We start from the raw sequence: 50,722 nt of genomic DNA on the forward strand, positions 1-50,722 counted from the left end.
AGTCCAAGGGCTACACCGGGTTCCCGCGCACGAAGGCGGCCGACGGCACCGGCGTCGGCGACCCCGACCCGGCCAAGTCGACCGGTTTCCACGAGGGCACGCCGTGGCAGTACCAGTGGCTGGCCCAGCAGGACACCGCGAAGCTGTTCGGCCTGATGGGCGGTGCGGCGCAGGCGGAGAAGCGGCTCGACACGTTCTTCGACATGCCGCTCCTGCTCCAGAACCCGGCGAAGGCCGCGAAGGACTCGTGGGTCCACGGCGCGTACGACTACCACAACAACTTCGCGTTCAACCCCAACAACGAGCCGGACCTGCACGCGCCGTGGATGTACGCGTGGACCGGCGCGCCGTGGAAGACCTCGGCCGTGATGCGCGCGGCGCGGACGCTGTTCACCGACACGCCGTACGGCATGCCCGGCAACGACGACCTCGGCACGATCTCCTCGTGGCTGGTCTTCGCGATGGCTGGCGTGTTCGAGGCGCAGCCCGGATCGGGCACGTACCTGCTGAGCGCGCCGATGTTCGAGAAGGTCGAGATCCGGCCGGACGGCGGCCGGAAGCTGAAGATCGAGGCGCCGGGCGCGAGCGCGGCCAAGCTCCAGTACGTGTCCTCTGTGGACGTTCGGCACCGCGCGTACGGCAAGACCTGGCTGAGCCACGAGGATCTGCTCGACGCCGGGAAGATCCGCTTCACCCTGAGCGACAGGCCCACCTCGTGGGGCACCTCCGCCCAGGCCGCGCCCCCGGCCCTGCTGGACGCGCGCTGACACGGTCCGTGGGGGCCTCCTTGAGGGACCTGGAGTCCCTCAAGGAGGCCCCCACGGACCGCTACTCCTCGATGGCGCCGCCGACGGAGCGCAGGTGCTCGCGGAAGGTGTGGGCGGGCTTCTTCCGGCGCGCGGCGAGGAAGGCGTCGAAGTGGAGCTGCTTGCGCAGGGTGTCGCCGGCGCGGATGCGCTCGGCCTGACGGCGTTCGGTGTCGCGGATCGTCTCCGCCAGCGAGAACAGCTCGTCCGCGCGGTCGGCGGGGAGGAACAGGACGCCGTCCTCGTCACCGAGCACCAGATCGTCGCGGGTCACCGTCCATTCGCCGACGATCGCGGACTCCAACGCGTTAGCCGGGCGGTCCTGCAGGCTCAGCGGCCCGGTCGGGATCGAGCCCATGCTGAACAACGGCAACCCGATCGCCCGGACGTCGGCGGTGTCCCGGTGCAGGCCCCAGATCACCACTCCGCTCAGCCCCGCCGCCTGTGCCTCCAGCACGACCAGGTCGCCGACGCAGCTTTCGTCGGTCCGCCCGCCGTTGTCGACCACCAACACACCGCCGGGCTCGGAATTGATGAACGCCTCCAGGAAGACGTCCACGCTCCCGACGTGCCGGGCGGGCGCGGCGCGGCCGATCAGCCGGGCGCCCGCCACCACGGCCTGGACCGACGAGGGGGCGCAGCGCACCGGGACGTGCGCGCGGACGCACGCGTCCGTGAGGTGCGCGCAGGTCAATGCCGCGAACCGCTGTCTCAGCTTTTCGAGGTCCATTCTCCGACTCTAGCCACGGGGCGGGAAGCCGTACACTCCCTTGTCCCGGCGAGAAAATGACGCCAGAAGTACGCGAAGCGGTTTCGCGTGTGTGGACGCGGATCTCGCGTGATCGGACGGCGAACTCACGTGATCGGGTGGAGAACTCGCGTGATTGGGGAGCGGGACGGAGTGCGGGCGCGGGGCCGGTGGGGCAAGCTGGGCCGTATGGCCGAAGGCACGTCGCGGAGCACCACCGAACGGCTCTTCCGGATCGCGATCGCGCTCAAGGGCCTGGACGGTCTGGTCCAGGTCGTGGGCGCGGTCATCCTCGCGTTCGTCCCCGGTTCCGTCGTCACCGGTTTCGCCCACGCCGTCCTGGCGCGCGATCTGCTCGGTGACCCGTCGGGCACGCTGTCGCACCACTTCCAGCAGGCGGCCGAGGACTTCGCGAACGGCGGCACGAAGACCTTCGCGGTTGCCTACCTGTTCGCCCACGGCCTGATCAAGCTCGTCCTGGTGTGGGCGCTGGCCCGCAAGATCGTGCGGGCCTACCCGGTGGCCGCGCTGGTGCTCGCCGCGTTCGTCGTCTACGAGATCGTCCGGGCGGTGCACACCCATTCGATCGCGCTGCCGTTCTTCGCCGCGCTCGATCTGGTGATCATCGTGCTGGTGCTCAAGGAGTACCGGCAGCTCAAACGGGACCGCTCGATCACCTGATCACCGGCCGGGCTCACGCGGCGAGGGGAAATCGGGCGGTGACCGCGTCACCGGTGTCGAGGCGGCTGGTGACGGAGTCGGCGAGCGGTTCGACGAACAGCGCGGTCGCGTTGTCGGAGCCGCCCAGTGCCATCGCCCGGTCCACGAGGCCCTGCGCGCCGCCCGCCGGATCGGCCAGGACGTGCTGCATCGTCGCCAGCGGGACGGTCTTGTGCACGCCGTCGCTGCTGAGCAGCAGGCCACCGGGCCCGGTGAGCTCGGCGGTGCCGATCTCCTCCGGCCGCGTGGTGCGGACGCTGGTGGTGACCATGTGCTCCATGCGCGGGGTGACCGGCTGGTGCCGGGCACGGAAGTACTGGGCGAGCGTGTGATCGGTGGTGAGCTGGCCGAGCAGGACGCCGTCCCACGCGTAGGCCCGCACGTCGCCCACCCAGGCGATGCGGTAGCCGGTGGCGACGGGCATCGCGACGACGAGTACCGCGTCCCCCTCCGCGCCGAGCGCGCGCACCGCGCGCTGCGCCGCGAGGATCGCGGCGACCGGGCCCGCCGTGCTGTCCGCCCGTGCCGCGGTGGCGGCCGCGATGCGGGCCGCGCGCGCCGCCGCGGGGGAGTCCCCTACGCCGTCCGCGAGCGCGAAGGCGAGCCCCGGCCCGCCCTTCGCGGCGTAGGCGCCCACGGCGTCGGCGTTGTTCGCGCGTGGCCCCCGCGCGCTCGCGGTGTGCCAGTGCTGTCCCCGGCGTACCCCGATCATGGCGTTCCTCCTCGCCGTAAGCGAACCCCCGTCGAGATCAAGGATCCGCTTCTTTCCTGTGCAAAGACTGAGGTGGTGATGAGGCATTCCTGACGATCTCGCCGTTGTCGCCCACGCCACACCGGACGGACGCGCCGTGAAGGACCCCTTACCGGCGCTCAGCGCCGTGAAGGAGTCCTTCACTGCATATCCGGATTCGCGGCCCCTCTCCCCGGCGGCCCCCATGCGCCCCAATGTGGCGTTCGGTGCTCCGCTCTTGCCCCCGCCGCCACCCTCAACGGAGACGCTGCGCGTCCAGCCCCGATTCCACGCACCGAACGCCACATTGGGTGCGTCCAACGCACCCAATGCCACATTGGGGCGCTGGACCGCGGGCGAGGCCGACGCTGTGAAGGGCTCCTTCACGGGCGGGGAGCCGTAGGATCGGGGCCGTGTTGTTCGAACAGCGGCTGCGGGCCGGGATCGAGGCGGGCACGGTGACGCTCATGGTGCGCCGCTGGGCCAGGAACAAGGCGATCGCGGGCCATCGCTACCGCACCGGCACCGGCATGATCGAGGTGGACACGGTCGAGGCCGTCACCGAGGCCGACCTCACCGACGCCGACGCCGCCCAGGCCGGGTACGCCGATCGTGCCGCCCTGATCGCCGAGTTGCGGGGCGATCCCGGGACCCCGCTCTACCGTGTCCGCTTCCACCGCGTCGACGAACCCGACCCGCGCACGCGGCTGGCCGGGAACGCCGACCTGTCCGAAAAGGACGTCATCGGGATCGGGGCCCGGTTGACCCGGTTCGACGCCGCGAACCCGCACGGCCCGTGGACCGCGGCGACGCTCGCCGCGATCGCCGCGCACCCGGGACGCCGCGCGGCCGAGCTGGCCGCGGAACTCGGCTGGGACGACCTCCCGGTGTTCAAACGGAACGTCCGCAAGCTCAAGGAACTCGGCCTGACGCTCAGTCTCGAAGTCGGCTATCGCCTTTCCCCGCGCGGCGCGGCGTATCTCGGGCGGTCCGGTCGTACGCCGTGAATCCGTCGGCGAGAGTGATCACGCCTCGCTCCACGAGACAGCGGAAATCCCTTGCGGCACAAGACGGCTAGCCGCCGGTGCCCGGCCGGGGCACGGCCACCGGCAGCCGCACCGCGAACTCGGTCCGCCCCGGTCCACTGTGGACTTCGATGGTGCCGTGGTGCGCGGCGACGACGGCGGCCGCGATCGCCAGCCCGAGCCCGGTGCTGCCCGCCGCGCGCGACCGCGAGGAATCCCCGCGCGCGAACCGCTCGAACACGGTGGGCAGCACCTCCGGGGCGATGCCGGGACCGTCGTCGGTGACGGTCACCACCGCGCTCCCGTCCGGCGCGAGCACCAGCGCGGTGACCACGGTCGTGCCCGGCGGCGTGTGCGTCCTGGCGTTGGCGAGCAGGTTCGCCAGCACCTGGTGCAGGCGCTGGAGGTCGCCGAGGACGGGCACCGGGTGCGCGGGCAGGCGCAGCCGCCAGTGGTGACCGGGCCCGGCCACGTGCGCGTCGCCGACGGCGTCGGCGACCAGGCGGGTAAGATCGACCTCGCCGGCATCGAGCGGGCGGCCCGCGTCGATCCGGGCCAGCAGCAGGAGATCCTCGACGAGTGAGGTCATCCGGTCGGCCTCGGACCGGATCCGGGTCATCGAGTGGGCCACGTCCGGTGGCACGAGAGCGCTTCCCCGTTCGGCGAGCTCGGCGTACCCGCGGATCGCCGCCAGGGGAGTCCGCAGTTCGTGGCTGGCGTCCGCGACGAACCGGCGTACCCGCGTTTCGCTCGCCTGCCGTGCCTCCAGCGCCTGGGAGATGTTGCCCAGCATCAGGTTCAGCGCCGCGCCGACCTGACCCACCTCGGTTCGCGGATCGGTGTCGGCCGCCGGGACCCGGATCTCCAGCGCCACCTCCCCGCGGTCGAGCCGCAGCTCGGACACCCTGGCCGCCGTCGCGGCGACGCGGTCGAGCGGGCGCAGCGTGCGGCGGACCGCGAACGCGCCGAGGAACCCCGTCCCGACGAGCCCGGCCGCGGCGACCCCGAACAGGATCAGGCCGACGGTCATCAGTGTGTCGTGCGTCGCCTTCAGCGGGACCCCGGTGACCACGATCCCGCCGGGGACGCCGAACGCGGCTACCCGGTAGTCGCCGAGTTCGCCCAGCGAGCGGGTGTAGGCCCTGCCGTCGGCCGGGACGGCCAGCAGCACGTCCTCCTGATCGTCGGTGAGTCCTTGCCGCTGGCCGTGCGGGGAAAGCGTTCCCCCGTCGACGACCTCGCCGCCGGCGATCTGCGCGGTGACCGTGCCCGCCGCCTGTCCCGGCGCGGTGAGCGGGCCGCGCCCGCTCGGGGGACCGCCTCCCGGCAGGCGCGCGGCGAACTCGCGTGCCCGCCCGGCGGCGGCGTAGAGCTGGCTGTCGGTCTGCTTCGTCAGGAACCCGCTCAGCGCGATTTCGCTGACCACTCCGATGACGAGGCAGACCACGGTGAGCAGGAGCAGCATCGACGCGATGAGCTTCGTGCGCAGCGGGAGCCGCGCCAGCCGGTGGGACCGGCGCTTTCCCGTACTCGCCGGCGCTGCCATGGTCCGAGCTTGAGCGGACCCGGTGTGCGTCCGATGTGTACTGCCTGTGAAGTGGCTGTGCGGCCGATCTCGGCCGGGTCACGCCAGGGGACCGCGTGCCGGGGGAGAGCTGTTGACGTGACGTAAAGCGGTGACGTGGACCACCGGAGAACGCGTTCCGGGCCCGCGCGCGGGCACCCGGCCCGCCGGGCTCGCGGGAGGGGCGGCGCCCCTCGGCCGGATCTGGCAGCCCCCGACCGGGTGGCGGCAGGCGGCTGGCCTAGACTCGGTCCTCCCGGTCCGTAGCAGGTGACCGGGGCAATTCACATGGATTGACCACTCACATCGTTTACCGCTCGAGGAGAAGACCTTGAAGAGCACCGTCGAGCAGCTCAGCCCGACGCGAGTCAAGATCAATGTCGAGGTGCCGTTCGACGAGCTCAAGCCGAACTTCGACGCCGCGTACCGCAAGATCGCGCAGCAGGTGCGCATCCCCGGTTTCCGGCCCGGCAAGGCACCCGCTCGCGTCCTGGAAAGCCGGATCGGGCGGGCCCCGGTGCTCGACGAGGTCGTCAACGAGGCCATTCCGGCCAAGTACATCGAGGCCGTCCGCGCCGGGGAGGTCCGCACGCTGGGCCAGCCCGAGTTCGAGGTGACCAAGCTCGAGGACCGCGAGGTCCTGGAGTTCACCGCGGAGGTCGACGTCCGCCCGGAGATCGCGCTTCCCGACCTCGAAGGCCTCACCATCAGCGTCGACGACGTCGAGCTGACCGACGCCGAGGTCGACGAGCAGCTCGACGAGCTGCGGGCCCGCTTCGGCACCCTGACCGGTGTCGAGCGTCCGGCCGAGACCGGCGACTTCGTCTCGATCGACCTGGCGGCCACCGTCGACGGCGAGGCCGTCGAGGAGGCCTCCACCAGCGGCCTGTCCTACGAGATCGGGTCCGGCCAGCTGGTCGACGGCATCGACGACGCGATCATCGGCGCGAACGCGGGCGAGACCAAGACGTTCACCACCCAGCTCGTCGCCGGTGAGCACGCCGGCAAGGACGCCGAGGTCACGGTGACCGTCCAGACCGTCAAGCAGCGCGAGCTGCCCGAGGCCGACGACGAGTTCGCCCAGCTCGCCAGCGAGTTCGACACGCTGGACGAGCTGAAGGCCGACCTGCGCGAGCGGCTGAGCCGCGTCAAGAAGATGCAGCAGGGTGTCCAGGCCCGCGACAAGGTCCTCGACGAGCTGCTCGAGCGCACCGAGGTGCCGATCCCGGAGAAGGTCCTCGAGGCCGAGATCGAGAACCGCAAGCACGACGCGGTGCACCCGTTCGACCACGACGAGGCGCAGTTCGCCAAGGCGCTGGAGGCCGAGGGCCGCACGCTCGACGAGTTCAACGACGAGGTCCGCACCGAGTCCGAGAAGGCCGTCCGCACACAGCTGCTGCTCGACACCATCGCCGACGAGGAGAAGACCTCGGTCAACGACGGTGAGCTCACCGAGCGGATCATCTACCAGGCCCAGCGCTTCGGTATCAGCCCCGACGAGTACGTCCAGCGGGCCCAGCAGTCCGGCCAGCTGAGCGCGATCTTCGCCGACGTCCGCCGCGGCAAGGCCCTCGCCTCGGTCGTCCGCAAGGCCACCGTGACCGACGCCTCCGGCACCGAGGTCGACCTCGCCGAGCTGTTCGGCGAGGAGGCCCAGGAGGCCGACGCCGCCGCTGAGGCAACCGAGGAGACGCAGGCCACCGAAGAGACTGCGAAGACTCCTGCGGAGTGAAGCTCTGAGCGAACTCGGGCGGTGTCAGGCATTCTGCACCGCCCGAATTCGTTAGGGTCGATGGCAAGTTCTTGAGCATCTGGAAACGAGGCGGCCCGCTGGCACACAGGGGGCCGTCGGCGGCGAAAAGGCAGGCACACGTGACGCAGCACAAGCCCGAGGCCCGGACCGGCACCGCGGGGCTCACCCTGACCGACTCGGTGTTCGAGCGGTTGCTCTCCGAGCGCATCGTGGTCCTCGGTTCCGAGGTGAACGACGAGGTCGCCAACCGGATCACCGCGCAGCTGTTGCTGCTCGACGCGGACGACTCCGAGTCCGACATCACCTTCTACATCAACTCGCCGGGTGGCTCGGTGACGGCCGGGTTCGCCATCTACGACACGATGCAGCTCATCCGCCCGGACGTCGCGACCTACGCGATGGGTATGGCGGCCTCCATGGGGCAGTTCCTGCTCTCCTCGGGGACCCCCGGCAAGCGGTACGCGCTCCCGCACGCCCGGATCCTCATGCACCAGCCCTCGGCGGGCGTCGGCGGTACCGCCTCCGACATCGCCATCCAGGCCGAGGTGTTCAACAAGTGGAAGCAGGAGCTGGCCAAGATCACGGCCGAGCAGACCGGGCAGACCGTCGAGCAGATCATCAAGGACGGCGACCGGGACCGCTGGTTCACCGCGCAGGAGGCGAAGGACTACGGCTTCGTCGACCACGTGCTGACCGCGGGCAACCGTCCCACCACGAGCAACTGAGCGCGAAGGCACACAGGAGAGCACACATGAGCAACTTCCGGCTCCCGGGTGACTTCCCGGCGCAGAACCTCCCCCAGTCGCGGTACATCCTCCCGTCCTACGTGGAGCGCACGAGCTACGGCGTCAAGGAGTCCAACCCGTACAACAAGCTGTACGAGGAGCGGACGATCTTCCTGGGCGTGCAGGTGGACGACGCGTCGGCGAACGACGTGATGGCCCAGCTGCTGCACCTCGAGCACGAGGACCCGGACCGCGACATCAGCATGTACATCAACTCGCCGGGCGGGTCGTTCACCTCGCTGATGGCGATCTACGACACCATGCAGTTCGTCCGCCCGGACATCCAGACCGTGTGCCTCGGCCAGGCCGCCTCGGCCGCCGCGGTGCTGCTGGCCGCCGGTACCAAGGGCAAGCGCCTGGCGCTGCCCAACGCCCGCGTGCTGATCCACCAGCCCGCCACCGAGGGCACCTACGGCCAGGTCTCCGACCTGGAGATCCAGGCCAACGAGATCCAGCGGGTGCGGCGCCAGATGGAGGTCATCCTGGCGAAGCACACGGGCAAGGACGTCGAGCAGGTCAAGTCCGACATCGAGCGGGACAAGATCCTCACCGCCGAAGAGGCGCTGGCGTACGGCATCATCGACGAGGTGCTGCCGTACCGTAAGGGGTCGGCCAACTAGATCCGCCGGGCCGGTGCGTGTCGAGAAGACGACACGCACCGGCTTCCTGGTTTAGTGTCGGTCTCTGGCGAACTCCGAATGGGGTCGCGGGTGTTACCGCTCGCGGCGTCGGACGGGTACCGTCAGTGGCAATGCGTGAGGCCCCACCCGGTGCAGGTGACCAGGTGGGCGGCAACACAGTCAGGCGCGGGCTCCCGCGCCGGAGGGGACGAGGTCAACGGCCATGGCACGGATCGGTGACGGCGGAGACCTGCTGAAATGCTCTTTTTGCGGGAAGAGCCAGAAGCAGGTGAAGAAGCTTATCGCCGGGCCCGGCGTCTACATCTGCGATGAGTGCATCGACCTCTGCAACGAGATCATCGAGGAGGAGCTGGCCGAGGCGGGTGACGTCAAACTCGACGAACTGCCGAAGCCCGCGGACATCCACGAGTTCCTGGAGCAGTACATCATCGGCCAGGACGACGCCAAGCGGACCCTCGCGGTGGCGGTGTACAACCACTACAAGCGCATCCAGGCCGACGACAAGGCCGGGCCGAAGGACTCCAAGGAGGAGTCCGTCGAGCTGGCGAAGTCGAACATCCTGATGCTCGGCCCCACCGGCTGCGGCAAGACCTACCTCGCGCAGACGCTGGCCAAGCTGCTGAACGTGCCCTTCGCCATCGCGGACGCCACCGCGCTCACGGAGGCCGGGTACGTCGGCGAGGACGTCGAGAACATCCTCCTCAAGCTGATCCAGGCCGCCGACTACGACGTCAAGCGCGCCGAGACGGGCATCATCTACATCGACGAGGTCGACAAGATCGCCCGCAAGTCGGAGAACCCGTCGATCACCCGGGACGTGTCCGGCGAGGGCGTGCAGCAGGCGCTGCTGAAGATCCTCGAGGGCACCACCGCCTCGGTGCCGCCCCAGGGCGGCCGCAAGCACCCGCACCAGGAGTTCATCCAGATCGACACGACGAACGTGCTGTTCATCGTGGCCGGCGCGTTCGCCGGGCTGGAGAAGATCATCAACGAGCGGGTCGGCAAGCGCGGCCTCGGCTTCGGCGCGGAGATCCGCACCAAGGCCGAGATCGAGGAGAGCGACATCTTCTCCGAGACCATGCCGGAGGACCTGATCAAGTTCGGGCTGATCCCGGAGTTCATCGGCCGGTTGCCGGTGGTCGCCACGGTCAACCACCTGGACAAGGAGTCCCTGGTCTCGATCCTGACCCAGCCGCGTAACGCGCTGGTCAAGCAGTACAAGAAGCTCTTCGAGATGGACAACGTCGAGCTCGAGTTCACCAAGACCGCGCTCGAGGCGATCGCCGACCAGGCGGTGCTGCGTGGCACCGGTGCCCGTGGTCTGCGCGCCATCATGGAAGAGGTCCTGCAGCCGGTCATGTACGACATCCCGAGCCGCGACGACGTGGCGAAGGTCGTGATCACCGAGCAGACCGTGCGCGAGAACGTGAACCCGACCATCGTGGCGCGGCAGCCGTCGCGGCGTGCCCGCAGCGAGCGCGGGGAGAAGTCGGCCTGAGCGGGCCGGATGGGCCCGGTGCCGCGCGCTCCTTTCGGGGGCTCTGAGAGAATTTCAGGATGACCGCCAGTCTGCGCAGTACTGCGCCGTTCGTTGATACGGTTCGGGATGAGGCTGAACTTCGGGGTGACACCGTGCCGATGACCGTTTCCGGTGAGGAGAGCCGGACCGCCGAACCCGCCGTCGAGACCGACGGCGAGGTGGGCGGCATCCGTGAGCTCAGCGAGCGCGTGGTCTTCTCGATGTACCGGCGTTTCCCGTGGCTGCACAAGGCGCTGCTGGGCATGGTGGTCGTGTTCACCGGTACCTGCCTGGTCGCGGTCGTCACCCGGCTCTCGCCGCTGCCGCTGCTCCCGCTCCCGCTGTTCGCCGGCTCGGGCTACACGCTGTGGCGCATCCGGGACGTGCGGGGCAGCAGGGGCCCGCTGCTCACCTGGTCGCTGCTGTTCGTGGTGACCACGGCGGTCGGGTTCTGGCTGATGTCCGTGATCGCGCGCTGGGTGTCCGTCTCCTGACGCGGGGCGTCACGCCGTGCGCGGCACGTGCTTTCCGAGGAAGCCCACCACGCTCGGCACCACGGTCCGGTTGAACGAGTCGCCGTGCTTGCCGCGCGCGGTGTAGGCGACCATCGGCTGTGACTCGGCGATGTAGCGGCGCACGCCGGTGATGAACGAGTCTTCGGTGCCGCACCAGATCCCGGTCGGCACGCTCTTGAGCTGGTCGACGTAGCGCAGCGGATCCATCGAACCCCAGTCGGCGGCGTCGCGGAACGCGTGCCGCTTGTTCATCTCGGTCCACGAGGTGATGAGCGCGGGCGCCAGCGCCGCCACGGCGTCGGGCGGCTGACGGCGTTCGATCCGTCGCCGCGTGTAGAGCAGGGCGCCGAACCCGCCCATGGACATCCCGGTGACCGCGAACGGCAGCCCGTCGTGCCCGGCGAGCCCGCGCGCACGCAGCCACTGCGGGACCTCTTCGAGCAGCATCGCCATCGGATCGTCGCCGCGGCGCACCTCGTGCCAGTAGTTGTCCCCGCCGTCGACGGCGACGAAGCCGTACGGGGGCACCGCCTTGCGGGCGACCTCGCTGCTGAGCTGCTTGAGCAGACCGGTCGGCGCGGCGCTGCGGGCGGTGCCGTGCAGGCCGTGTAGCAGCAGCGACATCGGCAGGCCGGGCTGGTGCGCCCTGGCGGGCAGCATGAGTACCAGATCGACCTCGCGGCCACGCGCGTGCGAGTAGACGCGCTCGACGCGGGGGGTGCCGAGCTGGGAGGCGGGGGTGGACGAGGCGACACCGAGCGCACGCTGGAGCGCGTTGCCGAACGGCAGCTGACCGGTGGCCGCGCTGGCCGCGACGCCGGTTACAGCCAGTCCTGACGCGCCCGCGATGAGCACCGACCGGCGGGTGAGCCGGCCACGGGCACCACGAACCGGGCGAGCCGCCGAACGCTCGCCCTCCCCGGCGGTGCCGTAGCGGGCACCGTCGTCTTCCTTCACCTAGCCCTGTCCCTCCGATTGCCCCGTGACCTGGACATCGTCCCACGGGCCACCGACGTTTCCGCCGTTTTCCCGCCATCCCGTGATGGCTGCCTCACCCGAGGCCCTCGCCGCTTCGGCCTCGTCGCCGAGTCCGATCGCCAGCGTGATGCTGAGCGGTAACAGAATGTGATCGACCCCGTGTTCCGCGGTGCCGAAGTGTCCCGAGGTTTCCAACGTGACGAAGCCGTGCAGCCCGCTCCACAACTGAAACGCGGCAGCGAGCGGATCGGTTGCCTTGAAGCGGCCCGCGTCGATGGCGCGTTCGGCGCCGCGCAGGAGGTAGCCGAAGGCTTCGTTGCCCTCGTGCGGCTCCGACCTGCCCTCTTCGCTGGTCAGGTCACTGAGCGTGGCCCGCTGCCCGCTGGGGGCGGACTGGCCGAAGGTGACCGCGAACAGCTGGGGGTTCGCGACCGCGGCGCGGCGGTAGGCGAGCGCGAGGGTGAACAGGTCCGCCACCGGGTCGTCGGTTTCGGCGACCCGCGCCATGTGCGCCGACAGCCGCAGGAAACCCTCCCTGGCCACCGCGTCGACCAGTGCCCCCATCCCGCCGAAGTGGGTGTAGACGGCCATCGTCGACGCGCCGACCTCGGCGGCGAGCTTGCGGGCCTGGAGCGCTTCGGGACCGCCGTCGGAGATCAGGCGGATGGCCGCTTCGATCAGCCGGGCCTTGACGGTGGTGTTCCCGGAACCGCGGGGCTTCTCGCTCATGCTTGCCAGTATCCCATAACCCTGTTATACCTAGAAGCATAACGGGGTTATGGACACGGGAGGACAAGGTCGTCATGGGCAGTCAGTTCCTCGAAGACAACTTCGCGCCGGTCAGCCAGGAGCACACGATCACCGAACTGGAGGTGACCGGGCGGATTCCCGAACACCTGGACGGCCGCTATCTGCGCAACGGGCCGAACCCGCTCTCGGAGGTGGACCCGGCGACCTACCACTGGTTCATGGGCGACGGCATGGTGCACGGTGTCCGCCTGCGGGACGGGAAGGCCGAGTGGTACCGCAACCGCTGGGTCCGCAACCCGTTCGTCGCCGGGCTGCTCGGCGGCGGCCCGAGCCCGAGAGCGGAGCGGAACGAGGTGAGCTGCGGGCTCGACGCCATCGGCGCCAACACGAACGTGATCAGCCACGCCGGCAAGACCCTCGCGCTGATCGAGGCGGGCGTGTCCGCCTACGAGCTGACCGACGAGCTGGACACCGTCGGCCAGTGCGATTTCGACGGCACCCTGCCGGGTGGGTACACCGCCCATCCCAAACGCGATCCGGCGACCGGCGAGCTCCACGCCGTCTCGTACTTCTTCGGGCGTGGCAACCGCGTCCAGTACTCGGTGATCGACGTGCACGGCCACGCGCGCCACACCGTGGACATCGAGGTGACCGGCTCGCCGATGATGCACGACTTCTCACTGACCGAGAAGTACGTCGTCTTCTACGACCTCCCGGTGACCTTCGACGCCGAGTCGGCGGTCAACCTGACGATGCCCCCGGTGCTGCGTACCCCGGCGAAGCTGGTCGTTTCGGCGTTGCTCGGCCGGGTACGGATCCCGGATCCGATCGCGGCGCGGGCGGCGGGCAGGATCGGGTCCAACGGGGACCTGCCCTACCGCTGGAACCCGCGGTACCCGGCGCGGATCGGGGTCATGCCGCGCGAAGGCGGCAACGCCGACGTCCGCTGGTTCGAGGTCGAGCCGTGCTACGTCTTCCACCCGCTCAACGCCTACGACGACGGCGACAGCGTCGTCCTGGAGGTCGTGCGGCACCCGAAGATGTTCGACCGCGAGGTCCACGGCCCCGGCGAAGGGGCCTCGACGCTGGATCGCTGGACGGTCGATCTGAGCGCGGGCAAGGTCCTCGAAGAGCGGCTCGACGACCGCGGCCAGGAGTTCCCGCGCGTCGACGAACGTCTCGTCGGCCGCCGTCACCGCTACGGCTACTCGATCGCCATCGCCGACGGCGCCACCCCGGGCGACTCGGTGTACAAGCACGATTTCCGGACGGGTTCTTCCGTCGTGCGGTCCTTCGGGCGCGGGCGGCAGCCGGGCGAGTTCGTCTTCGTGCCCGCTTCACCCGGCGCCGCGGAGGACGAGGGCGTGCTGATGGGCTTCGTGTTCGACGCCGCGACCCGGCGCAGCGACCTGACCCTGCTCGACGCGGAAACCCTGGAGACCGTCGGCGCGATCCACCTGCCGGCACGGGTGCCGCACGGTTTCCACGGCAACTGGGCGCCTACCGAGTGAGCTGCCCGTCCGCGTGCAGCCGGTCGAAGATCAGCTGGTCGACCGGCGAGACCCGGGCGCGGTCGGCGTAGGTGAGCCAGAGGAGCTCGGCGATTTCCGCGCTGGGTTCGAGGGTTCCGGTGTAGCCGGCGGTGTAGCAGGTCATCCGGACCGTGATCCCGGTCTGGTGACCGTGCGCCTGCGCCTCGAAGGTGCCCGCGTGGCGCGCGGTGGCGGGGTCGATGACCACCGAGAGCTCCTCGCCGATCTCCCGGACGAGAGTGTCCAGATCGGACTCGCCGGGCTCCCGTTTCCCGCCGGGGAAGTAGTACACGTCCTTGCCCGCCCACCGGGTGCTGAGGATCTTGCCGTCGACGAGGTGGAGCCACGCGATCTTGTCGATGATCGTCACGAAAGTCCTTTACCTGGGTTGAGTTCCGTGCCCCGTCACGCTACGCGCCCCTCGGAACCGCCGGAACTGTCGGTGCCGGTGGCTACGGTGATCTTCGCACCGCACGGGTGCGTGATTCCGGACTGGAGGGACCGACGATGACGGTGGCCACGAGCACTCGCGCGGTGGTGGACGAATTGCTGCGCCGGATCGGCGAAGGCGATCCCGAACGCATCGCGCAGCTATACGCCGAGCACAGTGACTGGAAGCTGGCTTGGCCGGAAGGCGAGCACGGCCGCGCCGCGACGCCGTGGATCCGGCACCGGGCCACCCGCGCCGACGCCGCCGCGCACTACCGCGAGCTCGCCGAGCACCACGTGCCGGAGGCGGTGGGTACCGAGGTCGAGCGCGTCCTCGTCGACGGCGCGGACGCGGTGGTGCTCGGCGAGATCCGGCAGACGGCCCGTGCCACCGGGCGGGCCTACCGCGCGCGGTTCGCCCTGCACCTCACGGTCGAGGAGGGCCTGGTCACCCGGCACCACGTCTACGAGGACAGCCTCGCCGTGGCCCAGGCCTTCGAGCCGGTCGAAAGTGGTCCGATCCGCTAGGCCGCGGACCTGAAGTCTATTAAGGACCTATTGGTCGGGGGTGTCAGACGAGGACGCGGTGATCGCCGGTGTAGAGGTTCATGCTTTCCCCGCGCAGGAAGCCGACCAGGGTGATCCCGTTCTCCTCGGCCAGTTCCACCGCCAGCGAGGAGGGCGCCGAAACCGCGGCCAGCAGGCCCACACCGGCCATCGCCGCCTTCTGCACGAGCTCGAACGAGGCCCGGCCGGACACCAGCAGGCCCAGGTCGCCCGCCGGGATCCGGTCTTCGAGCAGCGCCCAGCCCAGCACCTTGTCCACGGCGTTGTGCCTGCCGACGTCCTCGCGGACGGCCGCCAGCGTGCCCTCGGCGGTGAACAGCGCGGCGGCGTGCAGCCCGCCGGTGCTGGAGAAGACCTTCTGCTTGGCGCGCAAGGCGTCCGGCAGCGTGGCGAGGACGTCGCTCTTGACGGCGAAGGGCGCGGTGGCGGGGGAGAAGCGGCTGCGCAGCTTGACCGCGTCGAGGGCGGCCTTGCCGCAGACACCGCAGGAGGAGGTCGTGTAGAAATTGCGCTCCACGCCGGTCTCCGGCGCCGGGACGCCGGGGGCGAGGCTCAGGTCGAGCACGTTGTAGGTGTTGCGGCCCTGCTCGTCGACCCCGTCGCAGTAGCGCGCGGTCGCGACGTCCGCGCGCTCGCCCAATACGCCCTCCGACAGCAGGAAGCCGTGCGCGAGCTCGACGTCGTTGCCGGGGGTGCGCATGGTCACCGCGAGTGCCCGGCCACCGACACGCAGCTCCAGCGGTTCCTCCGCCGCGAGCGTGTCCGGCCGCTGCCGCAGCCCGGCCGCGGTCAGCCGCCGTACCGGCCTGCGTACCGTCACCCTGCCCATCCGGTCCTTCCCTTTCACCCGGCTTGCCGAACTCGTCGCCCCGCCGAGGGTGCAACACGCCGGTTCGAGTAATACATTCCCTGGACCACCCCAGAGTACGGAGGCATCCGATGGGCCTTGGCTTCCTGGGCCGTTCCCGCATTGTCGCGCCGTCTGGCTGGACCCGCTGGCTGGTCCCGCCCGCCGCGTTGTCGGTGCACCTGTCGATCGGCCAGGCCTACGCGTGGAGCGTGTTCAAACCCCCGCTGGAGAAGACCCTGGGGCTGACCGGGACGGAAAGCGCTCTCCCGTTCCAGCTGGGCATCGTCATGCTCGGGCTGTCCGCCGCCTTCGGGGGCACGCTGGTCGAGCGCAACGGGCCGCGCTGGGCGATGTTCGTGTCGGCCCTCTGTTTCAGCTCGGGCTTCGTGCTCGCCGCGCTCGGGGTGGCCACGAAACAGTACTGGCTGGTGGTGCTCGGGTACGGCGGGATCGGCGGTGTTGGGCTCGGCATCGGCTACATCTCCCCGGTGTCCACGCTGATCAAGTGGTTCCCGGACCGGCCGGGGATGGCCACCGGGATCGCGATCATGGGGTTCGGCGGCGGCGCGCTGATCGCCTCGCCGTGGTCGTCCTCGATGCTCGGCACGAACCCGGCGGCCTGGTCCACCGGCGTCGTGGCGACGGCGTTCCTGGTGCACGGCCTGGTGTACGCGGTCTTCATGGCGTTCGGGGTGCTGCTGATCCGGGTGCCCGCCGACGGCTGGCGCCCGGCGGGCTGGGTGCCGAAGACCGACCACGGCACGTCGATGATCACCACCGCGAACGTCTCCGCGGCCAACGCGATCAGGACCCCGCAGTTCTGGCTCCTGTGGGTGATCCTGTGTTTCAACGTCACCGCCGGCATCGGCATCCTGGAGAAGGCCGCGCCGATGATCACCGACTTCTTCAGGGCGACGCCGACGCCGGTCGGCGCCGCGGCGGCGGCCGGGTTCGTGGCGCTGCTCTCGCTGACGAACATGCTCGGCCGGTTCGTCTGGTCGTCCACTTCGGACCTGGTGGGGCGCAAGAACGTCTATCGGCTGTATCTCGGCCTCGGCGCGCTGCTGTACCTCACGATCGCGCTGACGACGAACGCCTCGAAGCTGGTGTTCGTGCTGTGCGCGATGGTGATCCTGTCCTTCTACGGTGGTGGTTTCGCGACGATCCCGGCGTACCTGAAGGACCTGTTCGGCACCTACCAGGTCGGCGCCATCCACGGCAGGCTGCTCACCGCCTGGTCGGTGGCCGGGGTGCTGGGCCCGTTGATCGTCAACGCGATCGCCGACGGCGAGAAGGCGGCGGGGAAGTCCGGGCCGGCGCTGTACACGCTCTCGTTCTTCATCATGATCGGCCTGCTCGTGGTGGGGTTCGTCGCCAACGAACTGGTCCGGCCGGTCCATCCGAGGTTCCACGAGCCCGCGGCGGCGGACGCCGTCGAGGCGAGGAGTGAGGCCGCATGAGCGAACCGACCACACCGGCCGCCCGGTCGCGGGCCTGGCTCATCGTGCTCGCCTGGGCGTGGGTGCTGCTGCCCTTCGTCTACGGCGTCTACGAACTGATCCGCAAGGTCGTCCAGCTCTTCGGCTGACGAGAAGCCCCGGGACACGAACCCGGGGCTTTTCGCTTGACAAATGGTCAAGAGTTCTTGACCATTCATCCTCGTGCCTGGGGAACCCGAAACCGACGCTGTCCAGCTGGAGACGACCGAGCAGCTGCGGGCGGTGAGCAATCTCGTGCGGCACCGGATCCTGGCCGTGCTGCGGGACGGGCCCGCCACGATCACGCAGCTCGCCGAGCGGCTGGGCCTGGCGAAGGGCAGTTCGAGCTACCACGTCCGGACGCTGGAGCGGGCCGGGCTGATCAAGGTGGTCCGAACCAACAAGGTCCGCGGTGTCGTCGAGCGCTACTACGGCCACGCTGCCCGTCGGATCGTGCTGCCCGAGCCCGTGCCGGGCCGCCCGGACGTCCTGATGGGACACGCGCTCGCGGATCTCGCCGAGGCGCCAGAGGGCTCGCCCCGGCTGGTCCGCATGCAGCACACGCGCGTCAGCGCGGCGAAGTTCGCGGAATTCAGTGAGCGGCTGACCGCGCTCCTCGACGAGATCGGCGAAGCGCGGGACAACGACGAGGACGCCGCGAGCCTCGCCGTCATGTTCTTCCGTCCCCGTGATCCCGGCCGGCCCGACGCCGGATGAGCGCGAAGCTGCCCCGGGCGTTCGGCCGGTTGTGGGCGGCCTCGGCGGTGTCCACCGTGGGCGATGGCGTCATCTTCGCCGCGGCGCCGCTGCTGGCCGTCGGGATCTCCGGGGATCCGGTGATGATCAGCCTGGTGACCTTCGCGGTCATGCTGCCGTGGCCGCTGTGCGGGTTGTTCTGCGGGGCGCTGGTCGACCGCTGGGACCGCAGGCGCACGATGTGGATCGCCGATCTCGCGCGGGCGGTGGTGCTGGGATTCGCCGTCGTGGCAGGGGTTTCCGGGGTACTCGGCATCCCGGCGCTGATGGTGGTCGCGTTCCTGCTCGGGCTCGCGCAGGTCTTCTTCGACACCGCCGCCCAGGCGTACCTGCCGATGCTGCTCGGCCGCGACCAGCCCTCGCTGCGGCGCGCGAACTCCTGGCTACGCGGGGCGCAGACCGTGGGGGAGGGCTTTCTCGGGCCGCCGGTGGGCAGCGCGTTGTTCGCGCTGGGGCGGATGGTGCCCTTCGCCGCCGACGCGGTGTCGTTCGTGCTGAGCGCGGTGCTGATCCGGACGCTCCCGCCCGCCCCGCCTGCCGACGAGGCCCGGAGTCCACTGTGGACAGCGGCGCGCGAGGGTGCGCGGTACCTGGTACGGGACCGGCTCCTGCTCGGACTCGCGCTGCGCCCCGCCGTCGGCAACCTCGCCTTCGCCGCCGTGAGCGCGGTGATGGTGCTGTACGCGCGTGACGCGCTGCACCTGAGTGCCGCCGGATACGGCGTGCTGCTGGCGACGGAGGCGGTCGGCGGGCTGCTCGGCGCGATCCTCGCCGGTCCGCTGGAACGGCTGCTGGGCACCGGGGGAGCGCTCACCGCGACGGCGGCGATCGAGGCCGCTGCGGTGCTCGGGATGGGGCTGGCGCCCACCGCGCTGGTGGCGGGCGCCGCGTACGCGGTGTGCGGCTGCGGGATGGCGGCGACGATGGTGCTCGGCCCGTCGGTGCGGCAGGCGATCGTCCCAGAACGGCTGCTGGGCCGGGTCGTGGCGGCGTCGCGGCTGGTGGCCGTTTCGGCGGGCCCGGTCGGCGCGCTGCTCGGCGGCTGGCTGGCGGGCGCCGCCGGGGTGCGGGCGCCGTATGTGGCGGGCGCGGCGGTGCTCGCGACGATGACGATCGTGACCGCGAGCATGACGAGCAACCGCAAGGTCGAGGCCGCGCTCGCCGCCGCTAGTGCCGCCGGGGCCCCGGTGGGCCTCAGCCCAGGCCGGTGAGGAGGCTGCGGCGGGCGGAGTCGACGTGGTCCTCGGCGACACGGGCGAGTTCGCCGGGGTCGCCGTCCCGCAGCAGCGCCGCCAGTTCGCGGTGTTCGGCGACGACCCGGCTCTGGTAGTGCTCGTGCCCGAGCGTGATCCGCTGGAGCTGGAACAGGAACACCTGTGACCGCACCGCCTGCCAGGCCTCGGTGAGCCTGCGGTTGCCCGCGGCCGCGTAGATCCGGTCGTGGAAGGCGATGTCGAGCGCGAGCAGACGCGGACCGTCGGCGCCCGCGCCGACCTCGTCGGCCATCGCGGTGAGCAGGCCGTCGAGATCGGCGAGGTCCCCGGGCGCGGCCTTCGCGCGTGCGGTGAGCGCGGCCAGCCGGTCCAGCGCCGCGCGGACGGTGTACACCTCTTCGACGTCGGTCGCGGTCACCTCGACCACCGTCGTCGGGCGGTGCCAGCCGGAGCGCACCAGGCCCTCGCGTTCCAGCAGCGCCAGCCCCTCGCGCACCGACCCCCTGCTGATCCCCAGTGACGCGGCCAGGTCGACCTCACGCAGTGGCGAGCCGGGCGGGAAGTGCCCGCCGAAGATCGCCTCGCGGACGCGGTCGGCGGCCTCGTCGGCGAGCCCGCGACGGGCCGCGGGACGGAGCGGTGTGGCGTTCATGTCCTAATGTTGACATTAGGACATCGCTGGGTCAAGCTGGGGGCATTCCGGCCGTGAAGGAGTTGTCATGAACCGACCCGCTTTCCACCTCGCGATTCCCGTCGACGACCTCACCCCTGCCCGCGCGTTCTACGGCGAAGTCCTTGGGCTTGCCGAGGGCCGGTCTTCGGACCATTGGGTGGACTGGGACTTTCACGGGCACCAGGTGGTGACGCATGTGGTGCCCGGCGCGCGGGCCGAGGCCGGGCGCAACCCGGTGGACGGCCACGACGTGCCGGTGCCGCACTTCGGCCTGGTGCTGGACGTCGAGGAGTTCCATGTGCTGGCCGGGCGATTGAAGGACGCGGGCACCGAGTTCGTCATCGAGCCGTACCAGCGGTTCGCCGGGGAGCCGGGCGAGCAGTGGACGATGTTCCTGCACGATCCGGCCGGGAACGCCTTGGAGTTCAAGGCCTTCCGTGACGAGTCGCAGTTGTTCGCCCGATGAGCGGCGTTCTCGTCACCGGCGCGTCCCGGGGTATCGGGCGCGCGGTCGCGCGGGCGTTCGCCGGGCAGGGGCACCGGATCGCGGTCCACTACGCCTCCCGGGCCGGGGACGCGGCGGAAACCCTGGCCGCGCTCCCCGGCGACGGACACGTCCTCGTCGCGGGCGACCTCGCCGACCCCGAGGTGGCGCGGGAGATCGCGGACACCGCCGAGGAGGCGCTCGGCGGCGTCGACGTGCTGGTCAACAACGCCGCCGTCGCCACCTCGGCGGCCACCGCGCACCCGGTGGCCGAAGTGTCCTATGTGGACTGGCAGCGGATCTGGCGTCGCACGGTCGAGGTCAATCTGCTGGGCGCCGCGAACCTCACCTACTGCGTGGCCCGGCACCTGATCGACCGCGGCGTGCCCGGCCGGATCGTCAACGTCGGCTCGCGTGGCGCGTTCCGCGGCGAACCCGATCACCCCGCCTACGGCGCGAGCAAGGCGGCACTGCACGCGTTCGGCCAGTCGCTCGCGGTGTCCCTCGCCCCGCACGGGATCGCGGTCACCTCGGTGGCGCCCGGATTCACGGCGACCGAGCGGGTCGCGGACCGGCTGGGCGGGGAGTCCGGCGACGCGCTGCGCGGGCAGAGCCCGTTCGGCCGAGTCGGGACGCCGGAGGAGATCGCCGCGGCCGTCGTCTATCTCGCCTCGCCGGCCGCGGCATGGGCCTCCGGGGCGATCCTCGACCTGAACGGGGCGTCCCACCTGCGGACCTGAGATGTGATCCGGCCCACTTTTGCAGCGGGAACGGCGGCCCGCGCGTCTTTACCAGCGTGCACAGTGCGGGAAAGGTCGTGGTCGCGGGGCTCGCGATGGTCGTGTTCGCCGCGACCGCCTACGGCTACACGACGCTCAGTTCGCTCGACGGCGTCACCAGAAGCGACGTCATCGGCGAGCAGGACGAGGCCAAGCCGGGAGAACAGCCCGCGGACGGCGCGCTCGACATCCTCTTCGTCGGCCGCGACTCGCGGAACGACATGCAGGGCAAGCCGTTGTCCCCGGACCTGCTGCGCGAACTGCGGGTCGGGCCCAACGGCGACGACCTGACCGACACGCTCATCGTGCTGCGCATCCCGAACGGCACACACGACGTGCACGCGTTCTCGATCCCGCGCGACAGCTACGTCTCGATGCCGGGCGGCAAGGACAAGATCAACTCCGCGTTCGGGGGCGGGAAGGCCGCCGAAGCGCAGCGCCTGCGCGACGCGGGGGAGACCGACCAGGCCAAGATCGACCAGGCCGCGCTGACCGCGGGACGCCGGGCGACCCGGCAGGTGGTCGAGGATCTCACCGGGATCAAGATCGACCACTTCGCCGAGGTCAACCTGCTGAGTTTCTACGAGATCAGCAAGGCGGTCGGCGGCGTCGAGGTCTGCCTGAACCGGAACACCCAGGACAGGAAGTCCGGTGCCAACTTCCGGAAGGGCGTCCAGACCATCGACGGGGCCGACGCGCTCGCGTTCGTCCGCCAGCGGGAGGACCTGCCGCGCAGCGACCTCGACCGGGTGCGGCGTCAGCAGGTCTTCCTCGCCTCGCTGGCCAAGAAGGTGCTTTCCGGCGGCACCTTGGCGAATCCCGCGAAGGTGTCCGATCTCATCGAGGCGGTGAAGCGGTCGGTGGTGCTCGACGACGCGTGGAATCTGCTCGACTTCGTGGCGCAGATGCGCGGGGTGACCGGCGGCGGCATCCAGTTCGGGACCGTCCCGGTGGTCAACCCCGACTACCGCTACGCCGCCCCGCAGCATCCGACCTGGACCGCGGTGCAGGTGGATCCCGCGCAGGTCAAGGCGTTCGCCGCGGGGCTCATCGGAAAGCAGGGCACCGGCACGCCCGCGCCACCGAGCCCGACCGTCGACGTCGCCAACGCCAAGGGCGCGGCGGGGCTCGCCGCGCGCGTCCTGGGTGTCTTGCGGGACAAGGGTTTCACGCCCGGAGAGCCAAGTGTCGCGTCGGCTCGCCGGACCTCGGTCGTGCGCTTTCCCGCCGACCTCGCCGAACGCGGGGCGGAGATCGCGAAACAGCTCGGCGGGCTGGAAACCGAGCAGTCCGCGTCCGTGCCCGCCGGGCACGTCGAGGTGGTGCTCGGGCAGGTCTACTCCGGACCGGGGGCGAACGGCGGCGGTGGGGCACCGGGCGCGGGCGACACCGACGCGCCGATCACCTCCGGCGGAGTGGTCTGCGTGGACTGACTCACTTCTCGGGCGGGACCGCCCCGTTCTTCGCGACCGGCAGACCCAGCTGGGCCCGCCCGCCGACCTTCGCGGTCTCGACCGGCAGCCTGGCCAGCACGGGGTTCAGGTGGGTCAGTTTCAGCGTCAGCACGGTGGGGCCGGGGTTCGGGCCGCCGACGACGTCGAACTTCTCCAGATCCACCCAGCGCAGGGTGTTCAGCACGTCGCCGGGGGCCTCGTCGCCGTTCTTGAGCACCGGGACGCAGAGGCCGCGTGCTTCGGCCACCTTGACCTCGAACTTCGGCAGGCCGGTCAGCACGGGGTTGAGATGGCTCAAGGTCAGCGGGATCCCCAGTGGCTCCTGCGGTTTCAGCGAGTAGCAGGCGAGGTCGAGGTGCCGCACGAGGTTCAGGACCTCCGGCGGTGGGAGCTGACCGTTCTTCGCGACCGGGACACACAGTTGCTCGGGCGTGCCCATGACGGCTTCGGTGTCCCGCGCGCCGAGCTTCTGGACCACCGGGTTGAGATGGCTCAGCCGCAGCGGGAACTCGACGGTCCGGCCCTGGACGCGGTAGCACGAAAGGTCCACCCAGCGCACGAAGTCGACGATCCCCCTTGGCGGGATGACACCGTTCTTCGCGACGGGGACGCAGAGCTGCTCGCGGGTGCCGAGCCGGACCGTGTCGCCACCCAGCTTCGTCAGTACCGGGTTGAGGTGCCTGAACGACACCGACGTCGGCGGCGGGGTGTAGGGATCGGTGGCCTGACAGAACAGGTCGAGCTGGGAGACGAACGGACGTGGTGCGGGGGCGGGTACGGCCGCGGTGGCGGTCGGCCCGAACCCGGGCAGGACGGCGAACAGGAGCGCGGCGGCGGCCGCGGCGAACGCGCGCGGGATCGATCTTCGTGACACGGCAAGGCCTTTCGTCCGGTGAGCGGGGGGAACGCTTTCACCGTCGCCCCGGCCGGGCCGGACCACTACCGCCAAGCGGAGGCATGCCCCGGAGGCTGCCCGATCGGCCGCCCCGGCGCTCAGCTCAGCGTTCCCGAGGCTTCGACGACTTCGGCCGGCGGGGCGTCCGGCCGCAGCCGCGCGCGGAGGTCCACGAGCTCGGCCAGTGAAACCGTGCCGATGATTTCGAGCGCCGCCAACGGGGGCAGCGCGGCGCCGGAATCCACGAGCCGCCGGAGCTGGCCGTCGTCGACGGTGAGTACCCGTAGCGAGGTCAGCTCGCCGACGCGTTCGAGCTCGGGGACGTCGAGCCCGGCCAGCTGCAGCCTGGCCAGCCGGGGGAGCTTCGTCAGGAGGCTCAGGTCGATCGGGTGCTTCACCCCGGTGAGGGAAAGGCTCCACAGCGCGGGGTGCTCCGCCAGCGGGCGAAGGTCCACAGTGGACGATTCGAGCTCGGCCGCTTCGAGGACGGGAAGCGCGGACAGGTCCGCGACGACGGAGTCCGCCCGGTTGACGCGAAGCCGGCGCAGCGAGGACAACGGTTCCAGTGCCGTGAGGTCCACGTCACCGGCGTCGTTGAGGAACAGTTCCTGGACGAGGCCCGGATCGGGGACGCCGGAAACGTCCGTCGTCCCGTTCAGCGCCTCGTAGTGTGCGCGGACGCCGCCCGGGGCGAACGCGGCCTTGGCGATGAGACGGTAGGGAGGGCCTTCGTCGTGGTACTCGCCCGCGCGTAGCGCGTGGAGCACCTCCTCCAGCATCGCGGTGACGGAGGACGCGACGTAGCGGAGCGGGCCCTCGACGTTCCGCCCGTATTCGAGCACCTGGCCGCTGGTCCCGTGTTCGGCCGGGTCGAGGTCCACGGCGAGCATGTCGCCCGCGTGGTCGCTGCCGAAGGTGATCCACCAGTCGTTGCGGGACAGGCGTTTCACCCGCCCGGCGGGCGGGGTCTCGAAGACGACGCCGTCCTCGGAAAGCCCTTCCTGCCAGTTGTGGAAACCGGGATCACCGTCGTGGTACCGCTCGACGAGCATGCGCAGCGGGTCGTGGGCGTACGAGCCGAGGAGACCGGACTCGCCGTCCCAGTCCGTGACGCGGTAGAGCGCCCGAAGATCCTCGGGTAGCCGGGCCCCGATGCGCTCCTCGGCCTCGGCGAGCTGGGCTTCGGTGCACCCCGGCGCCCACTCCGGGGCCCGGCCCTTGATTCCGGCGTAGAGCTTCGCGAACTCGTCGGCCAGCGCGGTGACGCGCGCCAGCACCGCGGGGTCGGTGGGGGCACCGGTCGGCCGGGACCGCGCGGGCAGCGGCATGCCCGGCCGCGGCTGCCGGGGGTATCGATGGTCCCGGTCGAACAGGATCCACGTCGGTGGCATCCCGCCGACGCCGGGGGTGGCCAGGTAGGTGTAGGTGCCCGAACCGCTCAGCCGGAGCTCGTGGAACGCCCACGGCAGGTGCGCGACCAGCGCGGACACGTCCGCGTACAGGTACGGCTCGGTGTCGGACGAGGCGTGCGTGCGGTACCCGTCGTGACCGACCCAGATCCGCAGCACGGCGTTCGTCCAGCCTGGCGAGCCGGTGCTCGATCTGAGCAGCAGTGCCATTTCCCGCGCGATGTCCCCAGGTTCCATGTCGGCAGGCTAGCGCCGGGGACCGACAGAAACGGCTCAGGCGGAGGGTTCCAGCCGGATCACGATCGCCTTCGACACCGGGGTGTTCGACTTGTCGGCCACGGAGTCCAGCGGTACCAGCGCGTTCGCCTCGGGGAAGTACGCCGCCGCGCATCCCCGCGCGGTCGGGTAGGCCACCACGCGGAAGCCCGGCGCCCGGCGGTCGCCGTCGCTCCACTCCGACACCAGGTCGACCATCGACCCGTCGGCGACGCCGAGCCCGGCCAGGTCGTCCGGGTTGACCAGGACCACGCGCCGCGCGTTCTCGACGCCGCGATAGCGGTCGGACAGGCCGTAGATGGTGGTGTTGTACTGGTCGTGGCTGCGCATGGTCTGCAACAGCAGCCGTCCGGCGGGCACCCGCGGGAATTCCAGCTCCGACACGGTGAAGGTGCCCTTGCCGGTGGCCGTCCCGGTGAACCGGCGCGAGTCGCGCGGCGGGTGCGGCAGCACGAAACCGTCCGGCTCGCGGACCCGCCTGTTGTAGTCCTCGCAGCCGGGGACGACGCGGGCGATCCGGTCGCGGATCCGGTCGTAGTCGCCGGCGAACTCGTGCCACGGCACCGCGTGGTCCGCGCCGAGCAGCTTCTCCGCGACACCGCAGATGATCGCGACCTCCGAGCGGAGATCCTTGTCGGCGGGGGCCAGGCGCCCGCGCGACATGTGCACCTGCGACATCGAGTCCTCGACCGTGACGAACTGCTCGCCGGCGGCCCGCGTGTCCCGCTCGGTGCGCCCGAGCGTCGGCAGGATCAGCGCGGTTTTCCCGGGCACGACATGCGAGCGGTTGAGTTTCGTCGAGACCTGGACGGTCAGCGCGCAGGACCGCAGTGCCTGCTCGGTCCGCTCGGAATCCGGGGTGGCGGCGGCGAAGTTGCCGCCCATCGCGAAGAACACCTTGCCCCGGCCGTCCCGCATCGCGCGGATCGAATCGACGACGTCCCAGCCGTGCGCGCGCGGGACCCGGATCCCGAACTCGGCGTCCAGCGCGTCCATGAAGGCGTCCGGCATCTTCTCCCAGACGCCCATCGTGCGGTCGCCCTGCACGTTCGAGTGCCCGCGGACCGGGCACAGCCCGGCGCCCGGCCTGCCGATCATCCCGCGCAGCAGCGCCAGGTTCGTGACCTCGGAGATCGTCGGCACGGCGTGCTTGTGCTGGGTCAGGCCCATCGCCCAGCAGTAGATCGTGCGCTCCGAGGTCGCGATCATCCTCGCGATCCGCTCGATCTGCGCACGGTCCAGCCCGGTCGCGGTCTCGACCTCGGCCCAGTCGATCTCGCGCAGGTGCTTGGCGTAGTCCTCGAACCCGGCGGTGGTGTCCGTGACGAAGGCGTGGTCGACGATCGTGCCGGGCGCCTCGTCCTCCCAGGCCAGCAGCAGGTGCCCGATCGCCTGGAACAGCGCGAGGTCACCGCCGAGCCGGATCTGCGCGAACTCGTCGGCCAGCGCGGTGCCCTTGCCGATCATGCCCCGGACGTTCTGCGGGTTCTTGAACCGCATCAGCCCGGCTTCGGGCAGCGGGTTGACGGCGATCACCTTGGCGCCCTTGGTTTTCGCCGTCTCCAGCGCCGAGAGCATCCTCGGGTGGTTCGTGCCGGGGTTCTGCCCGACGACGACGATCAGGTCCGCGTGGTGCACGTCGGCCAGCGTCACCGAGCCCTTGCCGATGCCGATGGCCGCCGACAGCGCCGCGCCGGAGGACTCGTGGCACATGTTCGAGCAGTCCGGCAGGTTGTTCGTCCCGAACGAACGCACCAGCAGCTGGTAGAGGAACGCGGCCTCGTTGCTGGTGCGGCCCGAGGTGTAGAACACCGCCTCGTTCGGGTCGGCCAGCCCGCGCAGCTCGTCCGCGACCAGCGTGAACGCGTCGTCCCAGGAGATCGGTTCGTAGTGCGTCGCACCCTCGCGCAGCACGAACGGCTCGGTGAGCCTGCCCTGCTGGCCGAGCCAGAAGTCGGTCCTGGTGTTCAGGTCCTCGACCGAGTGCGCCGCGAAGAACTCCCGTCCGACGCGCCGTTTCGTGGCTTCCTCGGCGACGGCCTTCGCGCCGTTTTCGCAGAACTCGGCCAGCTTGCGGTGCTCACCGTCGACCTCGCGCGGCTCGGGCCAGGCACAGCCGGGGCAGTCGAAGCCCTCGCGCTGGTTCAGCAGCCGCAGGGTGCGGACGGTCCGTCCGGCACCCATCTGCTCGACACCGCGGGCGAGCGAAACGGCCACGCCGGGGATACCCGCCGCGTAGCCCTTGGGCTTGCCGGTTTCGAGCCGGGTTTCGTCGATGTCTTCGGTCGGGGCTTCGCGCGTCACCCGTTCATCGTGCGCCTTCGCCGCGCGGCGGTAAACCGGGGGGCCTGTTCCCGGTGGTCAGCGGTTCGGGCGGGCCTCGCGCAGGCCCCGGTCGAAGAGGGTCACCGCGAGCAGGAGCGCGCTGACCACGACGAGCGCGATCGCCAGCCGGTGCAGCCCCTCGTCCCCGGCGTGGCGGCCGAAGCACTGGGCGATGAGCGTCGAGGCCACGATCGCGCCGAGGTACTGGGCCGAGCGGAACAGGCCGCTCGCGGTGCCCATCTGCTCGGCGGGCGCCTCGCGGTAGAGCCGGTTCTGGTTGGCCACGCTGGTCAGCCCCTGCGCGAGGCCGAACAACGCGGTCAGCGCCAGCAGCACCCCGAGCCAGGTGTGCTCGCCGACGAACAGCAGCAGCACCGACCCGCCCACCAGCGCGACGGCGGTCGTCACGAGCCGGGCCCTGACCCCGGTGGTGCGGCCGGAGAACGCGGCCGCGGCGACCGCGACCCCCGACATCGGCAGCAGCATCATCCCGGCGGCCTCCTCGCTCAGGTGCCGCGCGGACTCCAGCCACTGCGCGTAGCCGAACATGATCGCGTAGATGGCCAGGAAGCTCAGGCCCTGCCGCAGGTAGGTACGCAGGATCGCGCGGTTCGCGGCGAGCATCCGCAGGTCGAGGAAGGGCCGCGGGATACGGAGTTCGACGAAGACCAGCGCCGCGCCGAGTGCGACCGCGGCGGCCAGGAGGTAGAGGTCGCCGACGCCCGGGTCCATCAGGTAGAACAGCAGGGCCAGCAGGGTCGCGGAGAACAGCACGATCCCGGCGACGTCGATCGGGGCCGGCTGGTCGCCGTCGGCACGCGGGTCGTCCTTCGGGACCCAGAACAGCGCGAGCAGCAGCGAGGCCCCGGCGAGCGGGATGTTGACCGCGAAAATCGCGGGCCAGCCGAACAGCCCGATCAGCACACCGCCCAGCGTCGGGCCGATCACCATGATCGTCTGCGAGGACATCGCCAGCACCGACAGCACCCGCGCCGGGACACCCTGCCCGGACGCCTCGGCACGCCGCCGCAGGATCGCCATCGCGGCGGGGAAACCGGCACAGGTACCGACGCCGAGCAGCGCGCGGACGCCGGTCAGCCAGCTGACCGAGACCGGGAGCATCCCGGCGACGCCCGCGACGATGACCACGGCCGCGCCGCCGATGAGGACGCGGCGGGCGCCGTAGCGGTCCACGAGCAGGCCGACCACCGGCTGCCCGACCGCGGTGGCCAGGTAGAGCGCGGAAATGAGCCAGGCGGTCCGTCCCGGCCCGGCGCCGAAGGCCTGTCCGATCGGGACGAGCGCGACGGCGATGAGGGTCGAGTTGATCGGGTTGAGCACCGCCCCGGCGACGAGCGGGGTGATCAGCTTCGCGCCGAATCGGGCCGGGGCCTGGACGGCGGTGGCGTTCTCGGTGGACGTGGCCTGCTCCTTCACAGCTGCGCGATGCGCTGCAACAGGGGCAGCGCGCGGGTGACGGTCTCCAGCTCCTCGGCGGTCAGCTCGTTCACCAGCGCCTGCGCCAGCCACTCGTCACGGTGCTGGAGGACGCCGACGACGGTCTTGCTGCCCAGCTCGGAAAGCCCGATGACGACCCGTCTGCCGTCGGCGGGGTCGGGGGTCCGGGTGAGGTAGCCGAGCTCGTCGAGGACGGCGAGGGTGGCGCTCATCGACTGCTGGCGGACGTGCTCCGCGGCAGCCAGCTCCGCCTGGGTGGCGGGCCCTTCGCGGTGGAGCCTGCTGGTCACCGCGGACTGCGTCGGGGTCAGCACGTCGGCGTTGTCGACCTGGCGCAGGCGGCGGCGCAGCTGGCCGACGACGCCGCGGAGCCAGCCCGCGGTCTCGGCGACGTGCGCGGGAACGGTAGCCATACTGCACAGCCTAGGCTGTGCAGTTCCGCCTGTGTATCTCCGCGTGACATGTGCCACCGCGATTCGGGGCGGGTGGGGGGTGCGGCGGGGCACCCAGGGACGCCCTGGGTGCGTTGGCCGCGCCGAGGGACGCCCCCGGTGCGGCTGACGCACCCAGGGACGCCCTTGTCGCACGGAGGACGGAGGCCCCAGAGACTCGCGAAGGAATGAACGGAAGATTCAGGACACGCGAAGGCCCCCTACCCGACACGGTACGGGGAGGGGGCGACGAAAAAGGGCGCGGTGCCTGGGCGGGTGGCGGGGGAGCTGAAGGACGCCTTCAGTGCGTTGGGGGTGCTGAAGGACGCCTTCGGTGCGCTGGATGCACTGAAGGCGTCCTTCAGCACATCCGGCCCACCCTCAGCGTGACGTGGGAGCGGCGACCAGGTTCGGCCGGTCCGGGACGGCGAGCGCGCCGTAGACGACGGAGGTCACCCGCTTCGGGTCGTTGACACCGGGGCCGTTCACCTGCCGCAGGATCACCGTCGTCGCCACCAGCACGATCAGGAGCGTGATCGCGAGGATCCCCGGCCACCGGCTGTCCCCGGCCGCGCCGAAGGCCTGCGCGCGGCGCTCCCGCTTACGGCGCTTCTTCAGTTCCTTCTTCGCGCCCAGCCACGCGTCCACCTCGGCGTGCTTGCGCCATTCCGGGTCGATCAGGTCCGGGTGCGTCTCGATGCGCCGGTCTTCCGGTTCGTCCACTGTGACCGCCTTCCCCCTGTCTCGCACGCGCCGTCACCGGCGCCTACCTCATGATCGTCACGGCCGGTGAGCAAGGCGCGTGAAACCCGCCGCGGCGGGTTCGTAGACTGGTTCATTGTGACCGAGAACGCTCCGCAGCAGCAGACCGACCTCCCGGGTGCCTGGAACCCGGCCGCCGAAGAAGCCCCCCTCTACGAGGGCTGGGTAGCCGCCGGGTACTTCACCGCCGACGCCGGGTCGGACAAGCCGCCGTTCTCGATCGTACTTCCGCCGCCGAACGTCACCGGCAGTCTGCACATGGGCCACGCCCTCAACCACACCCTGATGGACGCGATGAGCCGTCGCCGCCGCATGCAGGGCTACGAGGTGCTGTGGCTGCCCGGCATGGACCACGCCGGCATCGCCACCCAGAACGTCGTCGAGCGTCAGCTGGCGGGGGAGGGCCTGTCCCGGCACGATCTCGGCCGCGAGAAGTTCGTCGAGCGCGTGTGGGAGTGGAAGGCCGAGTACGGCGGCAAGATCCTCGACCAGATGCGCCGTCTCGGCGACGGCGTCGACTGGAGCCGCGAGCGGTTCACCATGGACGAGAACCTCTCCAAGGCCGTCCAGACCGTGTTCAAGAACTTCTTCGACGCCGGGCTGATCTACCGCGCCGAGCGGATCATCAACTGGTGCCCCCGCTGCCAGACGGCGCTGTCGGACATCGAGGTCGACCACAGCGACGACGACGGCGAGCTCGTCTCCATCCGCTACGGCGACGGGGACGGCGCGATCGTCGTGGCCACCACCCGCGCCGAGACGATGCTCGGCGACACCGCGGTCGCCGTCCACCCCGACGACGAGCGCTACGCCCACCTGATCGGTACCGAGGTCGAGCTGCCGCTCACCGGCCGCCGCATCCCGATCGTGGCCGACAAGCACGTCGACCCCGAGTTCGGCACCGGCGCGGTCAAGGTCACCCCGGCCCACGACCCCAACGACTTCGAGATCGGCCGCCGCCACGACCTGCCGATGCTCACGGTCATGAACGAGCGCGCCGAGATCACCGTGCCCGGCCCGTTCGAGGGCCTGGACCGCTTCGAGGCACGGCCCGCCGTCGTCGCCGCGCTGCGCGAGCTGGGCCGGATCGTCGCCGAGAAGCGCCCGTACGTGCACGCCGTCGGGCACTGCGAGCGGTGCAACACCGTTGTCGAGCCGCGGCTTTCCCTCCAGTGGTGGGTCAAGGTCGAGGAGCTGGCGAAGAAGGCGGGTGACGCCGTCCGCGACGGCCGCACCGAGATTCACCCGCCGGAGCTGGCGAAGCGTTACTTCGACTGGGTCGACAACATGCACGACTGGACGATCTCGCGCCAGCTGTGGTGGGGGCACCGCATCCCGGTCTGGTACGGCCCGGACGACCAGGTCGTCTGCGTCGGCCCGGACGAGCAGCCCCCGGCCGGTGAGGGCTGGACGCAGGACCCCGACGTGCTCGACACCTGGTTCTCCTCCGGCCTGTGGCCGATGTCGACCATGGGCTGGCCGGAGCGGACCGCCGACCTCGCGAAGTTCTATCCGACCAGCGTGTTGTCCACCGGCTACGACATCCTGTTCTTCTGGGTCGTGCGGATGATGATGTTCGGCGTCCAGGAGATGGACGGCGCCCAGCCGTTCGACCACGTCTACCTGCACGGCCTGATCCGCGACGCGCAGGGCAAGAAGATGTCGAAGTCGCGCGGCAACGGGATCGACCCGCTCGACTGGATGGACGCCTACGGCGCCGACGCCACGCGCTTCACCCTGGCCCGGGGCGCTAACCCGGGCGCGGACATCGCGCTGGCCGAGGAATGGGCCGCCGGATCCCGCAACTTCTGCACGAAGCTGTGGAACGCCAGCAAGTTCGCCATGATGAACGGCGCCACCGCGGCGGGCACACTCCCGGCCGCGGCGGAGCTGACCGAGTCCGACCGCTGGATCCTCGGTAGGCTCGAAGCCCTGGTGTCCGAAGTGGACGGACTGTTCGAGGACTTCCAGTTCGCCAAGGTGGCGGGCGCGCTCTACCAGTTCACCTGGAACGAGCTGTGCGACTGGTACCTGGAGCTGGCCAAGGTCCAGCTCTACCAGGGCGACGAGGCCAGGGTCACCGCCACCCGCGCGGTGCTCGGGCACGTGCTCGACACCGTGCTGCGGTTGCTGCACCCGTTCATCCCGTTCATCACCGAGAAGCTGTGGAAGGCACTGACCGGCGGCGAGTCGCTGGTGATCGCGCCCTGGCCGTCGCCTCTTGACGGCTACGCCGACGCGCGGGCGGACACCCGCGTCGCCGACGTCCAGAAGCTCGTCACCGAGATCCGCCGCTTCCGCGCAGACCAGGGCCTCAAGCCCGGCCAGAAGGTGTCCTCGCGGCTCGCGGGCGACGGGTTCGGCGAGGTCGCCGGGCACGAGGACGCGATCCGGTCGCTGGTCCGGCTCACCGCGCCGGGGGAGGGGTTCGCCGCGAGCGCGTCGCTGGAGGTCGCGATCAGCGGCGGCACGGTCACCGTCGAACTCGATCTCTCCGGCACGGTCGACGTCGCGGCCGAGCGCAAGCGGCTGCAGAAGGACCTCGGCGCCGCGCAGAAGGAGCTCGCGCAGACCGAGGGCAAGCTCGGCAACGAGGCCTTCATCGCCAAGGCACCCGAGCACGTGATCGAGAAGATCAAGGCGCGCAAGGAAACCGCGGTCGCCGACATCGACCGCATCACCGCCCGCCTCGCCGCCCTGCCGACGGCCTGAGCAGAGGTCTCTGAAGGCCACCATGAGGGAACTCAAGTCCCTCATGGTGGCCTTCAGAGACCGTGCTATTTCAGGTGTTTGAGGACGACGTTCGCGATGCCCTCCATGCCGTTCCGGAACGGGTGGTAGTTCAGTGCCGCGAACAGGTTCGTGTACTGGCCGTTGATCCACGCCGCGCCGCCGCGGGCGCACGCGTCGTGCCCGAGCGACGGCGTGTAGGTGTCCACGTAGACCGAGCCGCCGTCGGTCGTCACGGCCCGGGCGAGCGCGGCGTTCAATGCCTCTTCGACGCTGTTGAGCCACGCGTAGTCGCCGTCGGCGAAGGGCAGCACATCCGGGCAGTACCCGCTCGGCGGCGCGATGCGCGGATAGCCCACCACGAGTACCTTCGCGTGCGGGGACCGCTGGTGGACGCCCCGGAGCACGGTGACCACGTCGTCGCCGGTCCGCGCGACGGCGGCCTTCATCGTGTCGACCCCGTCCGGCGAGTACTTCCGCTGGCACGGGTTCCCGTGCGGATCCGACGCGCGCAGCCCGGGGCAGGTGCCGACGAGCGTCGCGAACACGTCGGAGTCGTTGCCGCCGATGCCGAGCGTGACCAGGTCCGTGTTCTCGCGCAGCGCGGAGAACTGCGCCGGGTTCACCCCGCCGAACTGGACCTGCTGCGGTGACACCATGTTCGCGGTCTTCGCGCCGCCGCAGCTGATGTCGGTGAACTTCGCCGGGTCGAGTGCCCTGGCGACGAAGGACGGGTAGTTGTTCGTGGATCTCCCGCAGCCCAGCGGGTCCCAGCGTTGCGCGGGGATCAGCGGACCGGAGGTGTAGGAGTCGCCGAGCGCGACGTACCGGCCGACCTCCGGCAGGGGAGCGGCCGAAACGGCGGCGGCCGACGTGGTGAGCAGCACGGCCGAAACGGCCGCGGTGAGCAGGGTCCGAGTGATGCGCGTCATGATTCACGTCTAGCCAGCCCGCACCCCGCTGCGTGCCGCCAATCGGGTGGTCGGCGCCGGGTTCACCCGCTCGTGGGATCAGATCGGGTGAATTTCGCCCTGCTCGCGGTAGGTGAGCAGGTACCGCCAGAACAGCAGCGTCCGGACCCGGCTGCCGGGCAGCAGCCGGGCCGACTCGCGCCGGATCTCCGCCATCGACGCGCTCTCGTCCCTGACCGGCGCCACCGGGCCGGGGTCGGGGCCGCCGTTGAGCCGGTCACCGGCGGCCACGACGAGCCGCGCGAGCACGTTGACCGGCGAGGCCGCCACCCACATCCCCCAGTCCACCGGCGCGCTCGGGCGGCCCAGCCCCAGCACGGCCAGCACCCCGCCGGGCGCGAGCGCCCGCCGCAGCGTGGTCACCGTCCCGAACGGCACGTGATGCAGCGACGCGAGGCACGAGATGAAGTCGTAGTGCCCCTCCGGCAGCGGCTCGGTGGTGACGTCCGCGTGCCGGTAGGTGATCTTGCCCGGCCCCGGCGAGCCCAGTGCCCCGGCCGTCTCGACCATCTCCGCCGAGGTGTCCAGCGCGTCCACGGTCATCCCCGCCGCGGCCAGCCGCCGCGCGAACCGCCCGGAACCACAGCCGACGTCGAGCGCGGTGCCGGGACCGGGCGGCACCAGGCCGAGCAGCAGCGGGTGGTAGTGGTGATTGTGGTTGAACGGCATACGTCGAGAGTGCCAGGACGGCCGCACGTAGACTCGGCTGGACAGGTGACGCAGGGTCTAGGGAGTTTCAGTGCCGCGTGGCGAATCGGGCGAACCGTTCGAGTCCGAAGAGTCCGCACGACGGGAAGCCCGGCGGCCGGATCTGGCCGATCCGGACAGCTTCGCGGGTGTCGACGAACTGGGTGCCCAGGCGTACGAGGACGCCGAGGACGGGGCCGACGACACCGACCCCGAACTGGACACCCCCGACGACGCGTTCACCGCGGGCGGCGGCTCGCGGGCGGGCATCGGCGGCGTCGGGCAGCTCGGCGACAACCTCGCCCTCGGCCCGGTGCCTGACCTCGCGCCCACCGGCGCCGAACCCCCGCACGAGCTCGACGACGAGGGCGAGCCGCCCGAGCACGACGATCCGAACGGCCCGCGGGCGCGCCGCGAGCTGATGGCCGTCGAGGCCGAGCTCAACCAGCGCTGGCCGGAGACGAAGCTCGAACCCTCGCTCGCCCGCATCTCCGCGCTGATGACGCTGCTCGGCGAGCCGAACAAGGGCTACCCGGTGCTGCACGTGGCCGGGACCAACGGCAAGGGCTCGGTGAGCCGGATGATCGACGCGCTGCTGACCAGGATGGGCCTGCGCGCCGGCCGCTACACCAGTCCGCACCTGCAGCTGGTCACCGAGCGGATCGCGCTCGACGGGCACCCGATCCCCGCCGCGCGTTACGTCGAGCTCTACCAGGACATCGCGCCCTATGTGTCCATGGTGGACGGTGCCGACCCGGACGGCGTCGCGATGAGCAAGTTCGAGATCCTCACCGGGATGGCGTTCGCCGCGTTCGCCGACGCCCCGGTGGAGGCCGCGGTCGTCGAGGCGGGCATGGGCGGTGCCTGGGACGCCACCAACGTCGCCGACGCCGACGTCGCGGTGCTCACCCCGATCGGCCTCGACCACGTCGAGTACCTCGGCCCCGATCCGGTGTCGGCGGCGAAGGAGAAGGCCGGGATCATCAAACCCGGTTCCGTCGCGGTCCTCGCCGAGCAGAACGAAGACGTGCTCAAGGTGCTGCTGGAGCGCGCGGTCGAGGTGGACGCCACGGTGGCGCGCGCGGGCAGCGAGTTCGGCGTGCTGGCGCGCGAGGTCGCGGTCGGCGGCCAGCTGCTGAAGCTGCAGGGCCTCGGCGGTGTCTACGACGAGATCTTCTTGCCGCTGCACGGGGAACACCAGGCCGCGAACGCCGCGCTCGCGCTGGCCGCCGTCGAGGCGTTCTTCGGCGCGGGCAAGGACCGGCAGCTCGTGGTCGAAGCGGTGCGCGAGGCGTTCGCCGAGGTCGAGAACCCCGGACGGCTGGAACGCGTCCGCGCGGCGCCGACCGTGCTGCTCGACGCCGCGCACAACCCGATGGGCGCCCGCGCGCTCGCCACCACGGTGGCCGAGGAGTTCGCGTTCCGCAGGCTCGCCGCGGTGGTCGCGGTGATGGCCGAGAAGGACGCGCGGGGCATCCTCGATGCGCTCGAACCCGTGGTTTCCGAACTCGTGGTCACCCGGAACTCCTCGCCGCGGTCGATGCCGCTGGAGGAGCTGAACGACCTCGCCATCTCGATCTTCGGCGAGGAACGCGTCGTCGCGGAGTCGAACCTGGAGACCGCGATCGAGACCGCGATCGGCCTCGTCGAGCAGAGCGACGACCCGGAGGAACCCCTCGCCGGTGGCGGGGTGCTGGTCACCGGATCGGTCGTCACCGTCGGCGAGGCGCGCACGCTGTTCGGGAAGGAGCCCGCATGAGCGACGAGGCCGCGCAGCCCGTCCCGAAACCCGCCAAGGACCCGATGAAGGGGTTCCGCGGCGTCATGGCGGGCTCGCTGATCATGGAGGCCATCACGGTCGCGCTCGCGATCCCGGTGGTCGCGAAGCTCGGCGGCGGGGTCGGCACCGGTACCGGCTGGGCCGTGATCGCCGTCGCCGTCGTGCTGCTGTTGTGCTGCGGGGTGATCAAGCGCCCGTGGGCCGTCCCGCTGGTGCTGGTGTTGCAGCTGGTGCTGATCGCGATGGCGTTCCTGCTGCCCGCGGTGGCGATCCTCGGCGTGATCTTCCTCGCCTTCTGGCTGTGGGTGCTGTGGCTGCGCCGTGACGTCGCGCGCCGGATGGCCGCGGGAACCCTGCCCAGCCAGCAACAGCAGGCGGGTTCCTGAATCCCGGACCGTCCGAAGTGGATCAGTCCACTGTGGAGCGAGGCGGACGCGTTCACCGCGCGGCCATCCGCCGTTGGCCGGCCCGCCCGGAACGCGGGATAGAAACCGCGCATGACCGAACTGTCCCCACCCTCCCGCCGCGTCCTGTTCAAGGCCGGACTCGCCGGCGCGGGCGCGCTCGCCGCCGGGCTGCTGCTGCCCGGCCAGGTCTCCGCCGCCCCGCTACTGCGGCGTGACCGCCCGATCCTCACCCACGGCGTCCAGTCCGGCGACGTCACCACCGGCTCCGGCGTGGTCTGGTCGCGGGCGGACCGCCCGTCCCGCCTCGTCGTCGAGATCGCGCGGGACGAGTCGTTCCGGCACACCCGCCGCGTCGTCGGGCCGGTGGTGTCCCCGGCCACCGGCGGCACCGGCAAGGTGCGGGTCGCCGGGCTGCCGCCGGGCACCGAGATCCACTACCGCGTCACCGCCGAGGCCCTCGACGGCCGGACCCGCAGCGAGCCGCTGACCGGCCGCTTCGCCACCGCGCCGATCGGACGCCGGAACACCCGGATCCTCTGGAGCGGCGACGTCGTCGGCCAGAGCTGGGGTATCGACACTTCGCGGGGCGGGATGACGATCTTCGCCGCGATGGCCGACCGGCGGCCCGACCTGTTCCTGCACAGCGGCGACACCGTGTACGCCGACGGGCCGCTGAGCGAAACCGTGACCCTGCCCGGGGGCCGGACCTGGCGCAACGTCATGACGCCCGAGAAGTCGAAGGTCGCCGAGACCCTCGACGAATACCGCGGCCAGCACGCGTACAACCGGCTGGACGAGCACTTCCGGCGCTTCTCCGCCGAGGTGCCCGCCTACGTCCAGTGGGACGATCACGAGGTCGTCAACAACTGGTACCCGGGCGAAATCCTCAACGACCGCCCCGAATACACCGAAAAGCGCGTCGACGTGCTGGCCGCGCGCGCGTTCCAGGCGTTCCACGAATGGCACCCGATCGACCGGCGCGAGGCCGTCGACGGGCGGGTCTACCGCAACTTCCGCTACGGCGCCCGCGCCGAGGTCTTCGTGCTCGACATGCGGACCTACCGCGACGCCAACACCTCCGACCAGACCAAACCCGGCCACATCCTCGGCGACCGGCAGGCGCGCTGGTTCGTCGACGCGCTCGGCCGCAGCACCGCGACCTGGAAGATCGTCCAGGCGGACATGCCGATCGGCCTGGTCGTGCCCGACGGTGCCGGTGCGATCGAGGCGGTGGCCAACGGCCTGCCCGGCGCGCCTGGCGGGCGCGAGACGGAACTGCACTGGGTGCTGCGCGAGATCGCGCGCCGCCGGATCCGCAACGTCGTGTGGCTGACCGCGGACGTGCACTACACCGCGGCGCACCACTACTCACCCGACCGCGCGGCGGTCGGCGACTTCCACCCGTTCTGGGAGTTCGTCTCCGGGCCGCTCAACGCGGGCGCCTTCGGGCCGAACAAGCTCGACCCGACCTTCGGCCCGGAGGCGGTGTTCGTGCACGCGCCGCCCGCGGCCAACACCTCGCCAGCCGACGGCTACCAGCACTTCGGCGAGCTGAACATCGACGGCGCTTCGGGCGCGTTGAGCGTCGACCTCCGCGACGCCACCGGCGCGTCGCTGTGGTCGAAAACCCTCCAGCCGGAACGCCGCTGACGTCTGCTTGGTGAAGGTCCGTGGGGGCCTCCTTGAGGGACTCTAGGTCCCTCAAGGAGGCCCCCACGGACCATGCCGGGAAAGCCCGGGTCACTTGTAGGGCGAGGGGGCCTTGCTCGCCAGGTAGTTGAACGTCTTCTGCATGTACGGCCAGAAGGTGCCGTCCACACAGGAGTACTGCGGGGTGAAGCCGTCGCACGAGCCGCCGCTGTCCCCGAGTTCGATGGTGAACGACGCGATCCCGAGCTTGCCGTAGGCCAGGTCGTCCGACCCGCCCGCGGCGTCGTAGAGCAGCTCACCGGCCTGGCCGTACTGGTAGCCGGAGAACTTCGACATGTCCGCGCCCATCGCGCGGAACTGCGCGTCGCTCGGCGTGTGCGTGCTGTGCGTGTACTCCCACGGCAGGATGATGATGCCCGCGTAGCTGTGCAGCATCAGCGCCGTGCCACGCGCGTTCGCGTCCGGCCTGTCGTCGGGGCCGTCCGCGCGGTGGTCGCCGAAGAGGTTGGCCCACAACTGTTCCAGTGCCTTCGTCTCCGGCTCGGAGTCCGCGGCACCGTTCGACGTCGACGTCGTCTGGTCGCACTTGCTGGTGTTGCTTTCCCAGTGGTAGCCGAAGTTGCGGTTGAGGTCGACGCCGGGCTGGCTGCCCGCGCTGTCGCCGCACTGCCGCAGGTCCGCGTCGGTGAAGTCGGCGTTCTTCCGGTGCAGCTTCGGGCTGTTCCCACCGGACTGCACGATGTTCACGCCGTCCGGGTTCACGATCGGCACGACCCAGATCTCGGTCGTGTCGAGCAGCTTCGTGACCTCGGGGTCCTTGCCGTAGCCGTTCACCAGGTAGTTGATGTACTTGTACGACATCTCGCCGGTCGCGATCTCGCGCGCGTGGATCTGCGACTGGAGCAGGAACCGCGGCTTCTTCGAGTCCGGCTTCTGCGCGCAGTCGCCCTCGGCCTTCTTGGTGACGCAGACGGCCTTGAGGTCGTACCCGCCCTGTCCCTGCTGCTTGCGCCACGACTGGCCGTAGTTCACCACGGTCGCCAGATCGGGGTGCGCGCTCGCGGCGGCGTCCATGTTGGCGTAGTGCGCGTTGACGGTGTGATAGCCGCCGTAGTACGTCTCGTCCTGCGGTGCCGCGCCGGGCTTCAGCGTCGGCGCGGACCACGGCGCCTGCCGGAGGTGCCTGCTCACCTCGGCGCGGAGGCCGAGCTTTTCGAGCCGGGAACCGGTGTTCGCGTCGCCCACGACGATCACGTCGTCGCCCACGCGCTTGACGACTTCGAGCCCGGCCGATTCGAGCGCCTCACCCTTCGGGTAGGCGTCGTGGACGCGGTATTCGATGACGTCCTGGCTGTTCGTGTCGCCCGCCTGCGCTCCCGGTCCGGCAGCGAAGCCCAGTGACGCGAGCAGCACGGCCGCGCCGGCGACCGTCGTGGCCGCGCGGAGTTTCCGCATGGTGCCTCCTCGTGGTGTGCTGAACTGATCGCGAAGAGTAGGCCCCCGACTGCCGGTTTGTTACCGACTCACGTAGGGAATTGGTGAAAAACCGTCATGGCGCCTGGACGGCGTTCAGGGCCACGGACCGGGTCGGATAGGCTCGCGCCCGTTGACACGCAAATCACACAGGGAGAATTACCGTCGTGACTGAACGCACGCTCGTCCTGGTCAAGCCCGATGGCGTGGCGCGCGGCCTCGTCGGCGAGGTCATTTCGCGCATCGAGCGCAAGGGGCTCAAGCTGGCCGCTCTGGAGCTGCGCACCGTTCCCCGTTCGCTGGCCGAGGAACACTACGCCGAGCACAAGGAACGCCCGTTCTTCGGTGATCTCCTGGAGTTCATCACGTCCGGCCAGGTCGTCGCGCTCGCCGTCGAGGGCCCGCGCGCGATCGCCGCGTTCCGTCAGCTCGCCGGGGGCACCGACCCGGTCGAGAAGGCCACCCCCGGCACCCTGCGTGGCGACTTCGCGCTGGAGACGCAGTACAACCTGGTCCACGGCTCGGACGGCCAGGAGTCCGCCGAGCGCGAGCTGAAGCTCTGGTTCCCCAGCCTCTGAGGACCACCGGACGCGGGGAGGGGCTCGTCCCTCCCCGCGTTTTTGTCGGTGGGCGTGTTTAGAGTCGCTCACATGACCACGCTCCCGTTGCCGCCGGCGGAATACCTCGCCTCGCTGCGCGTGCTGACCGAGGACTTCGCCCGCGTGCTGCGCACCGCAGACCACACGGCCCCGGTGCCGTGCTGTGAGCCGTGGACACTCACCGACCTCGGCACCCACCTCGGGCACGTGCACCGCTGGGTCGCCAAGGTCGTCGAGGCGGGGGAACCGCAGCCACAGGATTTCGCCACGGCGGCCGCCGGCGACCTCGCCGACTGGTACGCCGAGAGCGCCGAGACGCTGCTGTCCGCCCTCACCGCGGCCCGGCCGGAGGATCCGTGCTGGCATTTCGGCGGCACCCCCAAGGACATGGCGTTCTGGTTCCGCCGTCAGGTCCAGGAAACCGCCGTCCACCTCGTGGACGCGCACCGCGCGGCGGGCACCGCGCACACCCCGGACCCGGCGATCGCGGCCGACGGCGTCGACGAGGTGCTCACCGCGCTGCTGCCCAGGATCACCCGCTGGACGGACCCGCCGTCGCTGTCCGCGCCGCTGCTGCTGCGCGCCACCGACACCGGCGACAGCTGGACGGTGCACCCCGGTACCGACGGCGCGTCGCCCGCGCTCGGGCCGGAAACGGAGCCCGCGGCGACGGTCGAGGCCACCTCGGCGGATCTGCTGTTCCTGTTGTGGAAACGCCGGGCACTCGCCGAAGTGGCGCCGCGGATCACCGGTGCGGAAAGCGTCGCCACCGGATTCCTCACCGCGAAGCTGACTCCCTGAGCGGCGTCCCCGGGCGGAATTCGCGGCCACGCGGGGGAAATCGAAGGCGTTTTCCCGCGGCACGGACCTGGCCGCCCCGGGGAGGTACGGGTACTCAGCATTTCGGATGACGCCGAAACGGCGAACGCCCAGCGCCGAAATGGTGGATATCACGGAGAATGCACCACTAGTAACGTGCGCGTAGTGCTCCGTATCCACTTCACCGGCGAAGACCTCGGACAGGTGCGCATCGCCGGGGAAGCCGATGCGTGCTGGGAAGCCTGGTTGAGCCTGCGGCTGCTGCGGGCGCGCGCCGGCCCGTCGCTGTTCGAGCCGTGGCGCCGCCGGGTGCTGGCCCAGCGGGTCAGCGACCGTTCGCTCGCGGCCGCGCTGCGGGTACTGGCCGCGGTTTCCGACGCGCCGGAGCCCGTTGTTTCGGGCCCGTACGAGCAGGCGCTGTCCGACTACTACGACGCGGCGATCGCGCCGTATCACGAGCATGTGCTGATGCGGCTGGACGCCGACCGCGCGGTGCGGGCGCGGGCCTTCCTCGACGGTGGGGTCGACGCGCTGCTGGCGAGCCTGCGGCCGGGCGCGGTGTGGCGGTCACCGGTGCTCGAACTCGCCGCCCGCGCCGGTGAGGTCCGGCTCGGCGGGCGCGGGGTGCGGCTCATCCCGTCGTACTTCTGCCTCGCGCCGATCCTGGTGCCGGGCAACGGATGCGGCCCCGCGCTGCTCTACCCGGTCGACCGCACGGTGCCGTGCTGTGCGGCCGGGACGGCCCGGCAGGCGTCGTCCTCGCTCGCCGCGTTGCTCGGCCGCACCAGGGCGCTGGTGCTGCGGATGCTGGAATCCGGGGCGAGCACGAGTGAACTGGCCCAGCGGCTGAACATCGCGCCCGCCTCGGCGAGCGAGCACACCCGGGTGCTGCGGGAGGCGGGACTGGTCACCAGTCACCGCGTGAGCCGTGCCGTTCTGCACACGCTCACCCCGCTCGGCCGTTCGCTGCTCGACGGCGGATGCCAACCGCCGTACGCCGTTCAGGGCGTGTTCACCACGAAGACTTTCGCAGGCAGCGCCGGTGGGCTGAGCTGAGCGGGCTTAACCACTCGATTCTGGGGCTACCCGTGATTAGATCGCGTCTGGCGTTTTTCGCCGCCGCCGTTGTGCTGTCCTCCTCGGCACTGGCCGCCTCCGCGGCCGCCGACCCGCTGGCCGCTCCGCTCGGCCCACCGCCCGTGGAGGCGGCTCCCGCCGCGTCCTCCGCGCAGGAGGGCCCGGCCCGGTTCGCCGCCGCGCCCCCGGACGACGGCCTGCTCACCGGCAGTGCCACGACCCCGGTCGCGCCCGGGCTGAACCTCACGCAGTTCGACCGCTACGACCCGCGCGGCTGGATCCGCGGCGACACGCTGGCCGTCGACCTCACGAACAAGACGCTGAAGCCGACCTACCTCAGCCCCGGTACGGTGTCCGCGCGGACGCCGCTGTCCCAGCAGATTTCACGCGCGGGCGCGGTCGCCGGGGTGAACGGCGACTTCTTCGACATCAACGCCACCGGCGCGCCGATCGGCGTCGGGATCGACCGGGGCAGGCTACAGACCGCGCCCGCCGCCGGGCACAACCTGACCGCCTCGATCACTGAGGAGGGCAAGGCGCGGCTCGCCGAGGTCTTCCTGGAAGCGAGCGTGAAGCTGCCCGGCGGGAGCACCGTCCGCGCGACGAACTTCAACAGCCCCGTCCTGGATACCGGCGCGCTCGGCGTCTACACCCCGCTGTGGGGCGCTTCGTCCCGGGCCAGCTCCGTGGCCGGCGCACAGCGCGTCACCGAGGTGGAGATCCGGGACGGGCACGTCGCGCAGGTCCGCACCGCTCCCGCCGACGGCCCGATCCCGGCGGGCAGCACGGTTCTCCTCGCGCGGGAGGCCGGTGCCGACGCGCTCGCCGCGCTGCGTGCCGGCGACCCGGTCGAGGTCTCCTACGCGCCGCGTTCGGACGCCGGGAAGCTCGCGGTCGCGGTGGGCGGCAACAAGGTCCTGGTCAAGGGTGGGCAGGTCCAGCCGGTCGACGACGTCGCCGCGCACCCGCGCACCGCGGTCGGCTTCTCCGCCGACGGCGGCCGGATGTGGCTGGCCACAGTGGACGGACGCCAGGCCGACAGCAGGGGCATGACCGAGCTGGAACTGGCCAGGCACATGGTCTCCCTCGGCGCCTCGGAGGCGATCAACCTCGACGGCGGCGGCTCCTCGACGCTGCTCGCCCGCGCGCAGGGGGAGCGTGACGCGACCGTGCGCAACTCGCCGTCGGACGGTGGCGAACGGTTGGTGCCCAACGGGATCGGCATCGCGACCGCGCCCGGCAGCGGACGGCTCACCGGGTTCTCGCCGGTGCCCGCGCGCAACAGCCACAACGCCACCAGGGTCCTTTCCGGACTGTCGCGCAAGCTCGTCGCCGACGGGCACGACGAGACCGGCGCCGCCGTGGACTCCCGGCCGTGGTGGAGCACCTCGAACCCGTTCCGCGGCACCGTGACGGGCGGCGTGTTCACCGCGCACCCCGACTTCCTCCGCCCGGACGCGCGGGCCGAGGTCGAGGTGTCCGCCCGGCAGGGCCGCGCCAGTGGCGCGACGAAGCTTTCCGTGCTGGGCAAGCCGGTCCGGCTGGGCACCAGCACCGAGCAGGTCGCGCTGTCCGGGGCAGGGGCGCGCGGGACCTTCCAGGTCTACGGCTACGACGCGGACGGCTACGGCACCTGGGCCGAACCGGACGACGTCAAGCTCGACTACGACCACTCGGCGTTCCGTGTCGAACCCGACGGCGACGGGTTCGCCGTCACCGCGCTGAAGGATTCCGGCGCCACCGCGATCACCGCGACGGTGGCGGGGCTGACCACCCACCTCGGCGCGTCGGCGGGTACCGAGAAGCGCGTCGTGTCTCCTTTGGACGGTCCGGACGGCTGGACGGCGTCGGTGTACCCGGCGCCCGTCGGCGCGGCGCTGTCCCCGGCCCCCGGCCACGCCGGCACGGCCGGGCTCGCGCTGGACTACCGGCTCACCGGCACCACCGCGACCAGGGCGGCCTACGTCAACGCCACCGCGCCGCTGCCCGTTCCGGCGGGCACCCAGCGGATCGGCCTGTGGGTCGAGGGCGACGGGAAGGGCGCCTGGCTGCGTGCCGAGCTGCGGGACGCCGCGAACGTCGCGTCGGTGGTGGACCTCGCGCGCAAGGTGGACTGGACGGGCTGGCGGTACGTCACCGCGAACGTGCCCGCCGGGCTGCCCGACGGCCAGCGGCTGACCCGCTTCTACGCCGTCGAGAACCTCCCCGACCGCCAGTACTCGGGCCGTCTCGTCTTCGACGACCTCACCCTCGAGGTCTCGCCCGCGGCCACCGTGCCCGCCGATCCGCGCCCGCGTGACCCCGCGCTCGTCGGCGTGACCGGCAACGGCGGGCTGCGGATCGCCGTCGTCAGCGACGCGCAGTTCACCGCGGACGATCCGGACGGGCCGCTGGTCGCCCAGGCCCGGCGCGCGCTGCGCGAGGCCGTCGCGGCGAAACCCGATCTGGTGCTGATCAACGGCGACTTCGTCGACCGCGGCACGGCGCCCGACTTCGTGCTCGCCCGCAGGGTGCTGAACGAGGAACTGGAGGGCAAGGTGCCCTGGTACTACGTGCCGGGCAACCACGAGGCCGACGGCGGGCACGGGCTCGACGAGTTCAAGGCGGCCTTCGGCGAGACGCACCGCGTCGTGGACGTGCGCGGGATCCGGCTGGTGCTGATGGACTCCTCGCGCGGCACGCTGCGCGCGGGCGGGTTCGACCAGGTCCGGATGCTGCGCGAGGCGCTCGACGGCGCGGCGAAGGACCGCTCGGTGCGCGGCGTCGTGGTCGCGATGCACCATCCGGTCGCCGATCCGAGCCCGGTCGGCAACTCCCAGCTGGGCGACCGCAAGGAAGCGGAGCTGCTGACCACCTGGCTCACCGGGTTCGAGCAGTCCTCCGGCAAGCCCGCCGCGTCGATCGCTTCGCACGCGGGCGTGTTCGCCCTCTCCCGCACCGACGGCGTCCCGTACCTGGTGAACGGCAACTCCGGCAAGGGCCCGGCCGCGGCGCCGGGCGACGGCGGGTTCGTCGGCTGGACGATGGTGCGGGTCGACCCCGGCGACCGGGGACAGCCGGTGCGCTTCCAGACCCGGCCCAACGTCGATGCGCTGACCCTGACCGGCCCGGACACGTTGCGGCCCGGCGCGCGCGGCGACGTCAAGGCCACGGTCACCCAGGGCGCGCGCGCCGTCCCGGCCGCCTACCCGGTGAGCGCGGACTGGACCGGTGCCTGGGGCACGCACATCGCGACCGGGGCCTGGCCACCCGCGCCGTGGGACGTCGCGTCGTTCGACCCGGCCACCGGGGTGCTGACGGCGCTGCGCCCGGGTGTCGCGCGGCTTTCGGTGACGGTCAACGGGGTGACGCGGAACCTCGCGGTGCCGATCCGCTGAGCACGGCACGGCGAGAGGCCCCGGGCAGCGGAACCGCGCAGGCGGACACCCCGGTCCGGGGCCTCTCGCGGTACTGCCGGTTGATGGCCATGAGCTCGTCGAGCGCGTCCCGGGTGCGGATCAGCTCGGTGATGTGGTCGGACAGCCGGTCGCGTTCCTGGGCCATCCGCTCGAACGCGGCGTCGGAGTTCGTCTCGCTGGGCGAGTCGACGCAGGGGAGCAGTTCGGCGATGGTGGTGCTGGACAGGCCCGCGGCGTAGAGCCGCTGGAGCAGCGCGACCCGCCCGACCGCCTCGGGCGCATAGTGCCGCTGCCCGCCGGCGCTGCGCGTGCTGACGAGCAGCCGCTGCTCCTCGTAGTACCGCAGGGACCGGACACTGGCCCCGGTCCGCTCCGCCAGCTCCCCGATGCGCATCGGGTCCTCCTTCGTATGAGCCGCGCCACAGCGCCTTGTCCCTGACATCCATGTCAGATTCTAGCGTGGTTCGTGTGTCCGGGTCCGGACGCGCGGAACTACGAAGGAGTCTTGACGTGGCAACCCTTTTCGACAGCTACCGGCTCGGTGACCTGGCCCTGCCCAACCGGGTGGTGATGGCCCCGATGACCCGCGTCCGGGCCGCCGCCGGTGGTCTGGCGACTCCGTCGATGGCGACCTACTACGCCCAGCGGGCGTCGGCCGGGCTGATCGTGAGCGAGGGCGTGCAGCCGAGCCTGATCGGGCAGTCCAACCCGGGGACGCCGGGGCTGTACACCGACGAGCAGACCGCTTCGTGGCGCCCGGTGACCGAGGCCGTGCACGCCAACGGCGGACGTATCTTCGCCCAGATCATGCACGGCGGGCGCGTTTCGCATCCCGACACCACCGGCTTCCAGCCGGCCGGGCCCTCGGCCGTGCCCGCCACCGGGGACGTGTTCACCCCGACCGGGCCCCAGCCCGCCCCGATGCCGCGCGCGCTGGACCTCGCCGAGATCCCCGAGCACGCCGAGTCCTACGCGCACGCCGCCCGCCACGCCGTCGAGGCCGGGTTCGACGGGGTCGAGCTGCACGGCGCCAACGGTTACCTGATCTCGCAGTTCCTTTCCACGAACGCCAATCTGCGCACCGACCGCTACGGGGGTTCGGTGGCCAACCGGATCCGCTTCGCCGTCGAGGCGGTTTCCGCCACCGTGGACGCGATCGGCGCCGCCCGGACCGCGATCCGGCTCTCGCCGGGCGCGACGTTCTGGGGCGTCGAGGAGACCGAGGTCCCCGAGCTCTACGTCGCGCTGCTTTCCGAATTCGCCCGGCTCGGCCTGGCCTACGTCCATTTCGAGGCCACCACCGACGACGAGGTGCTGCTCGGCCTGCGCCGGGCGTGGCCGGGCACCCTCGTGATGAACCCGGTGTACCCGATGGGGCCGAAGCAGGCCGGCCGGGACGACGCCGACCGCTGGCTCGCGCAGGGAGCCGATCTCATCAGCTTCGGCCGCGCGTTCATTTCCAATCCCGACCTCGTCGAGCGGCTGCGTGGCGCGCTCCCGATCGCCCCGGTCGACGAGGCCACCTACTACCAGGGCGGGGACGCGGGCTACCTCACCTACCCGGCGTATCAGCACACGGCCTGAAGACCGGCCGGGAAGGCCTCCTCCCCGGCGCTCGATGCCGTGAAGGAGTCCTTCACGGCATCGAGCGCGCAGGCAAAGCCCCGGCGGTAAACGGGTCGTGTTTTGTCGGTGGTGGGCTCTATCGTGCGAGGCGTGGGAGAGTCAGCGGAAGATCCGGCACTGGTCCAGGCGAAGGCGCTGGTCAAGCGGTTCGGCGAGTTCGAGGCCGTGCGCGGGATCGATGTCGAGGTCCGCCGCGGCGAGGCCTTCGGATTCCTCGGCCCGAACGGGGCAGGCAAGTCCTCCACCATGCGCATGATCGCGTGCGTGTCCCCGCGCACCGACGGTGAGCTGCGGGTACTCGGGCTCGATCCGGACGTCGCGGGCCCGCGCATCCGCGCGCGTCTCGGCGTGGTGCCGCAGCAGGACAATCTCGACGTCGAGCTCACCGTCCGGCAGAACCTGCACATCTACGGCCGGTACTTCGGCCTGTCCAGGGCGGCGGTCCGGCGCAGGGCCGAGGAGCTGATGGAGTTCGCGCAGCTGTCCGACCGCGCCGACGACGAGGTGGATCCGCTCTCCGGCGGCATGAAGCGCCGCCTGACCATCGCGCGCTCCCTGGTGAACGACCCGGAGCTGCTGCTGCTCGACGAGCCGACCACCGGCCTCGACCCGCAGGCCCGCCACCTGTTATGGGACCGGCTCTTCCGGCTCAAGGCCGAGGGCACCACCCTCATCGTCACCACCCACTACATGGATGAGGCGGAGCAGCTGTGCGACCGGCTCGTCGTCATGGACGGCGGCCGGATCGCCGCCGAGGGCTCGCCCGCGGAGCTGATCACCCGGTACTCCACCCGAGAGGTCGTCGAGCTGCGTTTCCCCGTTGGCGAACAGGAAGAGGCCGCCCGCCGGGCCGAGGGGCTGGCCGAACGCACCGAGGTCCTGCCCGACCGCGTCCTGCTCTACAGCATGGCCGGGGAGGCGACCCTCGAACAGGTCCACGCCCGCGGCCTGCGCCCGCTGTCGAGCCTGGTCCGGCGCAGCTCACTGGAGGACGTGTTCCTCCGGCTCACCGGCCGGACGCTGGTCGATTGAGTGACGGGGGAAGGGGTGAGGTGACGGGAATGGGTGGGGTGCGCTCGCGGGGCGCGTTCGCTGTCGTTCCCGTCACGTGTCTTGTGGGGTAAGGGGAGTTGAGTGTCCAGAGTGGACGAGAGTGGCCGGGGAGGGGTAGGGGTGTCGGTCAGTTCGACGGGGCGGGTCGTCGGAGCCTGGCACGGGGCCTGGTTGCGGGTCGAGGGGTACTGGACCTGGTACCGGCGCTACTGGGCGGCCACGCTCTACTCCACCGGGCTGCAACCGGTTCTGTTCCTCGCGGCCATGGGTCTCGGCTTCGGCTCCCAGGTGCGGGCGGGGCCCGCCACCGGCGGACTGTCCTACCTGGCCTACGTCGCGCCCGCGTTGCTCGTGGCGGGCGCGGCACAGCAGGGGATCGCCGAGTCCAGCTACCCGGTGCTGTCCGGTTTCAAGTGGCAGCGGGACTACCTCGCGGTCACCGCCACCCCGGTGTCGCCGGGACAACTGCTCGGCGGGCACCTCATCTGGATGGCGATCCGGCTCACCCTCGCCGGGGCGGTCTACGCCGCCATCGCCGCGTGCTTCGGCGCCTGGTCGGGCGCGGGCGTACTGGCGGTGATCGTGGTGGGCACGGTCACCGGGCTCGCCTGCACCACGCCGATGACGGCGCTCGCGGCGAAGACGTTCGACGAGGGCACCCGGTTCGGGCTGATCTTCCGCTTCGTGGTCATGCCGATGACGTTGTTCTCCGGCACGTTCTTCCCGATCGCCCAGCTGCCCATCGCCCTGCGCTGGCTGGCCTGGATTTCCCCGCTGTGGCACGGCACCCAGCTCTCCCGCGCGGTCAGCGTCGGCGGGGTCGGCGGCTGGGCCGCGCTCGGGCACCTCGCGTTCCTGGTCGCGCTGTTCGCCGTGGGCTGGGCGTGCGCGCACCGTTTCTTCTACCGACGGCTGGTGGTGTGAGATGACCGTGCTCGCCGAACCGGCGCGCCGCGGCCTGCTGCTGCGTGTCCTGCCGCCCGCGCTCTACAGCGGACGCTCCTCCGCGGTCGTCGAACGCGCGGCGGTGGTGTACCGCCGTTCCTGGGTGATCCTGCTGTCCGGCGTGTTCGAGCCGCTGTTCTACCTGCTCGCCTTCCAGCTGGGCTTCGGCAAACTGGTCACCGAGGTCGCCGGGCCCGACGGGCACCCGATGAGCTACGTCGCGTTCGTCGCCCCGGCGCTGCTGGCGACCTCGGCGATGAACGGCGCGGTGTTCGAGTGCACCTACAACGTGTTCTTCAAACTGCGTTACGCCAAGCTGTACGACGCCATGCTGGCCACCCCGATCGGCCCGCTGGACATCGCCACCGGCGAGATCGCCTGGGCGATGTTGCGCGGCGGCCTCTACTCGCTCGCCTTCCTCGGCGTGACCGCGGTGATGGGCCTGCTCACCTCGTGGTGGGCGCTGGCGATGCTGCCCGCGGCACTGCTGATCGCGTTCGCCTTCTCGGCGATCAGCATGGCGCTGGTGACGTTCCTGCGGTCGACCTCGCAGTTCGACTACATCAACCTCGTGCTGATGCCGATGTTCCTGTTCTCCACCACGTTCTTCCCGCTGTCGGTCTACCCGGAGCCGGTGCAGTGGGTGGTGCGGTGTTTCCCGCTCTACCACGGGATCGAGCTGATGCGCGGCCTCGCCGCCGGGGTGTTTTCCCTGGGAATGCTGGGAAATCTGGCCTACCTGCTGGCACTGGCCGCGCTCGGCGTGTTCGGCGCCACCCGCCGCATCGGCAAGCTCCTGCTCACCTAGCGGCCCCGGCGCCGGTTCGCCACCGAGGGACGCCCTGGGTGCGTTCACCGCACCCAGGGACGCCCTGGTCGCACCCAGCGCACCGAGGGACGCCCTTGTCGCGGTCGGCCCGGACCACCTCGCCGACCACCGGAGGCGTCCCGAACGCTCCGTTCGAGACGCTCACCGTCTCGAACGGAGCGTTCGGGACACGGACACCGCACCAGACCGCCCCGGCATGCCCGCGGCCACCCGAGCTGAAGGACGCCTTCACCGCGGCGAGTGCACTGAAGGATGCTCCTATAGATGTCAAGTGGTGGTTGTGAGGTTGGCTATGTCTGTGGTGAGGGCGTGGTAGATCTCTCGGGTGACGTAGCGTTTGAGGCAGCGGATGATGTGGCGTTTGGGTAGGCC

General features: G+C 71.0%; 47 protein-coding genes (1 of these 47 running past the window's edge). 29 read left to right on the top strand and 18 right to left on the bottom strand.

From position 1 onward, the window contains the following. Positions 1-767 carry the final stretch of a GH92 family glycosyl hydrolase gene (locus tag ABD987_RS36335; RefSeq protein ID WP_345405066.1) on the top strand. Its footprint begins 1,597 nt before the window's first position, so 767 of the gene's 2,364 nt are visible here — the last part of the coding sequence; its start codon lies beyond the left edge, outside the window; it ends in the stop codon at positions 765-767. 61 nt (positions 768-828) lie between these two features. Here the strand turns inward: ABD987_RS36335 and ABD987_RS36340 are convergent, their stop codons facing one another. Then, positions 829-1,536: an RraA family protein gene (locus tag ABD987_RS36340; RefSeq protein ID WP_345405069.1), complete on the bottom strand. Its 708-nt coding sequence runs from the start codon at positions 1,534-1,536 to the stop codon at positions 829-831. 207 nt (positions 1,537-1,743) lie between these two features. Between ABD987_RS36340 and ABD987_RS36345 the strand changes: the two genes are divergently transcribed. Then, on the top strand, positions 1,744-2,235 hold the full coding sequence (locus ABD987_RS36345) for a DUF2127 domain-containing protein (RefSeq protein WP_345405205.1): 492 nt from the start codon (positions 1,744-1,746) through the stop codon (positions 2,233-2,235). 13 nt (positions 2,236-2,248) lie between these two features. Here ABD987_RS36345 and ABD987_RS36350 read toward each other — a convergent pair whose 3' ends face one another. Beyond that, positions 2,249-2,986, bottom strand: a complete 738-nt coding sequence (locus tag ABD987_RS36350; protein ID WP_345405072.1) for a PP2C family protein-serine/threonine phosphatase — start codon at positions 2,984-2,986, stop codon at positions 2,249-2,251. Positions 2,987-3,417: 431 nt separating this feature from the next. Between ABD987_RS36350 and ABD987_RS36355 the strand changes: the two genes are divergently transcribed. Then, the gene (locus ABD987_RS36355; protein ID WP_345405075.1) at positions 3,418-4,011 is read left to right on the top strand and encodes an ASCH domain-containing protein; all 594 of its coding nucleotides are present in this window, start codon (positions 3,418-3,420) and stop codon (positions 4,009-4,011) included. A gap of 67 nt (positions 4,012-4,078) precedes the next feature. Here the strand turns inward: ABD987_RS36355 and ABD987_RS36360 are convergent, their stop codons facing one another. After that, positions 4,079-5,575 (bottom strand): sensor histidine kinase, encoded by a 1,497-nt coding sequence (locus tag ABD987_RS36360; RefSeq protein WP_345405078.1) that lies wholly within the window; start codon positions 5,573-5,575, stop codon positions 4,079-4,081. A gap of 349 nt (positions 5,576-5,924) precedes the next feature. Between ABD987_RS36360 and tig the strand changes: the two genes are divergently transcribed. From tig to ABD987_RS36385, 5 genes are all read left to right on the top strand, one after another. Next, positions 5,925-7,325, top strand: coding sequence for a trigger factor (gene tig / locus ABD987_RS36365; protein WP_345405081.1), 1,401 nt, complete (start codon positions 5,925-5,927; stop codon positions 7,323-7,325). A gap of 140 nt (positions 7,326-7,465) precedes the next feature. Next, a complete protein-coding gene (locus ABD987_RS36370) occupies positions 7,466-8,071 on the top strand; it encodes a ClpP family protease (RefSeq protein WP_345405084.1) in 606 nt (201 codons plus the stop codon). Between the two features lie 26 nt (positions 8,072-8,097). Continuing rightward, positions 8,098-8,751 (top strand): ATP-dependent Clp protease proteolytic subunit, encoded by a 654-nt coding sequence (locus tag ABD987_RS36375; RefSeq protein WP_345405087.1) that lies wholly within the window; start codon positions 8,098-8,100, stop codon positions 8,749-8,751. 223 nt (positions 8,752-8,974) lie between these two features. Next, positions 8,975-10,270: an ATP-dependent Clp protease ATP-binding subunit ClpX gene (gene clpX / locus ABD987_RS36380; protein WP_345405090.1), complete on the top strand. Its 1,296-nt coding sequence runs from the start codon at positions 8,975-8,977 to the stop codon at positions 10,268-10,270. A gap of 140 nt (positions 10,271-10,410) precedes the next feature. Then, positions 10,411-10,785, top strand: a complete 375-nt coding sequence (locus ABD987_RS36385; RefSeq protein ID WP_345405093.1) for a hypothetical protein — start codon at positions 10,411-10,413, stop codon at positions 10,783-10,785. Between the two features lie 9 nt (positions 10,786-10,794). On the opposite strand, the gene ABD987_RS36390 is transcribed toward ABD987_RS36385, so the two are convergent. Then, positions 10,795-11,661, bottom strand: a complete 867-nt coding sequence (locus tag ABD987_RS36390; RefSeq protein ID WP_345405208.1) for an alpha/beta hydrolase — start codon at positions 11,659-11,661, stop codon at positions 10,795-10,797. A gap of 102 nt (positions 11,662-11,763) precedes the next feature. Then, the gene (locus ABD987_RS36395) at positions 11,764-12,513 is read right to left on the bottom strand and encodes a TetR/AcrR family transcriptional regulator (RefSeq protein WP_345405096.1); all 750 of its coding nucleotides are present in this window, start codon (positions 12,511-12,513) and stop codon (positions 11,764-11,766) included. Between the two features lie 74 nt (positions 12,514-12,587). Here ABD987_RS36395 and ABD987_RS36400 point away from each other — a divergent pair, with 74 nt between their 5' ends. After that, entirely contained in the window at positions 12,588-14,045 is a 1,458-nt protein-coding gene (locus ABD987_RS36400; RefSeq protein ID WP_345405099.1) for a carotenoid oxygenase family protein, read from the top strand. Here the strand turns inward: ABD987_RS36400 and ABD987_RS36405 are convergent. Next, positions 14,035-14,430: an NUDIX hydrolase gene (locus ABD987_RS36405; protein ID WP_345405211.1), complete on the bottom strand. Its 396-nt coding sequence runs from the start codon at positions 14,428-14,430 to the stop codon at positions 14,035-14,037. The genes ABD987_RS36400 and ABD987_RS36405 overlap by 11 nt on opposite strands. A gap of 143 nt (positions 14,431-14,573) precedes the next feature. Here ABD987_RS36405 and ABD987_RS36410 point away from each other — a divergent pair, with 143 nt between their 5' ends. Next, positions 14,574-15,023 carry a nuclear transport factor 2 family protein gene (locus ABD987_RS36410; RefSeq protein WP_345405102.1) on the top strand — a complete coding sequence of 150 codons (450 nt, stop codon included), beginning with the start codon at positions 14,574-14,576 and terminating at the stop codon, positions 15,021-15,023. A 43-nt stretch (positions 15,024-15,066) separates the two neighbouring features. Here ABD987_RS36410 and fdhD read toward each other — a convergent pair whose 3' ends face one another. After that, positions 15,067-15,891, bottom strand: a complete 825-nt coding sequence (gene fdhD, locus ABD987_RS36415) for a formate dehydrogenase accessory sulfurtransferase FdhD (RefSeq protein WP_345405105.1) — start codon at positions 15,889-15,891, stop codon at positions 15,067-15,069. 110 nt (positions 15,892-16,001) lie between these two features. Here fdhD and ABD987_RS36420 point away from each other — a divergent pair, with 110 nt between their 5' ends. From ABD987_RS36420 to ABD987_RS36435, 4 genes are all read left to right on the top strand, one after another. After that, on the top strand, positions 16,002-17,372 hold the full coding sequence (locus tag ABD987_RS36420; protein WP_345405108.1) for an L-lactate MFS transporter: 1,371 nt from the start codon (positions 16,002-16,004) through the stop codon (positions 17,370-17,372). Further along, positions 17,369-17,500, top strand: a complete 132-nt coding sequence (locus ABD987_RS36425) for an MFS transporter small subunit (RefSeq protein WP_345405111.1) — start codon at positions 17,369-17,371, stop codon at positions 17,498-17,500. The genes ABD987_RS36420 and ABD987_RS36425 overlap by 4 nt, the downstream gene beginning before the upstream one ends. A gap of 73 nt (positions 17,501-17,573) precedes the next feature. After that, positions 17,574-18,107: an ArsR/SmtB family transcription factor gene (locus tag ABD987_RS36430; RefSeq protein ID WP_345405114.1), complete on the top strand. Its 534-nt coding sequence runs from the start codon at positions 17,574-17,576 to the stop codon at positions 18,105-18,107. Continuing rightward, the gene (locus ABD987_RS36435; RefSeq protein ID WP_345405117.1) at positions 18,104-19,357 is read left to right on the top strand and encodes an MFS transporter; all 1,254 of its coding nucleotides are present in this window, start codon (positions 18,104-18,106) and stop codon (positions 19,355-19,357) included. The genes ABD987_RS36430 and ABD987_RS36435 overlap by 4 nt, the downstream gene beginning before the upstream one ends. Here ABD987_RS36435 and ABD987_RS36440 read toward each other — a convergent pair. Beyond that, on the bottom strand, positions 19,341-20,012 hold the full coding sequence (locus ABD987_RS36440; protein WP_345405120.1) for a GntR family transcriptional regulator: 672 nt from the start codon (positions 20,010-20,012) through the stop codon (positions 19,341-19,343). The genes ABD987_RS36435 and ABD987_RS36440 overlap by 17 nt on opposite strands. Before the next feature lie 67 nt (positions 20,013-20,079). On the opposite strand from ABD987_RS36440, the gene ABD987_RS36445 reads away from it, so the two are divergent. The 3 genes from ABD987_RS36445 to ABD987_RS36455 are packed head-to-tail and all read left to right on the top strand — an operon-like array spanning position 20,080 to position 22,729. After that, entirely contained in the window at positions 20,080-20,499 is a 420-nt protein-coding gene (locus ABD987_RS36445; RefSeq protein WP_345405123.1) for a VOC family protein, read from the top strand. Beyond that, positions 20,496-21,257, top strand: coding sequence for an SDR family NAD(P)-dependent oxidoreductase (locus ABD987_RS36450; protein WP_345405126.1), 762 nt, complete (start codon positions 20,496-20,498; stop codon positions 21,255-21,257). The genes ABD987_RS36445 and ABD987_RS36450 overlap by 4 nt, the downstream gene beginning before the upstream one ends. 56 nt (positions 21,258-21,313) lie before the next feature. After that, complete coding sequence (locus ABD987_RS36455) at positions 21,314-22,729, top strand: LCP family protein (RefSeq protein ID WP_345405130.1); 1,416 nt, start codon at positions 21,314-21,316, stop codon at positions 22,727-22,729. Position 22,730: 1 nt separating this feature from the next. On the opposite strand, the gene ABD987_RS36460 is transcribed toward ABD987_RS36455, so the two are convergent. From ABD987_RS36460 to ABD987_RS36485, 6 genes are all read right to left on the bottom strand, one after another. Continuing rightward, the gene (locus tag ABD987_RS36460; RefSeq protein WP_345405133.1) at positions 22,731-23,624 is read right to left on the bottom strand and encodes a hypothetical protein; all 894 of its coding nucleotides are present in this window, start codon (positions 23,622-23,624) and stop codon (positions 22,731-22,733) included. 119 nt (positions 23,625-23,743) lie between these two features. Next, positions 23,744-25,291 carry an SMI1/KNR4 family protein gene (locus ABD987_RS36465; protein WP_345405136.1) on the bottom strand — a complete coding sequence of 516 codons (1,548 nt, stop codon included), beginning with the start codon at positions 25,289-25,291 and terminating at the stop codon, positions 23,744-23,746. Between the two features lie 36 nt (positions 25,292-25,327). Beyond that, positions 25,328-27,634 (bottom strand): FdhF/YdeP family oxidoreductase, encoded by a 2,307-nt coding sequence (locus ABD987_RS36470; protein WP_345405139.1) that lies wholly within the window; start codon positions 27,632-27,634, stop codon positions 25,328-25,330. A gap of 57 nt (positions 27,635-27,691) precedes the next feature. Further along, positions 27,692-29,020, bottom strand: a complete 1,329-nt coding sequence (locus ABD987_RS36475; RefSeq protein WP_345405214.1) for an MFS transporter — start codon at positions 29,018-29,020, stop codon at positions 27,692-27,694. A gap of 68 nt (positions 29,021-29,088) precedes the next feature. After that, positions 29,089-29,526 (bottom strand): MarR family winged helix-turn-helix transcriptional regulator, encoded by a 438-nt coding sequence (locus ABD987_RS36480; protein WP_345405142.1) that lies wholly within the window; start codon positions 29,524-29,526, stop codon positions 29,089-29,091. Positions 29,527-29,925: 399 nt separating this feature from the next. Continuing rightward, positions 29,926-30,267, bottom strand: a complete 342-nt coding sequence (locus ABD987_RS36485) for a hypothetical protein (protein ID WP_345405145.1) — start codon at positions 30,265-30,267, stop codon at positions 29,926-29,928. 117 nt (positions 30,268-30,384) lie between these two features. Here ABD987_RS36485 and ABD987_RS36490 point away from each other — a divergent pair, with 117 nt between their 5' ends. Further along, a complete protein-coding gene (locus ABD987_RS36490) occupies positions 30,385-33,018 on the top strand; it encodes a valine--tRNA ligase (protein ID WP_345405148.1) in 2,634 nt (877 codons plus the stop codon). Between the two features lie 65 nt (positions 33,019-33,083). On the opposite strand, the gene ABD987_RS36495 is transcribed toward ABD987_RS36490, so the two are convergent. Then, positions 33,084-33,968, bottom strand: a complete 885-nt coding sequence (locus ABD987_RS36495) for an SGNH/GDSL hydrolase family protein (protein ID WP_345405151.1) — start codon at positions 33,966-33,968, stop codon at positions 33,084-33,086. 78 nt (positions 33,969-34,046) lie between these two features. Then, the gene (locus ABD987_RS36500; RefSeq protein ID WP_345405154.1) at positions 34,047-34,676 is read right to left on the bottom strand and encodes a class I SAM-dependent methyltransferase; all 630 of its coding nucleotides are present in this window, start codon (positions 34,674-34,676) and stop codon (positions 34,047-34,049) included. Between the two features lie 142 nt (positions 34,677-34,818). On the opposite strand from ABD987_RS36500, the gene folC reads away from it, so the two are divergent. From folC to ABD987_RS36515, 3 genes are all read left to right on the top strand, one after another. Next, positions 34,819-36,453: a bifunctional tetrahydrofolate synthase/dihydrofolate synthase gene (gene folC / locus ABD987_RS36505; RefSeq protein ID WP_345405217.1), complete on the top strand. Its 1,635-nt coding sequence runs from the start codon at positions 34,819-34,821 to the stop codon at positions 36,451-36,453. After that, positions 36,450-36,860, top strand: a complete 411-nt coding sequence (locus ABD987_RS36510; RefSeq protein ID WP_345405157.1) for a DUF4233 domain-containing protein — start codon at positions 36,450-36,452, stop codon at positions 36,858-36,860. The genes folC and ABD987_RS36510 overlap by 4 nt, the downstream gene beginning before the upstream one ends. A 111-nt stretch (positions 36,861-36,971) precedes the next feature. Then, positions 36,972-38,531, top strand: coding sequence for an alkaline phosphatase D family protein (locus ABD987_RS36515; RefSeq protein ID WP_345405160.1), 1,560 nt, complete (start codon positions 36,972-36,974; stop codon positions 38,529-38,531). A gap of 90 nt (positions 38,532-38,621) precedes the next feature. Here ABD987_RS36515 and ABD987_RS36520 read toward each other — a convergent pair whose 3' ends face one another. Further along, a complete protein-coding gene (locus ABD987_RS36520) occupies positions 38,622-39,986 on the bottom strand; it encodes a M14 family zinc carboxypeptidase (RefSeq protein ID WP_345405163.1) in 1,365 nt (454 codons plus the stop codon). A gap of 185 nt (positions 39,987-40,171) precedes the next feature. On the opposite strand from ABD987_RS36520, the gene ndk reads away from it, so the two are divergent. The 4 genes from ndk to ABD987_RS36540 all read left to right on the top strand — a co-directional run bounded on the left by ndk (position 40,172) and on the right by ABD987_RS36540 (position 45,876). Then, positions 40,172-40,582, top strand: coding sequence for a nucleoside-diphosphate kinase (gene ndk, locus ABD987_RS36525; RefSeq protein ID WP_345405166.1), 411 nt, complete (start codon positions 40,172-40,174; stop codon positions 40,580-40,582). A gap of 72 nt (positions 40,583-40,654) precedes the next feature. Next, positions 40,655-41,404, top strand: a complete 750-nt coding sequence (locus ABD987_RS36530) for a maleylpyruvate isomerase family mycothiol-dependent enzyme (protein ID WP_345405169.1) — start codon at positions 40,655-40,657, stop codon at positions 41,402-41,404. Positions 41,405-41,587: 183 nt separating this feature from the next. Then, positions 41,588-42,478 (top strand): ArsR/SmtB family transcription factor, encoded by an 891-nt coding sequence (locus ABD987_RS36535; RefSeq protein ID WP_345405172.1) that lies wholly within the window; start codon positions 41,588-41,590, stop codon positions 42,476-42,478. 71 nt (positions 42,479-42,549) lie between these two features. Continuing rightward, positions 42,550-45,876 (top strand): phosphodiester glycosidase family protein, encoded by a 3,327-nt coding sequence (locus ABD987_RS36540; RefSeq protein WP_345405220.1) that lies wholly within the window; start codon positions 42,550-42,552, stop codon positions 45,874-45,876. Here the strand turns inward: ABD987_RS36540 and ABD987_RS36545 are convergent. Beyond that, positions 45,836-46,291, bottom strand: a complete 456-nt coding sequence (locus ABD987_RS36545; RefSeq protein WP_345405175.1) for a MerR family transcriptional regulator — start codon at positions 46,289-46,291, stop codon at positions 45,836-45,838. The genes ABD987_RS36540 and ABD987_RS36545 overlap by 41 nt on opposite strands. A 116-nt stretch (positions 46,292-46,407) precedes the next feature. Between ABD987_RS36545 and ABD987_RS36550 the strand changes: the two genes are divergently transcribed. From ABD987_RS36550 to ABD987_RS36565, 4 genes are all read left to right on the top strand, one after another. Then, positions 46,408-47,481 (top strand): alkene reductase, encoded by a 1,074-nt coding sequence (locus ABD987_RS36550; protein WP_345405178.1) that lies wholly within the window; start codon positions 46,408-46,410, stop codon positions 47,479-47,481. A gap of 120 nt (positions 47,482-47,601) precedes the next feature. Beyond that, positions 47,602-48,555 carry an ABC transporter ATP-binding protein gene (locus ABD987_RS36555; protein WP_378214329.1) on the top strand — a complete coding sequence of 318 codons (954 nt, stop codon included), beginning with the start codon at positions 47,602-47,604 and terminating at the stop codon, positions 48,553-48,555. Positions 48,556-48,696: 141 nt separating this feature from the next. Further along, positions 48,697-49,500: an ABC transporter permease gene (locus tag ABD987_RS36560; RefSeq protein WP_345405184.1), complete on the top strand. Its 804-nt coding sequence runs from the start codon at positions 48,697-48,699 to the stop codon at positions 49,498-49,500. A 1-nt stretch (position 49,501) separates the two neighbouring features. Then, positions 49,502-50,329 carry an ABC transporter permease gene (locus ABD987_RS36565; protein ID WP_345405187.1) on the top strand — a complete coding sequence of 276 codons (828 nt, stop codon included), beginning with the start codon at positions 49,502-49,504 and terminating at the stop codon, positions 50,327-50,329. Positions 50,330-50,722: the final 393 nt, after the last annotated feature.

This window comes from Amycolatopsis samaneae (genome assembly GCF_039541975.1).
GTDB lineage: Bacteria > Actinomycetota > Actinomycetes > Mycobacteriales > Pseudonocardiaceae > Amycolatopsis > Amycolatopsis samaneae.

Coding starts and splice junctions, on each gene's coding strand:
- ABD987_RS36340 (WP_345405069.1), bottom strand. CDS start 1,536: ATGGACCTCGAAAAGCTGAGACAGCGGTTCGCGGCATTGACCTGCGCG.
- ABD987_RS36345 (WP_345405205.1), top strand. CDS start 1,744: ATGGCCGAAGGCACGTCGCGGAGCACCACCGAACGGCTCTTCCGGATC.
- ABD987_RS36350 (WP_345405072.1), bottom strand. CDS start 2,986: ATGATCGGGGTACGCCGGGGACAGCACTGGCACACCGCGAGCGCGCGG.
- ABD987_RS36360 (WP_345405078.1), bottom strand. CDS start 5,575: ATGGCAGCGCCGGCGAGTACGGGAAAGCGCCGGTCCCACCGGCTGGCG.
- ABD987_RS36375 (WP_345405087.1), top strand. CDS start 8,098: ATGAGCAACTTCCGGCTCCCGGGTGACTTCCCGGCGCAGAACCTCCCC.
- clpX (WP_345405090.1), top strand. CDS start 8,975: ATGGCACGGATCGGTGACGGCGGAGACCTGCTGAAATGCTCTTTTTGC.
- ABD987_RS36385 (WP_345405093.1), top strand. CDS start 10,411: ATGACCGTTTCCGGTGAGGAGAGCCGGACCGCCGAACCCGCCGTCGAG.
- ABD987_RS36395 (WP_345405096.1), bottom strand. CDS start 12,513: ATGAGCGAGAAGCCCCGCGGTTCCGGGAACACCACCGTCAAGGCCCGG.
- ABD987_RS36400 (WP_345405099.1), top strand. CDS start 12,588: ATGGGCAGTCAGTTCCTCGAAGACAACTTCGCGCCGGTCAGCCAGGAG.
- ABD987_RS36410 (WP_345405102.1), top strand. CDS start 14,574: ATGACGGTGGCCACGAGCACTCGCGCGGTGGTGGACGAATTGCTGCGC.
- fdhD (WP_345405105.1), bottom strand. CDS start 15,891: ATGGGCAGGGTGACGGTACGCAGGCCGGTACGGCGGCTGACCGCGGCC.
- ABD987_RS36420 (WP_345405108.1), top strand. CDS start 16,002: ATGGGCCTTGGCTTCCTGGGCCGTTCCCGCATTGTCGCGCCGTCTGGC.
- ABD987_RS36425 (WP_345405111.1), top strand. CDS start 17,369: ATGAGCGAACCGACCACACCGGCCGCCCGGTCGCGGGCCTGGCTCATC.
- ABD987_RS36435 (WP_345405117.1), top strand. CDS start 18,104: ATGAGCGCGAAGCTGCCCCGGGCGTTCGGCCGGTTGTGGGCGGCCTCG.
- ABD987_RS36440 (WP_345405120.1), bottom strand. CDS start 20,012: ATGAACGCCACACCGCTCCGTCCCGCGGCCCGTCGCGGGCTCGCCGAC.
- ABD987_RS36445 (WP_345405123.1), top strand. CDS start 20,080: ATGAACCGACCCGCTTTCCACCTCGCGATTCCCGTCGACGACCTCACC.
- ABD987_RS36450 (WP_345405126.1), top strand. CDS start 20,496: ATGAGCGGCGTTCTCGTCACCGGCGCGTCCCGGGGTATCGGGCGCGCG.
- ABD987_RS36465 (WP_345405136.1), bottom strand. CDS start 25,291: ATGGAACCTGGGGACATCGCGCGGGAAATGGCACTGCTGCTCAGATCG.
- ABD987_RS36480 (WP_345405142.1), bottom strand. CDS start 29,526: ATGGCTACCGTTCCCGCGCACGTCGCCGAGACCGCGGGCTGGCTCCGC.
- ABD987_RS36495 (WP_345405151.1), bottom strand. CDS start 33,968: ATGACGCGCATCACTCGGACCCTGCTCACCGCGGCCGTTTCGGCCGTG.
- ABD987_RS36500 (WP_345405154.1), bottom strand. CDS start 34,676: ATGCCGTTCAACCACAATCACCACTACCACCCGCTGCTGCTCGGCCTG.
- ABD987_RS36510 (WP_345405157.1), top strand. CDS start 36,450: ATGAGCGACGAGGCCGCGCAGCCCGTCCCGAAACCCGCCAAGGACCCG.
- ABD987_RS36515 (WP_345405160.1), top strand. CDS start 36,972: ATGACCGAACTGTCCCCACCCTCCCGCCGCGTCCTGTTCAAGGCCGGA.
- ABD987_RS36520 (WP_345405163.1), bottom strand. CDS start 39,986: ATGCGGAAACTCCGCGCGGCCACGACGGTCGCCGGCGCGGCCGTGCTG.
- ABD987_RS36530 (WP_345405169.1), top strand. CDS start 40,655: ATGACCACGCTCCCGTTGCCGCCGGCGGAATACCTCGCCTCGCTGCGC.
- ABD987_RS36545 (WP_345405175.1), bottom strand. CDS start 46,291: ATGCGCATCGGGGAGCTGGCGGAGCGGACCGGGGCCAGTGTCCGGTCC.
- ABD987_RS36565 (WP_345405187.1), top strand. CDS start 49,502: ATGACCGTGCTCGCCGAACCGGCGCGCCGCGGCCTGCTGCTGCGTGTC.